At 61.4% G+C, this 43867-nt stretch carries 35 protein-coding genes (1 of these 35 running past the window's edge); 7 read left to right on the top strand and 28 right to left on the bottom strand.

Annotated features, from left to right (window positions below; translation table 11 throughout):
- The first annotated feature begins 439 nt into the window (after positions 1-439).
- Positions 440-1282: a formate/nitrite transporter family protein gene (locus HK353_RS13820; protein WP_173157018.1), complete on the top strand. Its 843-nt coding sequence runs from the start codon at positions 440-442 to the stop codon at positions 1280-1282.
- A 9-nt stretch (positions 1283-1291) separates the two neighbouring features.
- Here the strand turns inward: HK353_RS13820 and HK353_RS13815 are convergent, their stop codons facing one another.
- The 10 genes from HK353_RS13815 to argC form a co-directional block, all read right to left on the bottom strand.
- Positions 1292-1693, bottom strand: a complete 402-nt coding sequence (locus HK353_RS13815; RefSeq protein ID WP_173157016.1) for a YccF domain-containing protein — start codon at positions 1691-1693, stop codon at positions 1292-1294.
- Positions 1694-2009: 316 nt separating this feature from the next.
- Entirely contained in the window at positions 2010-3296 is a 1287-nt protein-coding gene (gene tyrS, locus HK353_RS13810) for a tyrosine--tRNA ligase (protein ID WP_173157014.1), read from the bottom strand.
- Positions 3297-3740: 444 nt separating this feature from the next.
- Complete coding sequence (locus HK353_RS13805; protein WP_173157012.1) at positions 3741-3974, bottom strand: hypothetical protein; 234 nt, start codon at positions 3972-3974, stop codon at positions 3741-3743.
- Between the two features lie 147 nt (positions 3975-4121).
- Positions 4122-5543 carry an argininosuccinate lyase gene (gene argH / locus HK353_RS13800; protein WP_173157010.1) on the bottom strand — a complete coding sequence of 474 codons (1422 nt, stop codon included), beginning with the start codon at positions 5541-5543 and terminating at the stop codon, positions 4122-4124.
- A 159-nt stretch (positions 5544-5702) separates the two neighbouring features.
- The gene (locus tag HK353_RS13795) at positions 5703-6224 is read right to left on the bottom strand and encodes an arginine repressor (protein ID WP_039206772.1); all 522 of its coding nucleotides are present in this window, start codon (positions 6222-6224) and stop codon (positions 5703-5705) included.
- Positions 6224-7144 (bottom strand): ornithine carbamoyltransferase, encoded by a 921-nt coding sequence (gene argF / locus HK353_RS13790; protein ID WP_173157008.1) that lies wholly within the window; start codon positions 7142-7144, stop codon positions 6224-6226. Before argF ends, HK353_RS13795 begins: the two co-directional genes overlap by 1 nt.
- 119 nt (positions 7145-7263) lie before the next feature.
- The gene (locus HK353_RS13785; protein ID WP_173157006.1) at positions 7264-8517 is read right to left on the bottom strand and encodes an acetylornithine transaminase; all 1254 of its coding nucleotides are present in this window, start codon (positions 8515-8517) and stop codon (positions 7264-7266) included.
- On the bottom strand, positions 8514-9542 hold the full coding sequence (gene argB / locus HK353_RS13780; RefSeq protein WP_245396023.1) for an acetylglutamate kinase: 1029 nt from the start codon (positions 9540-9542) through the stop codon (positions 8514-8516). The genes HK353_RS13785 and argB overlap by 4 nt, the downstream gene beginning before the upstream one ends.
- Positions 9539-10717 carry a bifunctional glutamate N-acetyltransferase/amino-acid acetyltransferase ArgJ gene (gene argJ, locus HK353_RS13775; protein ID WP_173157004.1) on the bottom strand — a complete coding sequence of 393 codons (1179 nt, stop codon included), beginning with the start codon at positions 10715-10717 and terminating at the stop codon, positions 9539-9541. The genes argB and argJ overlap by 4 nt, the downstream gene beginning before the upstream one ends.
- Positions 10714-11823 carry an N-acetyl-gamma-glutamyl-phosphate reductase gene (gene argC / locus HK353_RS13770; protein WP_173157002.1) on the bottom strand — a complete coding sequence of 370 codons (1110 nt, stop codon included), beginning with the start codon at positions 11821-11823 and terminating at the stop codon, positions 10714-10716. The genes argJ and argC overlap by 4 nt, the downstream gene beginning before the upstream one ends.
- A 44-nt stretch (positions 11824-11867) precedes the next feature.
- Between argC and HK353_RS13765 the strand changes: the two genes are divergently transcribed.
- From HK353_RS13765 to HK353_RS13755, 3 genes are all read left to right on the top strand, one after another.
- Complete coding sequence (locus HK353_RS13765) at positions 11868-12842, top strand: quinone oxidoreductase family protein (RefSeq protein ID WP_173157000.1); 975 nt, start codon at positions 11868-11870, stop codon at positions 12840-12842.
- A gap of 472 nt (positions 12843-13314) precedes the next feature.
- Positions 13315-14472: an adenine-specific methyltransferase EcoRI family protein gene (locus tag HK353_RS13760; RefSeq protein ID WP_173156998.1), complete on the top strand. Its 1158-nt coding sequence runs from the start codon at positions 13315-13317 to the stop codon at positions 14470-14472.
- Positions 14465-15745, top strand: a complete 1281-nt coding sequence (locus HK353_RS13755; RefSeq protein ID WP_173156996.1) for a GmrSD restriction endonuclease domain-containing protein — start codon at positions 14465-14467, stop codon at positions 15743-15745. Before HK353_RS13760 ends, HK353_RS13755 begins: the two co-directional genes overlap by 8 nt.
- A gap of 552 nt (positions 15746-16297) precedes the next feature.
- Here HK353_RS13755 and HK353_RS13750 read toward each other — a convergent pair.
- From HK353_RS13750 to HK353_RS13725, 6 genes are all read right to left on the bottom strand, one after another.
- A complete protein-coding gene (locus HK353_RS13750) occupies positions 16298-18190 on the bottom strand; it encodes a hypothetical protein (RefSeq protein ID WP_173156994.1) in 1893 nt (630 codons plus the stop codon).
- Positions 18191-19034: 844 nt separating this feature from the next.
- Positions 19035-20309, bottom strand: coding sequence for a PDDEXK-like family protein (locus HK353_RS13745; protein WP_173156992.1), 1275 nt, complete (start codon positions 20307-20309; stop codon positions 19035-19037).
- A 549-nt stretch (positions 20310-20858) separates the two neighbouring features.
- Positions 20859-22163 carry an MFS transporter gene (locus tag HK353_RS13740; protein ID WP_173156990.1) on the bottom strand — a complete coding sequence of 435 codons (1305 nt, stop codon included), beginning with the start codon at positions 22161-22163 and terminating at the stop codon, positions 20859-20861.
- Between the two features lie 10 nt (positions 22164-22173).
- Positions 22174-23385 carry a galactonate dehydratase gene (gene dgoD / locus HK353_RS13735; protein ID WP_342589934.1) on the bottom strand — a complete coding sequence of 404 codons (1212 nt, stop codon included), beginning with the start codon at positions 23383-23385 and terminating at the stop codon, positions 22174-22176.
- The gene (locus tag HK353_RS13730; RefSeq protein WP_173156986.1) at positions 23367-23981 is read right to left on the bottom strand and encodes a 2-dehydro-3-deoxy-6-phosphogalactonate aldolase; all 615 of its coding nucleotides are present in this window, start codon (positions 23979-23981) and stop codon (positions 23367-23369) included. The genes dgoD and HK353_RS13730 overlap by 19 nt, the downstream gene beginning before the upstream one ends.
- Positions 23974-24954: a 2-dehydro-3-deoxygalactonokinase gene (locus HK353_RS13725; protein ID WP_173156984.1), complete on the bottom strand. Its 981-nt coding sequence runs from the start codon at positions 24952-24954 to the stop codon at positions 23974-23976. Before HK353_RS13725 ends, HK353_RS13730 begins: the two co-directional genes overlap by 8 nt.
- A 76-nt stretch (positions 24955-25030) precedes the next feature.
- Between HK353_RS13725 and HK353_RS13720 the strand changes: the two genes are divergently transcribed.
- Entirely contained in the window at positions 25031-25831 is an 801-nt protein-coding gene (locus HK353_RS13720; protein WP_173157028.1) for an IclR family transcriptional regulator, read from the top strand.
- Between the two features lie 186 nt (positions 25832-26017).
- Here HK353_RS13720 and HK353_RS13715 read toward each other — a convergent pair whose 3' ends face one another.
- The 3 genes from HK353_RS13715 to HK353_RS13705 are packed head-to-tail and all read right to left on the bottom strand — an operon-like array spanning position 26018 to position 29556.
- Entirely contained in the window at positions 26018-27634 is a 1617-nt protein-coding gene (locus tag HK353_RS13715) for an AbgT family transporter (RefSeq protein ID WP_173156982.1), read from the bottom strand.
- A gap of 30 nt (positions 27635-27664) precedes the next feature.
- Complete coding sequence (locus tag HK353_RS13710; protein ID WP_096161275.1) at positions 27665-28825, bottom strand: NAD(P)/FAD-dependent oxidoreductase; 1161 nt, start codon at positions 28823-28825, stop codon at positions 27665-27667.
- Positions 28826-28851: 26 nt separating this feature from the next.
- Positions 28852-29556 carry a GntR family transcriptional regulator gene (locus HK353_RS13705; RefSeq protein WP_173156980.1) on the bottom strand — a complete coding sequence of 235 codons (705 nt, stop codon included), beginning with the start codon at positions 29554-29556 and terminating at the stop codon, positions 28852-28854.
- A gap of 282 nt (positions 29557-29838) precedes the next feature.
- Between HK353_RS13705 and HK353_RS13700 the strand changes: the two genes are divergently transcribed.
- Entirely contained in the window at positions 29839-31344 is a 1506-nt protein-coding gene (locus HK353_RS13700; protein WP_173156978.1) for an amidohydrolase family protein, read from the top strand.
- Between the two features lie 67 nt (positions 31345-31411).
- On the opposite strand, the gene HK353_RS13695 is transcribed toward HK353_RS13700, so the two are convergent.
- The 7 genes from HK353_RS13695 to HK353_RS17160 form a co-directional block, all read right to left on the bottom strand.
- A complete protein-coding gene (locus HK353_RS13695) occupies positions 31412-33139 on the bottom strand; it encodes a DUF885 domain-containing protein (RefSeq protein WP_217278471.1) in 1728 nt (575 codons plus the stop codon).
- A 69-nt stretch (positions 33140-33208) separates the two neighbouring features.
- Positions 33209-34720, bottom strand: coding sequence for a S10 family peptidase (locus HK353_RS13690; protein ID WP_173156976.1), 1512 nt, complete (start codon positions 34718-34720; stop codon positions 33209-33211).
- A 93-nt stretch (positions 34721-34813) separates the two neighbouring features.
- Positions 34814-35623 carry an ATP-binding cassette domain-containing protein gene (locus HK353_RS13685; RefSeq protein ID WP_039206738.1) on the bottom strand — a complete coding sequence of 270 codons (810 nt, stop codon included), beginning with the start codon at positions 35621-35623 and terminating at the stop codon, positions 34814-34816.
- 2 nt (positions 35624-35625) lie between these two features.
- Positions 35626-36462: an ABC transporter ATP-binding protein gene (locus tag HK353_RS13680; protein WP_173156974.1), complete on the bottom strand. Its 837-nt coding sequence runs from the start codon at positions 36460-36462 to the stop codon at positions 35626-35628.
- Positions 36459-37454 (bottom strand): ABC transporter permease, encoded by a 996-nt coding sequence (locus tag HK353_RS13675; protein ID WP_173156972.1) that lies wholly within the window; start codon positions 37452-37454, stop codon positions 36459-36461. The genes HK353_RS13680 and HK353_RS13675 overlap by 4 nt, the downstream gene beginning before the upstream one ends.
- Entirely contained in the window at positions 37454-38398 is a 945-nt protein-coding gene (locus HK353_RS17495) for an ABC transporter permease (protein WP_342589933.1), read from the bottom strand. The genes HK353_RS13675 and HK353_RS17495 overlap by 1 nt, the downstream gene beginning before the upstream one ends.
- Before the next feature lie 7 nt (positions 38399-38405).
- Complete coding sequence (locus HK353_RS17160; protein WP_245396021.1) at positions 38406-40151, bottom strand: ABC transporter substrate-binding protein; 1746 nt, start codon at positions 40149-40151, stop codon at positions 38406-38408.
- A gap of 225 nt (positions 40152-40376) precedes the next feature.
- Here HK353_RS17160 and HK353_RS13665 point away from each other — a divergent pair, with 225 nt between their 5' ends.
- On the top strand, positions 40377-41225 hold the full coding sequence (locus HK353_RS13665; protein WP_173156968.1) for a MurR/RpiR family transcriptional regulator: 849 nt from the start codon (positions 40377-40379) through the stop codon (positions 41223-41225).
- A 307-nt stretch (positions 41226-41532) separates the two neighbouring features.
- Here the strand turns inward: HK353_RS13665 and HK353_RS13660 are convergent, their stop codons facing one another.
- Both HK353_RS13660 and HK353_RS13655 read right to left on the bottom strand, forming a co-directional pair.
- The gene (locus tag HK353_RS13660) at positions 41533-42417 is read right to left on the bottom strand and encodes a patatin-like phospholipase family protein (protein WP_342589932.1); all 885 of its coding nucleotides are present in this window, start codon (positions 42415-42417) and stop codon (positions 41533-41535) included.
- Positions 42418-42434: 17 nt separating this feature from the next.
- Positions 42435-43867, bottom strand: partial view of an AarF/UbiB family protein gene (locus HK353_RS13655; protein WP_173156964.1) — the 3' portion only. Its footprint extends 583 nt past the window's final position; the window shows 1433 of its 2016 coding nt (coding positions 584-2016); the start codon falls outside the window, past its right edge — the gene reads right to left on this strand; it ends in the stop codon at positions 42435-42437.

Below are 43867 nucleotides of genomic sequence, written 5' to 3'. Positions count from 1 at the left end.
GGCATCACAACTTGTTCAAACAAACACGCTATTGGATTCTCAAACCACAAACACACACCCATCACCACACCACACAAAACGCGTGTGTTCACTGGGGGTATCAGTTTCATTTTGTGTTACCCACCCGATCGCCTGACCCTGGGATCAAACCGTGTTTGTCCTGGTCAGACCCGGTGGAAACTCTGTCTCAGTGACCGTGTTTCCGGCGGGGCAACGAGATATAACTCTAGACCACCCCAGAGGCACCATGCAACTCGAAACCGGAAATTCACCTGTGACACCCGTCACCGGCTCTAGAGGACCGGTTTCGCGCCTAGTTCCACAGGCACAAGCGCACGGCCGCGGAACCCCGCCATACTCTTGCTGGCGGCAGCAGGTTGCCCTCATTGTGCAGATGATTCCCAGCGTTTGAGCGTGTTCCGACCCCTACACTGACGGAATGACTCAGAAGGAGCAGCGCGAACGTCTCGGCCGCAACGACCTCGACCTCGAAGACGCCCTCATCGACGAGGCGGCCAATACAGTCTCAGAAGGTGCCAAGCGGCTCAACCGGAAGTGGCCAGAACTCATCGTCACCGGGCTCTTCGGCGGCATCGATGTCGGGCTCGGCATCTTGGCCATGGTGCTCGTCAAGCAAGCGACCGGGTCGACGATCCTCGCCGGGATGGCATTCGGCATCGGCCTTCTGGCGTTGAAGCTGGCGCATTCGGAGCTGTTCACCGAAGAGTTCCTTCTGCCGATCAACGCCGTCATCGCAGGCCAGGCGAATTGGATCCAGGTGCTCCGTCTCTGGCTGACCACTCTCGTGACGAACCTGATCGGGGGCGCGGTCTTCGCCTGGTTGATCGTCATCGCCCTCCCGGATTACCACAAGACGATTGCGGATATGGCGCTCGGCTATATCAACCAGTCGTCGCTCATCGTCATGCTCGCCCTCTCGCTACTGGCCGGCGCGACGATCACTTTGTCGACCCGTATGCAGCAGGGAACGTCGAATGATGTCGTCAAGGCGATCGTCTGTATGATCACCGGGCTGTTGGTGATCGGCGTCAGCATGTTGCACGGAGCCATCAATGCGATCGTCATCTTTGCCGCCATGATGACGGGGGCGGACATTTCGATCCTCGATTTCCTGCAGTGGTTCGCAATCGTGATCCCGTTCAACATGCTCGGTGGTCTGCTGATCATCACCCTGCCCCGGGTTGTGCGCACCCGGCGCGTGCTGTGGGCAGTGCGCCAAGGCCGCATCTCTCTCGAGGAACTCGAAGAGCAGAGCTTCTAAACCGTTGACTCAGGCTCCGCGGTAGCCGGGCATCAGCCGGTCGCTGTCGACGATCTGTTTGCCGAGCGGCATGAGCGAGATGGGGATGAGTTTGATGTTCGCCCAGCCGAGCGGGACGCCGATGATCGAGATGAACAGCGGGATCGAGGTGACGACGTGTCCGATGGCGAGCCAGACGCCGGCGACGATGAGCCAGATGATGTTGCCCAAGGTGGTCGCCACTCCGGCCGGGCGGGTTTCGATGACCTCGCGGCCGAAGGGCCAGAGTGCGTAGTTGCCGATGCGGAATGACGCGATGCCCCACGGGATGGTGACGATGAAGATGCAGGCGATGATGCCGGCGGCCCAGTATCCGAGTGCCAGCCAGAGGCCGGAGAAGATGAACCAGATGATGTTGAGCAGGGTGCGCATGATCTCCTCGTGCGTTCGTCAGTCGGTATTCGTTCGGTTATCCGTCATCTGCCAGTCTGCTCGATGACCGCTTGCATTTCCATGGTGATGGCCCCACTTCGCCGGTCCGGTTGACCGCAGACTGCCGGATCGCACGCCGATCGACCGCGTTCCCTTGTTCGCATGCTCCCGCCGCCGAAGCCGCCTCTACAACTCAGCCTTTTGTATTCGCGGATGACAAGGTTTCCCGTTGTCGAACGGAATCAACCATCGTGAATACGACGATGCCGCGCCCTCCGAAAGCGGAGGACGCGGCATCGTCAGGGTCGGCCTTTGCTCAGCCGACGATGTCGACAGCACCGAGGGTCTTCTTGCCTCGGCGCAGGAGGACGACTCCCCCAGATTCGGTGGAGAGCACATCCGCAGAAGTCAGGGTCTGCTCTTGGTCGGCGACCTTGACGTTGTTGACGTACGCTCCCCCGTCCTTGATGGCACGGCGAGCCTCACCCTTGGACTTGACGATGCCGGAAGCGACGAACGCATCAGCAACAGGCAGGCCCTCGGCCAGCTGGGTCGTCGACACCTCACCCCGCGGCAGCTCGGAAGTTGCCGCACCCAGTGTCGAGGCGTCGAGACCGGCGAGCTCTCCCCCGCCGAAGAGGGCGGAGGCCGCGGCGATGGCCTGTTCGTAGGCCTGGCGTCCGTGGACCAAGGTGGTGACATCCTCGGCGAGGGCCTTCTGCGCCACACGGGTGTGCGGGGCAGCGGCGAACTCGGCTTCGATGGCTTCGATCTCGTCGAGCGGGCGCAGCGAGAACACCTTGAGGTACTTCACCACGTCGCGGTCGTCCGCGTTGAGCCAGAACTGGCTGAACGCGTACGGGCTGGTCAGCGACGAATCGAGCCACACGGTGCCGGATTCGGTCTTGCCGAACTTCGTGCCATCGGCCTTCGTGATCAGCGGGGTGGCCAGAGCATGGACGGACTTCTGCTCGACGCGGCGGATAAGGTCGACGCCCGAGGTGAGGTTGCCCCACTGGTCGGAGCCGCCGGTCTGCAGCGAGCAGCCGTAGCGGCGGTTGAGTTCGAGGTAGTCGTTGCCCTGGAGGATCTGGTACGAGAACTCGGTGAAAGAGATGCCGGCTTCGCTGTTGAGGCGCGCGGAGACGGATTCCTTCGCGAGCATCCGGTTGACCGGGAAGTGCTTGCCGATGTCGCGGAGGAAGTCGATGGCCGACAGCTGCGAGGTCCAGTCGAGGTTGTTGACGATCTGCGCGGCGTTGGGGCCGTCGAAGTCGAGGAACTTCTCGACCTGAGCGCGGATCTTCGCGACCCATTCTTCGACGACCTCACGTGGGTTGAGCGTCCGCTCCCCCGACATGCGGGGGTCGCCGATGAGGCCGGTGGCGCCGCCGACAAGGGCCAGCGGGTTGTGTCCGGCCTGCTGGAGGCGGGCGGCGGTGAGCAGCTGGACGAGGTTGCCCATGTGCAGGCTCGGAGCCGTCGGATCGAAACCGACATAATAGGTCAGCGACTCCTCGGCCAGGGCTTTCTGCAGGGCGGTCTCGTCGGTGGAAACTGCGACGAGCCCGCGGGCCTTGAGTTCGCTGAAGATGTCGGTCACTTCGGTCCTTTCGAATCTTTGGTCTGTGCCGGCGCGGAGCCGACAGGGTCAATTCTACGTGTTCGCCGAGGCGGCACTTCCCTTGCCTGCCATCTGAGCAACAGCGACGGACTGAACGACCCGCGGTTCGCCATCTCGTCCTCGGCGCAGGAGCACTATCGCTGCACCCGCGCCGTGGCCAAGGCCATTCATGCGTCCAAACAAAATCTAGCGGGAAACGCCTGGCACTCTCGCCAGACTGAGCTCAGCCACCATACCGACTCCGAAGCCCTGATCGTTTTCGCCGATCGGTTGGCCAAAAGGTCGCAATGCTCTGGCTCTCACACATTCACTGACAGCGGTCGAAGCGATCGGCGAAGGAGCCGGATGCATCGTTTTGGACGAACTGCTCGAAGATCTCGGCGTCACAGTGGTCTCGCCTCTCAGCTGAGACCGTACCCCGACTCATCCGCGCGCAGAGGAGCGCTTCCGCAGCCAGACAATCAACGCCGTGATGGCTGAGGCGACGACGGCGCAGATGCCGATGATTCCGAGGGCCTTACCGAGGACCGCCACGAATCCAGCTCCGATGTTGGCACCGCCTCCGGTCGGTTCTGTATTTTCGCAGAGTCCCAGGGCGTACATCGCCGCACCGACGACGATCAGGCCGACGCCGCTGGTGAGAAGAAACTTTCGCATGTCGGGACCTCCCCGAGAGACCGTGGATGTGCAGAACCGGTGCCACGAGAGCAGCCGAGGAGAAACTCAACTTGCCACGGGAGACCGGCCCAAACGCTAGCACAAGGAATCTTGCTTCAAAGGTGAACTTCCACCCGGCTTAGCCCCTCACACGCTGCGGGCCGACCCTGCGAACTCACGCAGGCGTGTGACCTCGGCCTTCGCATTCGCAATCTGCTGATCGACGGCAGACCGAGCCGTTCCGCCCTTGCCGTTTCGCGAATCGATAGAGCCGAGCGTCGTGAGCACCTCGCGCACGGCAGGCGTCAGGTGCGGAGAGATCCCCGCGAAGTCCTCATCGGAAAGGTCCCACAGCTCGGCATCCCGCGACTCGGCCAGCTGCACGCACGCTCCCGCGAGCTCATGAGCCACACGGAACGGCACACCCTCACGCACAAGCCACTCGGCGATGTCCGTGGCCAGGGCGAATCCGCGCGGCGCCAGGGAAGCCATCCGCTCGGTATCGAACTTCAGAGTCGCCACCATCCCGGTGAACGCCGGCAACAGCAGCTCGAGAGTGTCGGTGGCGTCGAAGACCGGCTCCTTGTCCTCCTGCAGGTCCCGGTTGTACGCCAACGGCAGCGCCTTGAGCGTCGACAGCAGACCGGTGAGGTCACCGATGAGACGCCCAGACTTACCGCGAGTGAGCTCGGCGACGTCGGGGTTCTTCTTCTGCGGCATGATCGACGATCCCGTCGAGTACGCGTCATGCAGGGTGACGAACGAGAACTCCTTCGTCGCCCATGCGATGACCTCCTCGGACAGACGGGAGAGGTCGATGCCGATCATCGTCGTGATGAACAGGTATTCGGCGAAGACGTCGCGCGAAGCGGTGCCGTCGATGGAGTTCTCCACCGAGTCATTGAACCCGAGGTCCGCGGCCACCGCCTGCGGGTCGAGCCCCAACGACGACCCGGCCAGAGCGCCCGAACCATAGGCAGAGACACCGGCTCGGGCATCGAAATCGACGAAGCGAGCGACGTCGCGCAGCAGCGGCCACGCATGAGCAAGCAGATGGTGGGCGAGCAGCACCGGCTGAGCGTGCTGGAGGTGGGTGCGTCCGGGCATCGGCGCCTCGGGGTGTTCTTCCGCCTGAGCGATGAGCACCTCGACGGTGTCGAGCACGAGACCGGCGACCTCACGGGCGTGGTCACGCAGGTACATCCGCCCCATCGTCGCGATCTGGTCATTGCGGGACCGTCCGGCACGCAGCTTCCCGCCGAGCTCGGGACCGGCGATTTCGATGAGTCCGCGCTCGAGCGACGAGTGCACATCCTCGTCGGATTCGGCAGCGACGTATTCGCCGGCTTCAACCCGACGCAGCAGCTCGTCGAGTGCCGAATGCATTCCCGACAGCTCGTCATCGGTGAGCAGTCCCGCGTGGTGGAGGACCTTCGCGTGGGCCTTGGACCCGGCGATGTCGTACTTCGCCAGGCGCCAGTCGAAGTCCGTGGACTTGCTCAGCGCGGCCAGCGCATCGGCCGGACCGTCGGAGAATCGTCCGCCCCACAGGCTCAGTCGTTCGCTCACAGATCGTCCTTTCCCACCAGCACGGATGCGCCGGCCCGTTCATTGAAATGAAGAAACTCAGTTATCATTCTTCCAGTTTTCCCTCGCCGAGGCGGCCGTCCGTCCCGTGGATTCCCCGCCTGGGCGGCCCGCCCGGTTCCAGGCCGAGCCGACAGAAGCTCACCCCTCGGCCAGCCCGCCTGCCGCGTATTCGAGGAAGGTCTCGGCCAGGGCCGCTCCCCCGACTGCGGCATCGGCGATGACGAGCACGGTGTCGTCGCCGGCCAAGGTTCCGAAGATCCCGACCATCGAGGATCGGTCGATCGCCGAGGCCAGATACTGTGCGGCCCCCGGTGGGGTACGCAGCACGACCGTATTGTCCTGGGAGACTGCGGAGACGAGCAGCTCCTCGAGGATCCGCGGCAGCTTCGCATCGAGGCTCTCCCCCGTCGACTGCTGCAGTGACCGGTCCCCGCCCTCACCGGGAACGGCGTACACGGATCCCGCGGTGGATCGGATCTTCACGGCCCCCACCTCGGCGAGGTCCCGCGACAGGGTCGCCTGGGTGACGGTGATGCCCTGCGTCGCGAGCGCCTCGGCGAGTTCGATCTGGGACCGCACGGACTGGCGGGTGATGAGATCGATGATCTTCTGCTGTCGGGCAGTCTTCGTCAGCGGTGCACTGTTATTCGTCTCGGCCATCATCGCTCCAGGAGGAAGGTCATGAGTGCCTTCTGCGCGTGGAGGCGGTTCTCGGCTTCGTCGAAGACCACCGAGGCGGGGCCGTCGATGACCTCGGCCGTGACCTCTTTGCCGCGGTAGGCGGGCAGGCAGTGGAGGAAAATCGCGTCGTTGCCAAGGTTCATGAGTTCTTGGTTGACCTGGAACTTCGTGAACGGTGAGGCCTCGTCGTCGCGTCCGGCGGAATCCTGGCCCATGGACACCCAGGTGTCGGTGACGAGAACGTCGGCGCCGGTCGCCGCGGCGACGGGGTCGTCGGTGACGGTGAGCGATCCACCGGTCTGTGCCGCCAGTGATTCGGCTTCGGCGACGATGGAAGCGTCAGGCTGATAATCGGCCGGTGCGGCGATGCGCACGTGCATTCCGGCGTTGACTCCGCCGAGGGCGTAGGAGTTGGCCATGTTGTTCGCCCCGTCGCCGTAGTACGTCATGGTCTGGCCGGCCACGTCACCGCGGTGTTCGCGGATGGTGAGCAGGTCGGCGAGGATCTGGCAGGGGTGGAAGTCATCGGACAGGGAGTTGATGACGGGTACGGAGGAGTGCTCGGCCATCTCTTCGAGGCCTGACTGGGCGTAGGTGCGCCAGATAATCGTCGAGACCATCCGGGACATCACCTGGGCGGTGTCGGCGATGGATTCCTTGTGCCCGAGCTGCGCCTCACCGGGGTTGATGATGAGCGGCTGCCCGCCGAGCGCGGCGATACCGGCGGCGAACGAGACCCGGGTCCGAGTCGAGGTCTTGTCGAAGATGACGGCTGCGGTCTGCGGACCGGCCAGCGGGGTCCGCGAGTAGGGGGCGGCCTTGAGTTCGACGGCGAGGTCGAGGACCTCGGCCTGCTCGGCCGGACTGAGGTCCGTGTCCTTGAGGAAGTGGCGTGTCATAACGTGTCCTTCGAAAGTCTGGTTAGGTGATGGCGGCGCCGAGGTGGTCCGCCGTTCCGTGCGAACCCTGGCTTGTCGACAGCGCTGGGCTCGTCAGACGGCAGGGTTGGCGGGGCGGCTCAGCCGGTGATGAGGCCGGGCAGGGCGTCGATGAACGGAGTGAGCTCGTCGGTGGTGATGGTCAGCGGCGGGGCGAGGCGCAGGCGTCCGGGAGCGACGGGGTTGATGATGAACCCGGCTTCGAGGGCGCGAGCGGCCACGGCTTTCGAGTCCGGGGCCTGGCCGTCCTCGCCGGGTGTCAACTCAAGCCCGAGCAGCAGTCCCTTCCCAGTGATCTCGCCGATGCCGTCGACCTCCGCCAGCTGGGCCTTGAGCCAGTCGCTGGTCTCGGTGACGTGGTCGAGGAGCCCCTCCTTCTCGATGGTCTCGAGCACCGCGAGCCCTGCCGCACACGACAGAGGGTTGCCGCCGAAGGTTGTGCCGTGCTGGCCGGCCTCGAGCAGACCAGTATTCGCGTCGCCGACGGTGATGGTGGCACCGATCGGCATGCCGCCGCCGAGCCCCTTCGCCGAGGTGATGATGTCGGGCGTGACGCCCTCACCGATCTCGGGATCCTGGTGAGCAAACCACGAGCCAGTGCGGCCGATGCCCGACTGCACCTCGTCCAGGATCATGAGCGCCCCGACCCTCGTCGTCAGTTCCCGCACCGCAGTGAGGTAGCCGGCCGGATGCGTACGCACGCCGACCTCACCCTGCACGGGTTCGATGAACACGGCAGCGGTGTTCTCATTGATCGCCGCCTCGAGGGCCTCGACATCCCCATAGGGCACGTGCACGACGCCGGGGACACCGGGAGCGAAGGGAGCGCGGTACGCTTCCTTCGCGGTCAGTGCGAGCGCTCCCATGGTGCGGCCGTGGAAGGCGCCGTCGATGGCGATGATGAAGGGCCGTCCCCCGCCGGCGGCGCGGCGGGCCATCTTGAAGGCCGCCTCGTTGGCTTCGGTTCCCGAGTTCGAGAAGAACACGGCTGACCCGGCCGGCAGGTTGAGGATCTCGTGGAGTTTCTCGGCCAAGCCGATCTGGGCCGGAGAGGTGAAGAAGTTCGAGATGTGGCCGAGCGTCGAGGCCTGCTCGGTGATGGCGTTGACCCAGGCGGGGTGACAGTGGCCGAGGGCGTTGACGGCGATCCCGGCAAGCAAGTCGAGGTACTGCTTGCCTGCCGCATCCCACACGTAGGAGCCTTCACCGCGGACGATGTCGAGCTGCGGGGAACCAAACACCGGGGACAGCACCCGCGAGAAATCGTCGCGCCACGTCTGTGCTTGGTCAGAAGCCTGCGCAGCCGAATCCTGTGTACCCGTCTGATCACTCATGAACGTCCTCCGTTGCTGTCATTGCTAGCGTTCAAACCATCCGTCGGGGCCGCCTCGGCGGGGTTCGCCTGGTGGCCGTCACCCAGCGGTGCGGGTTCGACGATGGTGTCTTCGACCATGGTGCCGATGCCCTCCGAGGTGAAGACCTCGAGGAGGAGGGAATGCGCCATCCGGCCGTCGATGATGTGGGCCTGCTTGACCCCATGCTCGATCGCCTCGAGTGCGGCGGTCATCTTGGGGATCATCCCCGAATCGAGCGACGGCAGGAGTTCGCGCAGCTTGTCCGGGTCGATGCGGGAGATGAGCGAGGACGTGTCCGGCCAGTTCGCGTAGAGGCCGGGCACATCGGTGAGCATGATGAGTTTGTGTGCCTTGAGTGCTTTCGCCACCGCCGAGGCGGCCAGGTCCGCATTGATGTTGAGCGGCTTCCCCGCCTCTCCCCCGATCTCCGAGGCGATCGAGCAGATGACGGGCACCCGACCGGCGTCGAGGAGTTCGGTGAGCACTGTCGTGTTGACCTGGGCGATCTCGCCCACTCGGCCGAGGTCGATGGACTCGCCGTCCACCTCGGCGATGGCCTTATTCGCGAGCAGCAGGTCCGCGTCTTCACCGGACAGTCCGATCGCGGCGTCACCGTTCTGGTTGATCCGGGACACGATGTCGCGGTTGACCTGGCCGGAGAGGACCATGCGGATGACTTCGGCGGCTTCCTCGGTGGTCACGCGCTGCCCGGCCTTGAACTCGGACTCGATGCCCAGGCGTTTCAGCATGGCAGAGATCTGGGGGCCGCCGCCGTGGACGACGACGGGGCGGATGCCGGCGAAGCGGAGGAACGCGATGTCATCGGCGAAGGACTGCTGCAGCTCCGGGGAGACCATGGCGTTGCCGCCGTATTTGATGACGATCGTGGCACCGGCAAAGGTCTTGATCCAGGGCAGCGCCTCGGTCAGCGCTTCGGCCTTGACCTGGGCGGCGGCGAGCCGTGCGGCCGTGGATTTCGTGGACATGTCGACGGGGGTGTTCATGAGGAGTAGGCGCTGTTCTCTTCGACGTAGTCGTGGGTGAGGTCCGAGGTCCAAACCGTCGCGGTGTAATCTCCGGCGTGGAGGTCGATGGTGACGTCGACGGTGCGGTCGAACGTCACGTTCGCGGGGTCTTCGTCGGGGCCGGAGGCCGTGCACACCTGGACGCCGTTGATGATCACGTCGATCTGTGTGGGATCGAAATCCGCCGAGGTGGTTCCCACCTGAGCGACGACGCGCCCCCAGTTCGGGTCCTCCCCGAAGATCGCGGCCTTGAACAGGGCCGAACGGGCCACGGAACGGGAGACCTCGACGGCATCGGCTTCGCTGGCGGCGCCGCGAGTGGTGATGGCGATGTCGTGGTGGGCGCCTTCGGCGTCGGCGTGGAGTTGGTGCATGAGGTCGAGGCAAAGTTCGCGCAGCAGAGTGGTGAACTCCCCGGCGTCGACGGCGGCGTCGTGGGCGCCGGAGGACATGAGGATGACGGTGTCGTTCGTCGACATGCAGCCGTCGGTGTCGAGGCGGTCGAAGGACTGGCTCGTCGAAGCACGCAGAGCCTGGTCGAGCGTGGTCTGGTCGAGTTTGGCGTCGGTGGTGATGACGACGAGCATCGTCGCGAGCCCCGGTGCGAGCATGCCTGCGCCTTTGGCCATGCCGCCGATCGTGTAGCCGCTGGAGCCGGTGCGGGTGGCGACCTTCGCGACAGTGTCAGTGGTCATGATCGCTTCGGCGGCGGATTGTCCGGCTTCGACGCTCGTGTCGGCCGCGGCGACGAGCGGGGCGAGGTTGTTCACGATGGAGTCGCGGAAGTCCTGGCCGCCGACGCCGATGAGCCCTGTGGAGCAGACGAGAACGTCCTCGGCCGGGGTGGTTGTGCCGGCTTCGGTGAGGAGTTCGGCGGTGGTCTGCGCGGTCAGCTTGGTTGTCTCATAGCCGAAGTCGCCGGTGTAGCAGTTCGCTCCTCCGGAGTTGAGGACGACGGCGCGGGCCTGTCCGTTGGCCGAGGCCTTCTGGGACCACAGGACGGGGTTAGCTTTGCAGCGGTTCGAGGTGTAGACGGCGGCGACGGCGGTGTCGGGGCCGTTGTTGACGACCAGTGAGAGGTCTTTGGTGCCGGAGGGTTTGAGCCCGGCGGTGAGGCCGGCGGCCGTGAAGCCGAGTGGGGCGGTGACGCTCATGGGGCGACTCCTTCGAGGGGAAGAGCGGTGGTCTCGTCGAGACCGAGGGCCAGGTGGATGGATTGGATGGCTTGTCCGGCCGTGCCACGGACGAGGTTGTCCAGGGCCACGACGACGAGGGCCTTTTCGGCGCGTTCGTCGTAGGTGACCTGGATCTGCGCGACGTTCGACCCTGTTGTGGCAGCGGTCTGCGGCCACTGGCCCTCGGGCAGGACGCGAACGAAGGGTTCGTCGGCGTAGGCCTGGTTGAAGGCTGCCGCCAGCCGCTCCTTGAGTGCCACGGCGTCGAGGAGTCCTTCCGCTGTCCGGGGTGCGGCTTCGCCGGCGTCGGCGGTGATGGTCGCGAGAATCCCGCGAGCCATGGGCACGAGGGTCGGGGTGAAAGAGATCCGCGTAGGGCCGTCGGCGGCGTCGGCGCCGAGGACTCCATTGAGGTTCTGTTCGATCTCGGGCACATGACGATGCGTGCCGCCGGTGCCGTACGGCGAGGCGTTGCCGAGGATTTCGGCGGCGGTCAGATGCGGTTTGAGTGCCTTACCTGCACCGGAAACACCGTTGGCGAGGACTGCGTTGAGCCCCGCGGGTGCAGCGAGACCGGCTTGAATAAGCGGAGCGAGCCCGAGGCTCACTGCGGTGACGTTGCAGCCGGGCACAGCAATACGCTTGGTGGACTTCAGTGCTTCGCGCTGTTTGGTGCCGTCGGCGGTCAGGAGTTCGGGCAGTCCGTAGGTCCAGGTGCCCTGATGCTCGGAACCGTAGAACTTCTCCCAAGCGGCTGCGCTGATGAGGCGGTGGTCGGCTGCGAGGTCGACGATGAGGGTGTCGGGGCTCGTCTGTTCGAGCTCGGCGGCGATCTGTCCCGACTGACCGTGCGGGAGCGCAAGGATGACGACATCGTGGCCGGCGAGCACCTCGGCGGTGGACTCCTGGACCACGAGGTCAGAGAATCGGGGAAGATGGGGTTGATGTCGGCCGAGCTTCTCACCCGCGGTGGAATGTCCGCACACCGTGGTGACGTTCAAGTGGGGGTGAGTGCTCAGCAGCCGGAGGACCTCTCCCCCGGCGTATCCGGTGGCACCGGAGACGGCAACCGTAAGATCGTTCATATGTATAACCATACCAGGCAATTAATTTATATGCAGGAGGCGTCATGACCCAGGCAGTTCGTGCGATGCAGGCCGGTGGACCCGAGGTCCTTGAGTTCGGAGAGATCGAGACCCCGAAGCCGGGTGCCGGTGAGGTGCTCGTCAACGTTGAGGCTGCGGGCGTGAATTTCATCGACACGTACCGTCGTTCGGGTGTGTATCCGATGGAGTACCCGCATGTCGTCGGCGTTGAGGGCACCGGGCATATCGCCGAGGTGGGCGAAGGCATTGAGAGCTGGCAGGTCGGCGACCGTGTGGCGTGGCACGAGGGCCCGGGTTCGTATGCGACTCAGGTCGTCGTCAACGCCGATTTCCTCCTGCGGGTGCCGGAAGGCGTATCCGCCGAGGTGGCTGCGGCAATGCCGCTGCAGGGTCTCACCGCGCAGTACCTGGCGACGAGTTCGCATGAGATCAAGCCCGGCCAGACGGCGCTGGTGCATGCCGGCGCCGGCGGTGTCGGACTCCTGCTCACACAGATCATCAAGCACTTGGGTGGCAATGTCATCTCGACGGTGAGCACCGAAGAGAAGGCGGAGCTGGCGCGAAAAGCAGGCGCCGATGACGTCTTCCTCTACGGTGAGGGCGTTAATATCACGGCGAAGGTCAAGGAGCTCACCGACGGCGAAGGTGTCGATGTCGCCTATGACGGTGTCGGTAAGGACACCTTCGATGCGTCTCTGGCGTCGATCAAGCCGTTGGGGTCGATGGTGCTCTTCGGCGGAGCGTCGGGTCAGGTGCCGCCGTTCGACATTCAGCGCTTGAACTCCTCAGGAGGAATCTTCCTGTCCCGTCCGTCGCTGGCATGGTTCGTCCGTTCCTCAGAGGAGCTGGCGAAGCGTTCAGCGATGCTCTTCAACGGCATCGAACACGGCTGGCTCAACTTCCGTGTCGGAGCTACGTTCCCGCTGGCCGAAGCCGCGGATGCACATCGTGCGCTTGAGGGGCGGAAGACGACTGGCAAGGTTGTCCTAAGTGCGTAACGACAGCAACTATTTGGCGCATGCTTCTCAATGCGTTCAAAGTGCACCCGGCAACTCGCCTGTGCGCCCAAAATCGATCGGGCTACATTGGATCAACGATGACGCTTCTGCACCTTGGAAGCTAAGCAAAACGGCACTAATCAGAGAAGACACTACGACCCGCGAAACGACAGCCGCCGAAGCCCCGGCGAACAGACAGGCACATTCGGGGCCGATGAAAGAGACGATGAACCGCTTGAAAACATACATTGTGTCGTTGCTTTCGGCTCGAAACCATAGACCATGCTCAAAGCCAAGGGGCCGGCCAACTACGCTCAAGCAAGCCGAACACAGCCTCAACGAATACGAGAAATACTTCCGCCAGCAGTCCACTACAACAACACGCACTCGAGGGAACACGACAATAGCATTCGTCCAGTAGTCTTAGACTTGACTGAACACGAAGCAGACTTAGGGTAGGAAGTTTTTATCGATGGCAAATAGGAGCCTGGGCAAGGCGCGTAAACTAAAGAACGATGAGTTCTACACTATGTACCCCGACATCGAACGAGAAATGGTAGCATATTGGAACTTTAACAAGGACGTCTTCCGTGACAAAGTAGTTCTATGCCCCGCAGATGACCCGGAATGGTCAAATTTCAGAAACTTCTTTGCTGATGTATTCGAAGAGTGGGGACTTAAAAAACTCATCTGCACAAGCTTTGCACCAAACTCGAATCAAGACGCACTATTCGCCATGGATATCGAGGAAGAACTTGCAGCGCCCCACTACGACCCCGTCAAATCCAGACAACGAGGAAGGAAGCTCGTGCTGGAGCGTGACGACTTAAACCCAACTGGCAAGTTCCGTCGCGACGACATGAGATGGGAATACCTAGATGGCGACGGAGACTTCCGGAGCGAAGAAGTGTCAGCACTGAGAGACCAAGCAGATATCATCGTCACAAATCCACCATTCAGTCTATTTCGCGAGTTTATAGACTGGGTAAATGAAGGCAATACGAAGTATGCCGTCATCGGAAACATAAATGCGATTACTTACAAGAATGTTTTCCGCCTAATCCGCGACAATCTAATGTGGAAGGGCGCCACAGCAAACTCAAGCGATATGATTTTCCGGATACCCGCGTCCGCAACTGTCGACCCTAAAGATCGAGCGAAAGCCATTCGAATGCTCAGAGCAAAGGGTGGTGAATTCGCAGACCTACCTGACGATGCCAACTTCACCCGGCAGGGAACTTCCTGCTGGTTCACGAACATCGACCACGGCGTTCGACACGAATGGCTCGACTTGGACACAAAACATCGAAATCAGACCAAAATAAAGGCTAAAAAAGTCATCCGAGAACGTGGCTATCCTGAATTCGACAACTACAGCGCAATCGAGGTGTCATTCACCGAAGCCATTCCCAGTGACCACGAGGGTGTCATGGGAGTTCCGATTTCCTTTTTAGACAAATATAATCCAGAGCAATTCGAAATTGTCGGCCTTGCCGCAGGAAATATTCGTGGCCTGGCAGGAATTCCATCATCGACAGGAAAAGACGGCCCCTATATCAACGGGAAGCTGAAGTACGGGCGTATTTTCATTCGACACCGCAATAGCGAGAAAGAGCTTGCACGTGGGTAAATCTAACCAAGCAATGAGAACAAAACTTCTGCAAGGCACCACCGTCAGGCAAATAATCGACGGATTTAAATGGGACAGCACCGAAGATAAAGGCCTCTACGGGTGGTCAGGTCAGCTCACCATCCAACCCGAATATCAACGAAACTATGTGTATGGAATGGATGGGGGAGCTAAAGAGTCCAAGGTTATCGAGTCCTTACTTCAGGGGTACCCTTTAGGGCTACTCTACTTCGTTCACAATCCGCAAAAAACCGACCATCCATATGAGGTACTTGATGGTCAACAGCGGATAACTAGTATCGGACGCTACATCGAAGGACAATACTCCGTATTGTTCCATGGATATGAAAAGCGTTGGGGCGGGCTAGACTCAACCGCCCAAAACAAGATCTTAGATTCCAAGCTTCTAATTTACGTTTGCGAGGGAACGGAATCACAGATTAAACAGTGGTTTGAAACTATAAATATCGCAGGCGAGCCGCTAACCAAACAGGAACTAAGAAACGCTGTGTACTCCGGTCCATTCGTTACAGCTGCGAAGCAGACATTTAGTCGTACCTCGAACAACAAACGTCTGGAACGCTGGCTGGAGTGGCTCCCCTTAAACACTAACGACGCTAAACGCCAGGCCGTTCTTGAACTGGCTTTGGACTGGGTAAGTCAAGCCGACTCCCCGGACGAGGTCGATTCTGATCGTAGAATCAATCTCTACATGGACTCGCACCAAAAATCCAACGACATTGATGTCCTGACCCAACACATGGACACAGTAACCACGTGGGCTGAAGGCCTATTTCCAAATGGTGGTTCCCCGCGACTTAAAGTGAACAAACAGGACTGGAACGAGCTTTGGCTAGCTCACCAAAATGACGTTGGCGTCAGCAACAATAACAAAATGACACCAGATCAATTTGAGCACCGTTGTCTCGATTTACTGGCAGACGACGAGATCAAGAACGATTCAGGGATTATCGAATTCGTCCTGGGAAATGAAAGCGACTTACGGCTACTAAATCTACGTACATTCGATACGCCGACGAAGAAACGTGTCCATAAATCTCAGACAGAACGGGCAAAGTCGAATAACGTTTCGAATTGCCCGGACTGTGCCCAGTATCCAGAGAAGAGGAATCTGGAAGGTACTAAAATCTGGTCTTTTGTCGAGATGGACGGGGACCACATCTTGCCATGGTCTAAGGGTGGTAAGACGAGTGAAGATAATTGTCAGCTGCTCTGCAAACGACACAATAATGCGAAGGGAAATATTCTGTAGACGTTTACGTACTCTTCGCTCCGCTCGCCCGGATGAAGTTGTATTTTTCTAGACCGTTGTCACCTCGAGAAATCAGTCGATATATGGCTGTCAATTTGGTGTATAGAACGGGTATTCGGTAGCACGCATGTAATGAAGCGGTAGCGGTTGTGCGGCTATGTGAAAACGTTTGATCGGCGTTCTGCCCCTGCCTCCATAGCCGACCTCACTTGCCGTATGCGGTCGAGTGTCAGCCGACCAACATCAGCTGCGCACCACGTACAAGTACCGCAGTCTTTGGGGCAGCTCGTGCTCGGGCTAAACTGCATCGCGAAAGCACTTGCCACGGGAGCCCCTCGGTGGAATTGTTGGTGGACCGGACGATCTAGACATTCTTTCTACTTCCCTGGACGTCGCCCACACCGCGCGCGGGACCCGACGAGAGGGTCACGAGTGCAATGGCGGTCCGTTCCCGTTGTCGCGGATACAGGAGCTGGGCATGGCAGCGCAGAACAACTCCGGCTGATGCATGAGTCATCAGGTTTGGTTGCTGCTACCCGGCGTACATTGCCGCTACCGTTTCAGTACACGCGCGCTACCGGAAGCCACTTCCCTACAATTTAGGGGCGCGAGTGAGATACTCCTTCGTCGCGCACGAATGGCGTTTGTGCAACTGCTTGCGACTTGCACCATCCCGGCCTCCGCTGCGGCTGCTCGAAATCGCCTTAGTGACCTGATCCACTCGGCTGGCTGCGCGTGCTCCAATTCCTTCTCGAGAGCGTCGAGCATGCTGGACCATGTACTCAGTGGCAAAATTGACTCTCGGTTGAGCCGACTTAGTGATGCAATGTCAGCCATGCGAAGTATCGCCTCTCGAACTGGCACGTCCTCAATCCCGCCGGACATAATTCTCACTGTAGGTAGATGTACTTCGAGGGTGTATGTTTCGCCGCCGTCGGTAACTCGAAGCTTGAGATCTTCGATGTGATCGCCTACTATTCCGCTGATGCTTGCGGCCAACGGCATCCAATCCGACTCCGGCCCTCTAGCATCCACACGGATGGTACTGCCATCCTCTCTTAGATCTTCGAAGCATAGATCGTAGATTCCAATTAGGCCGGCTATTGCTACTTCTCGGTCACGCGGTGAGAGATATCGATTGGTGTCTATGTCGAGCCCTAAACTCACGGCCGCTGAAGTGACCCCTACTTGCATGGACACTGCACTCTCGACGTAGGCCAAGTATCGATCTAGGAACTCCTCTTCGGTGAGATTCTCGCCACCGACTAGGTAACGGCCTCCCGCAAAGTCGGTATCGGCGTGTGCCCCAGCCTTCCGGAACGAATCTGTGAGATTTTCGTTGAGGTAGAGATGCGGATGTGTACTCGCTGCCTTCTTGATCAACTTACCTGCATTACTACTCGTCATCCTCGCGTACTCTGCCACGGAGGACGCGAACATGCTTGCTAGAGCATGACGAATCGTGCTGTCTCTGTACGTCGTGACGGCGCTGACCATCTCGTGAGCCATCTCCAGGGAGGTCGCTTGAGAGTCAGTCAACGCTCGTTGAACGTTCGCAAGTGCTCCCGACATCAGCGCCGACGAGCGCGCATACCCTCGCTTCCACAGCTCGCTTTCGAACAGCTCGCCACACGCCGGATTGGCTAACACAGCGCGTTCAGTAGTCCGAATGATCTCGGCGGCCATATCAGCGTCGAAGGCGCCGAGCGAAAGCTGACGGACTGTCCATAGCTGCAGCCCCATCCCGCTGTACGACTCCGCATCACGTCCCGTTGCCTCTACTAGCGCGGCATCAAGTGCATGCAGCGTGTGTTCGGGAACTGCAAATTCTCGCGCCTTTTGGCCAAGGGTATTCAGTACCCGACTTGCATTAACAGCCGAGATGGTCTCGCAAAGCTTCTCTAGCTTTTCAATATCAGCAAATAACTCTTCAGCCCGGTCCCACTTCTGCTGTGCCAGTTCTTCAAAACGTTGCGCTTCCAGAATGTTCGATGCGATAAGCGTGGAGATGAGGTTCTCAGCCCCCTCAGCTACAAGAGACATCGCTTGCGCCCGCAGCTTGCCCTCATTGCGCATGGGTCGTGGCAGTGCCAGCTGCCACGCTGCAACATATTGGTCTAGCGCTGACATAGCTGAAAGCAGTTGCGTGGCGTCTCGACGTGAACGAGCAACCTCTGCAATTGCCTCAATTACGGAATCGATATAGTGGCTACGATCTTCATTTCTGAGTTGTGCGTTCAATACTTGAGGGTCAACGTTCGCGCGATCACGACGAAACTCAGCGACGACCCGCCGGCGACGTTGTAAGTCGTTTTGCGTCTCGTGTGCCTTTGGGGAGGCTTGGCACGTATCGCATCGCTGCGTCGCGAGCCGCTGATCGCCGCATCGTTGACATTCCAACACCGTGAACCCCAAGGTGATTTTGCGCAGTTGTTTTTTGCCCATTCACATACCTGTCTCTCGGGACAACATCGCCTTAGGTTCAGTGAACCACACGCCTATGACATAGCTATCGAGAGCTTCGAATCCCTTCCTGCCACGGGTGAAAGTCCCTGTAGGGAAGTGGCTTCCGGTAGCGCGCGTGTACTGAAACGGTAGCGGCAATGTACGCCGGGTTGCAGCAACCAAACCTGATGACTCATGCATCAGCCGGAGTTGTTCTGCGCTGCCATGCCCAGCTCCTGTATCCGCGACAACGGGAACGGACCGGGGCTCGAAGCCTGTTGGAATTGGATCGGTTCCTACTTATCGCGACACCAAGCCGGAGCTCCCCCTCACAGGCCGAACGGGGAAAGAAATCTCATCGGACGTGACGGGTCAGTCAGCGGAATGCTGCTCTACGCAAGAGCCGATGCAGGGCTAGACCCCGACTTCGACGTCACCATTCAAGGCAATCGAATATCCGCGCGCACCTTGGACCTCAACCTGCCCTGGGACTTGCTTCGTGCGCAGCTTGAGCAGATCACGACTTGGCTAGATTGATTCGTTGGGGTCGACATGCGCCGGAGGGCCACACTAGCGGCGGGGAACACTCTCATATGCCAGTTGATAGTCAAGCCAGCAAAGACCTTTTCGAACGTGGTGAAAGAACCGCGGAGTCTACAAGCAACGTTTCGACGAAGACTGCTCGACGTTCTGGCGTGTTTCGATTGCCCAGAGAAGGCCAAACGGGCCCACGGAAGCGATCAACATGAGACTCGAACATTTGCGGGATAACGCGCTGAAATTCTGAGACCGAGGCAAGCACTTCATCTGATCGCGGCTACATGCTGACAGAACTGCCGCGGTGCTATTCATGTAGCACCGTACGAAGTTTCGACCAAACCCTTCTCACATAGTCAGGACCGCTCTCACTTCGCAACGCGGTCACGGGAGTGTCCTTCCAATCAGCGCTGATGTAGACAGCGACTCGGTCCCAGTCTTCGTCGTGAGGAGGACCAATGAAAGCACTGACTTCGCGCTTACGGTTGCCGGCCTCAAGAGTGAGAACTGCACCGAGCCGGCTGCCACGTGCACTCCTGACGCGGGTCGCTTCGACAGCTGCACCTGTCAAATATCTGGGTTGGAAAACCGCAGCCGTCACTCTGAGCGCTTCCGAGGTGTACTGATCCGGTCGAGTGCCCAACCAACGCAACCCCTCAAAGAATCGATCAAGCTCCCGAGTCGGGTACTTACTGGCGGCACTTCGTCGCCAACGCTCGATGCGGTCCACCGCCTGTCGCGACAGAATGCCACCCCGGAACTGACCAATCATCATGGCGTACCAATCTGACGGCCGATTCTTTGCCACATAAATACAGTGGCTAGATTCGAAGTCTAACTCCACACCGTAGTTTGAACTCGTCATTCCTGACTGTATCCATACCCGCTGGTTGCCTCCATGGAAAGAAAAGTTCAGTGGACTTCGCTCATTGCCCCAATACTGTTTTGCCACGGCTTGGGCTGAGCGCACAAGGTCGCCCGCGTCTCGTCCGAGATCAGAATCGTTCATCCCTTCGGTCGACGGGAGATCCTGTAGCGACGGCAAACCTGCCTGCTCAGCGAAGTCACCGAGAGTTCTCCACAGATGTTCGTTGGGTGATACGGCCGCCATAGTAGTGCAGACGGCTTTCCAACTCTCTACTTTGACTTCAACCTTAGGGGTGACTCTTCGCAGTTCACTCAACGAAGGTTTCCTGTGCTCAGGGAGCAGCACGAGCACGACTGGCCGCCGATTGGCATCACCGATGTCGTTTGCGTAGGCTTCGATCTGCCCAGGTGAGAATCCGGCGAAGATCTTGTCCTCGATGACAGCGATTACATGATCCTGCGCATCACTGATTTCATGGTCGAAGCGACGGCCGCTCGAAGAGAGTCGCTCCTCGCTGACTGTCAGCCATCCACTGGCGCGCCGCTTCAAGACATACCGGACGAAAAGTGCCAATTCACCCTGCTGTCTGAGAACGAATCCAAGCTGATGCTGGGCGAGTGCTTCGTAGCGCCTCTTAGTTGCATCGCTCCAAGATCGGTAAACCGAGCCCATTGCATCCGCCATCATCACACCAGCAGACACGTTCAATTCCATTACAGGCTCCTTTGCCGAGCTACGCACGAGTGGAACATCTGTTAGAAGAATAGTGTGCTTCGAACAGACTCAGAAATCGGCGACTGGCTTCCGCTCGGGATCAATTGCTGCGAGCACCATTCGAAAGAGCTTCAGACGATGCACTGGCATCACGCAATTCCAAGACCAACGCCGCGTCACCGATGTATCCTCCATGCCGGGGCCGCAATCAGCTCGACGATGAAGCTCACCGGGCTTGATCCAACCGGCTCGTGGTTCACCAACTGCCCAGTTAGAGCGTGTCGTTGTAGGTTAAGCGGCTTCACAGCCGGTCAGGATGCAAGAGCGACAATAGGCAGGCGAAAGACCTGCATCATTGGAGACTCGGCACAAGCTCGGCTCAACTACATTTGACCTGCACAAGGGCCGGGCCCAACCAACGTAGTTGTATCAGAGTGAACGCCTCGGGTCGTCACCGTCCGACCTATAACCAAACGCGCTGAGGGCTGTCGTAACGACGTTGCGACAGCCCTCAACCCGCCGAAAGGATGAGACCCAAACTCCGGTCCCCTATTCTTCGACGCGCTCAACCTTCCCAACGAGGAACACGTACGCCAAAACGCCGAAGATAGTGACTGCAGCCATGTAGACGAAGGCCGGAGCGAAGTCGATATCCGTGACGAGGAATCCGATGACAATCGGGGTCGCGATCGACGAGAGGTTGCCGATGAAGTTGAACATGCCTCCGGTCAGTCCCAACAGTCGTTCCGGAGCCAGCGCAGACACCAGCGACCAGGTGATCGAAGCGAAGCCGTTGCCAAAAAACGCAATCGACATGAAGACGATGACCCACGCGGACGAATGAGTGTAATTGGCTCCGAGCATGAACACCGTCATCGCCAGACCGATGATGATCGGCAGCTTTCGTGCCGTACCCAGTGACAGCCCCTTTTTCACCATGAGATCGGAGACCCACCCGGAGAGAAGCACACCGACGAGCGCTGCAATGAAAGGCAATGACGCCATGAAGCCTGACTCGATGTAGTCCATCCCCCTGTAGTCGACGAGGTAGGTCGGGAACCAGGTGAGGAAGAACCACAGCGTCGAGGTCAGGCAGAACTGGCCGAGGTAGATTCCCCACAGCTTCCGCCGTGTCAGCACGACCTTAACGTCCGACCACTTGAGCTTCGGCTTCGCTGCTTTCTTCACTCCTGTCTCGACATCGACCAGTCCCCCGCCCGAGGCGATGAGATCGATCTCTGCCTGGTTGACGCCCGTCTTGTCGCGCGGCTCGCGGTAGACGAACCACCAGATCGCGGCCCAAATGATGCCGACGACGCCGGTGAGGATGAATACCCAGTGCCAGGTGAGCACCGTCTGCAGCCACGACAGCACAGGGGTGAGCAGCGCCAGTCCGATGAACTGACCCGAGGTGTAGAAGGCGATGACTCGTCCGCGTTCGCGCTCCGGGAACCACGCGGTGGCGACCTTGTTGTTGATGGGATAGGCGGGCGCTTCGAACCCACCGACCATGAGCCGGAGGATTATGAGGGCGACGAATCCGCCGGACATTCCCATGAACAATGTGGCCAGGGACCACAGCACCAGGCACGAGGCGTAGAGCACGCGTGGTCGCACGCGGTCGACGAGCCATCCGCCTGGCAGCTGCATCGCAGCGTAGGTCCATCCGAACGCAGAGAGCAGCAGACCCTGCTGCCCCGTGGTCAGATCGAATTCCTGAGACAGTGCCGGCATCGCAATGGACAGGTTTGCCCGGTCCATGTAGTTGATGACGACGGTGATGAAGAGCAGAACCGCGATGATGTAGCGGATCCGTGTGGGACGAGTGGTGACTGCGGTGTCGAGTTTCGTCATGGGTCTCTCCTCACCACTCCGCGAAGGAGCCGTCGGTGTGGCGCCAGATCGGGTTGCGCCACCGGTGTCCTTCGGCCGAGCGCTCGATGACATACTCTTCGTTGACCTCGATGCCCAGACCGGGGCCAGACGGGATGTCGATCATGCCGTCGTCGTAGTTGAACACCGACGGGTCGGTGACATAGTCGAGTAGATCGTTGCTCGTGTTGTAGTGGATGCCCAGGCTCTGTTCCTGGATGAAGGCGTTGTAGCTGCCGGCATCGACCTGCAGGCAGGAGGCAAGTGCGATCGGCCCCAGAGGGCAGTGCAGCGCGAGCGCCACATCGTAGGCTTCAGCCATCATCGCAATCTTCCGCGTCTCGGTGATGCCGCCGGCGTGGGAGACGTCCGGCTGGATGATGTCGACGGCGCCGGAGGCGACCACCTCACGGAAGTCCCACCGAGAGAAGAGCCTCTCCCCCAGTGCGATCGGCGTCGGCGTGTTCGCCATGACGTCGCGCAGTGAGCCGAAGTGTTCGGAGAGCACCGGTTCTTCGATGAAGAGCAGCCGGTAGGGTTCAAGTTCCTTGATGAGAACCTTGGCCATCGGCTTGTGCGCGCGACCGTGGAAGTCGACACCGATGCCAAAATCGTCGCCGGTGGCCTCCCGGATCGCCTGGACGTTCTCGATGACCTGGTCGACCTTGGTGTAGGAATCGATGAACTGCAGCTCCTCGGTGGCGTTCATCTTCACAGCGGTGAAGCCGCGGTTCTTCGTCTCAAGTGCGGCTGCCGCGGTATCGCCTGGACGGTCTCCGCCGATCCACGAGTAGGTGCGGATCCGATCCCGGACCTTCCCGCCGAGCAGCTGATGCACAGGCTGGCCGAGCGCCTTGCCCTTGATGTCCCACAGTGCCTGATCGATTCCGGAGATCGCACTCATGAGGATGGGACCACCGCGGTAGAAGCCACCGCGGTACATGATCGTCCACAGGTCCTCGATGTTCGCAGGATCCTTGCCGATGAGCAGGTCGGAAAGCTCATCAACGGCGGCAGCAACGGTGGCTGCCTTACCTTCGATGATGGGTTCACCCCACCCCACGATCCCTTCATCGGTTTCGATCTTGAGGAACAGCCACCGAGGCGGCACTGTGTACGTCGTCATCGACGTGATCTTCATTGGTCTGGCCTTTCGTTCGGGTGTTGTCGTTGATGTATCGGTGTTCAGTTGGTGTGCGCCCACGCCGAGGCGATCGCCTCGGCCCGCACACGTACGTCGTCGGGGCGGTCGCCTCGGCGATAGAGCGAGGACCCCAGGCCAAGGCCCGCGGCTCCGGCGCCCCGCCACTCGGCTGCGTTGTCGGCTCCTACTCCCCCGACGGGGAAGAGCTCGGTGCCGGCAGGCAGCACTTCGCTCCAGGCCTTCATTCCGCTGATCCCCACGGCCGAGGAGGGGAAGAGTTTGACCTTGGTGGCACCTGCCTTGATGGCAGCGAACGCTTCGGTCGGGGTCGCGGCTCCCGGGTACGGGGTGAGCCCCATTGCGAGCGCGGTCTGGATGACTTCGGTGTCAGTGTCGGGTGCGACGATGATGCGGGCACCGGCTCGCTCGCAGTCGCGGACCTGATTGGCGGTGAGCACGGTGCCGGCACCGATCTCCAGGTCGTTGCCGAACCGTTCGATTAATGCGGTGATCGAGTCGAGCGGGTCGGGCGAGTTGAGCGGAACCTCGATGGCGGAGAACCCGGCGGCGACGATGCCTTCGGCGATGTCGAGGACTTCGTCAGGGCGGACACCGCGGAGGATGGCGATGAGGCCGGAGGGGACAGAGTCAGGCATGAGTGTGCTCCTTGGTCGGTATGAGGCCGGATTGTTCGGCGATGCGGAAGAGTCCGGTGGCCGCAGCGCGCGGATTCGCGTTGATCGTCTCTCGGCCCGCTCGGTGCAGTGCGAGGGTGTAGCGCTTTGTCAGATCTGTGGTTCCGCAGACGATAACGGGGGCGCTCGAATCGGCGACCACGGTGAGCTGGTGAGCCACCTCGGCGCCGATGAGCATGCCCGAGAGGTAGTCGTTGACTTCTTCGGCACGCAGACGTCCGTCGAGAGCCCAGGTTCGGGCCGAGAAGATTGAGGACGTCACTGCGGCGGGGGTGTCGCCTCCGACGTTCAGTCCCCAGTCGAAGGCCTCGGAAAGGAAGCTCTCGGTGGGTTCGGCAAGGCGGCTGAGGATCGATGAGGTGCTGAGCAGGCCGAAGAGCTCTCCGCTCATCGAGGTGGTGAAGTCGGTGACGCGCTGCCCTCGGCAGCTCACCCATTTGGTATGCGTGCCGGGGAGGATCACCGTGCTGCGTTCGGTCTCTTCTTCGCCCAGGAGGCCGAGCAGTTGGGTCTCTTCCCCGCGGATGACGTCGGGCGCGGTCGCCCCGGTCGGGGTTTTCTGCAGGCCGGGCACGATGTGGAGGTCACCGCTCGTCAGGTTGACCGTCGTCAGTTCCCCGCCCATGTCGCCGAGGTCGGTGGGCAGATCAAGGTAGCCAGCCTCGGCGACACCCTGTGCTGAGCCGATCATTCCGCAGGCGAGCATCGGCAGGGGGCCGTATCTGGTGAGCCAATCACCGGCCGCGGTCTCAGCGATTCGGGAGAAGTCGCCTCGGAGGTCTGTGGTGTCGGAGCTGACGGCCATGATGCCGTCGGAACCGTTGCGTTCAGCGAGGACCTTTCCGTCGCTGCCGATGAGGAAGGCTCTCAGAGAGCTTGTCCCCCAGTCGAGGCCGATCATCTGTGGGGCCTCGCATGGTGCCAGATTTGCCATAAGAGCCACTATGGGCACGTGTTCCACCATGCGCCACCGGTGTCCCTATATGTGGGATAGGTGACATACTGGGGTGATGATCGAAGATTCTGGAACTGTTGCTGGCGCAGCCATTCCGCAAGGCACTCAGACCTTGGCCAGAGGGCTGCAGATTGTCAGTGCCGTGGCTCATGGCTCGACGACGCTGAAGTCGATCGTCGAGGCGACGGGCATCGGTCGGTCGAGTGCACACAGGATGATCCAGCTGTTGGTGCAGATGGGGTATCTGCGACATGGGTCGCCGGGAGAGTTTCGGCTCGGGCCGACGCTGATCGAGTATGGTTTCACCGCGCTCAATCAGGATCCGCTGCCGGTCGTAGCCAGGGAGAGCTTGGAGGCGTTGGCTGAACGGACTCAGGACACGATCCATCTCTCGGTCGAGGATGGTGAGTCGGTGCTCTATCTCCATAAGATCCCAGGTACCCGTGGGGCCGAGATGCGCTCACGCATCGGCCACAGGATGCCGATGACACGCACCGGTGTCGGCAAGGCGCTGTTGGTGGGACAGGATGACCGGTGGGAGCGTTTGTTCGTTGCAGAGAACCCTGGTGCGGACTCCGCTGCGGTGGATGCATTCGTCAAGCGGATGCAGGGCTACACCCGCGACGGAGCATCGCTCGATCTCGAAGAGAACGAGCCGGGGATCCGGTGTGTGGCTGCTCCGGTTCGGGACGGCAGCGGAGACATCGTCGCCGGAATTTCACTGTCGGCGACGCGTCCCTTCATGCCGAAGGATCGGATGCAGGCGTTGGTGCCTGTGATGAAGGCGGCTGCTCGGGAGATCTCAGTGAAGCTGGGGTATGGCGCCGATCGCGACCGGATAGGCGGTCGCAACTAATGCGGGCCTCGCAATTCTTGTAGGTCGGTCGATAACGACGCTGAACGCTGGTCGACGACCGCCACGAGGCCCGCGGTACCTCCGGGGTGCTCTTCTTTGGAAACACCACCTTGAACCGCCGAGCCCGCAGATACTCGCGGGGCGCTCTGACCCCATAAGCGCGGTCGGCCTGCACTGATTCCAAAATCAGTGGAGAACAACCCCGGGGCCGAGCGGAATGCCCAGCAAATACCACACGCAGAAGAAGAGAGCCCAGCCAATGAGGATCGCGAACGACAGCGGAACCGTGAAGGCCATGAGTGTGCCGATCCCCGCGTCCTTACGATATCGCTGAACGAATCCGAGCGCGAGGACGAAATAGGCGCTCATCGGTGTCACGGCATTCGTCACTGAGTCTCCGATCATGAACGACACCATAGCGGCCTCAGGGCGAACACCGTAGTACATCATCATCGGTACGAGGATGGGCGCAAAGATCGCCCACATCGCCGAACCACTCGTCACGATCATGTTGATAAACGCCACTCCGACGATGATGACAATGAGCACGACCAGGTGTGGGGCCTCGAGCCTCTGGAGCAGATCTGCGCCGTTGACTGTAAGCACCGAGCCGATCCCTGTCCAGCTGAAGTATGCGAGAAATTGGGCCACGGCGAAGAAGAGGACAATGACGGGCGCAAGATTGACCACACCGCCGATCATCGCCTCAGGAACAGCTCTGAGGGTGGTGAATGCTTTGGTGCTGTATCCGTAGATGATCCCCGTCAGAGTGAAGAAGAGAGAGATGAAGATCGCGATGTTGTCGAGGACCATCGATTCGACCAGCGGCTGCCCGGGTTCGATGAATGGTGAGTCCGGCAGCAGCAGGATGACGACCACTGCGCCGATGAAGACCACTCCGGCTGCCGTTGCCCGCAACAAGCCGCGAGTCTGGCCGTTGTCGAGAGACATCAACTCGGTGCGGTCCTCCACGGGTCGACCGATTCCGGTGGCTTCACTGGCGGTGGCTTCGCAGTCGGCATTTCCACCGTCGTTCGCGGCTTCTTCTGCCGGGGCCTTGAAGTCCTCTCGCCGTGCGAGCACGAGTTCCACGACCAGGGTGATGATCACGGCGAGAAGCAGCGACGAGGTGGCCGAGAAGAAATAGGTTGCCACCGGTGTGATCGAAGCGCTCGAGTCGACCGTCTGGGCCGCAGCCGACGCCAGCGAAGAGCGGATCGCATCGGAGGGAGTGACAAGTGGACTCGCATTGAAACCGGCGGATACAGATGCGTAAGCCACCATCACGCCGAGAACTGGGCTCCGTCCCGCAGCATTGAAGGCCATCGCTCCCAACGGGATCATTACCAAGTAGGCAGCATCGCCCATGATGTGGGCGATCATTCCGCTGAAGGCGATCGCGAAAGTCACCCACCGTTTGGGCAATCTGATGATCGTCAGCCGGATGAGGGCTTCGAGCACGCCGCTCTTCTCAGCGACGCTCACACCGAGTAGAACCACGAGCACGACCGCCAGGGGCGGGAAGGATGCGAAATTGTCCAGCGCCGATTCGATGGCGTATTTGAGACCATCGGTCGACAGCAGGTTTTTGACCTCGACGACCTCATTGGACTCGGGCAGCGTCACTGAGACACCGGCCCCCGAGAGCACCCAGCTGACGATGCCGAGCAGCAGAGCCATGATCCAGAACAGCCAGAACGGGTGCGGAAGCAGATTTCCGATCCGCTCGATCAAGCCGATCGCTCGATACAGCAGTGGGAGCCGCTCCGGCACAATGGGTTCGGCGGTGATTCGTGAAGTCATCGGTCTCCTTTGATCGACATGAAAGTGGTGTTATTGATCGCCGAGCTGCAGTGGCGGGCTTAGGTGGCCGACGGTCGCCGTGGCATATTCGAACCGGGTCGGGCGGAAATTCTCAAGCAAGTCCTGTTGGCTGTCGTCGACGAGCTCCTCGGCAGCCAAGCGGCCGAGCAGCGGGCCAAGCGTGATCCCGCTGTGTGTGACGAGGCAGTAGGTACGAGATAGCCCCGCCGCGAATCCGGCGATCGTGAAACCGTCGGCAGGCAGGGACCGATAGCTCACGCGAAGGTCGATCAGGTTGGGCGTTGAATCGTTGGTCACCGCAGTGAATCTCTCTGCCATTTCCTTGGCAAATGGTCCTTCGTTAGTTGGTGGGGCCGCGGGGTCGACTCGCGGGTTGAGGTCGAGAGCCTGGACGACGATCGTTCCGTCCTCCCCCGGTCGCAGATTCAGCTCGGGCGTGTGCACGACTGCCTTCACCCGCGTCGAGTTCGTCCTCACATAGCCGAGGAGACCCGTCACCGCAGATCCCCGGCCAATCTCATCGTTCATCGGAGTCTCGAATCCTGAGGCTTGAGCCAGCGCTTGCGTCCAGCGTCCTGTGGCGAGCACGACTCGATCTGCTGAGAGCACACGCCCGTCGCCGAGATGGACCTCGACTTGATCGCCACCTTCGTCCACCTCGGTGACTGTTCCTCTAACCAGCTTCGCGCCATGTTCGACAGCGTGTGCACGAAGGTTGTGCAGCAGCTGTTCGGTGAGCACATATCCTTCTGATGGAAAATGCGCGATCAGTTCGATGTTCTCAGGAACTGAGATGTCTCCGGCGATCTCGCCTACGCGGTCGGCTGAGAGCAGCTCTGATGGATATCCGAGCTCGCTGAGGCGAGCGATCTTTTCCTCCAGTTTCGGCGCCTGGCGCGCATCGGCCATCTGCAGTCCGCTCGATCGATGGTACGTGCGCGGCCCCGGCAGAGTGTCGGCGAGTCGGGAGTGCTCTTTCATTCCGGCGATGTTGAGTTCGTGATAAGCGGGGTCGAGTTTTCCATTGGCGTTCGTCCAGGCGAAGCTCGTGCCGGAGGTGCCGGCACCCAGGTCTCGAGCATCGACGAGCGTGACGTCGGCACCTGACATCACCAGATTGTCGGCGGTGCTGAGCCCGAGCAATCCTGAGCCGATGACGATGATGTGCATATGAGGTCCTCTGTATTCGTTCGTTGTTAGTTGGCGGGCAGTTCGATGAAGAATTCGGAGGTCCCCGGTCGGACCAAGGTTGCTGTCGTCTCCAGCACTTGGTCGTCTGGTGCACGCAGCTCACGGCGACGCCTCAGCGCCGGTGTTCTCGACTCGCACGTGAGCAGTTGGGCTTCACGGTCACTGACGAGTGTCGGCTCCAGATAAACGCGAATAGTATCCACATCGACTTCACTGGACTGCAGGTGGTCGAGGATGACGAGGTCTTCGAGCTTCTGGCGAAGAATCGTCGGGGCGGCGGAGAACAGGATGACGTGTGTCTCCAACGCATGCGGACGATCGAGAGCATCGAACTTCAGACGGACGATTTCGGTGACTGCGGTGTCGGCCTCAACTCCGGGAAGCGGCAGCAGCGCGTCGGAAGCGACAGTCACCTGGGCCGAGAGCACCTCGTGCCGTCCGGGCCCTCCGTGACGGGCCACGGCGGGGTTGGTGAACGACAGCAGATTGATCTGCTTCCGCGAAGTCGCGACGAATGTCCCGCGGCCCTTCTGACGTACGACGACCCCATCGGCGGCAAGCTCGTTGAGTGCTCGTTGTGCCGTCGGCCGACTCACCGAGTACCGCGCGCAGAGTTCATTCTCGCTGGGGAGTTTCGCTCCTTCAGGAAGTTCTCCTGAGCGGATCTGCCGTTGGAGGTCTCGCTGAATGCTCCGAAACAAATCGTCCATGGGTTGACCATACATCTATGCACTTGTCCTATCAAGTTGAACATCATAGGAGACGGAACATCGTTACCCAATGTCTGGCGGCACCGTCTTTGCAACGACGAGAGCTTTGGCGCACCCCCGGCTGACCACCGATTTGGCCGCGTACGAGTTCGAAAAGAGAACGAGTTCTGCATTGCGAGGTCATTGTGCTGACCAGCGAATATTCGGCTAGCGTGAAGAGTGCATCGACCACGCTCAGCGAAGAGCACGCCGCTCGAACGCGAAACCCTGAGGAGACCGTCAATGACGCTCGGATCCACTAGCCAGATCGCCGCCCCCGACCGGAGCACCGGAGCGGGACCGTACGCCCGGCTCGTCCTCCGCGATGCCATGATCATCGACGGCACCGGAGCCGCACCCTACGGGCCGGCGGAGATTCTCATCGAAGGTGACCGGATCACCGGAATCTGGGAACCCAACGGGGCAAGCAGCCTCACCGAACGCCCCTCGACCGACGGCGCAGAAGTCATGGACCTCGACGGCGCCTACGTCATGCCCGGACTCATCGACTCCCACGCCCACATCGGCAAACCCGACCAAGCCCCGAACGCCGACTACGTCTTCAAGCTCTGGCTCGGCCACGGCGTGACCACCATCCGCGAACTCGGCGCCTTCAACGGCCTCGACTGGACCGTCAACGAAGCCCGCCGCGCCGAGGCCAACGAGATCGCAGCCCCACGCCTGCACATCTACCCCGCCCTGCGCTCCGGAACCCTCGACGGGCCCACCCCGGTCACCGCCGACGAGGCGACCGCCTGGGTCAACGAGGTCGCGGACCGCGGTGCGAACGGCGTGAAATTCTTCGGCACCTCCCCCTCCGTTTTCGGGGCCGCCGTCGAAGCCGCCCGAGCTCGCGGGCTGCGCACCGCCTGCCACCACGACCAGCGCCGGGCCGCGCAGGTCAATGCGCTGACCTCGGCGAGGTGGGGACTGAACAGCATCGAACACTGGTACGGCATCCCCGAAGCGATGTTCCGCGACCGCACCCTCCAGCACGTACCCACCGACTACAACCACAACAGCGAACCCCAGCGCTTCAGCCAAGGCGCCCACCTGTGGCTGCAGACCGCCGAACGCGGCAGCGACGCCTGGCAGGAGACGCTTGGCGAACTCCTCGAACTCGGCACCGCACTGAGCCCGACCTTCAACATCTACATCGGCTCCCGCGATGCCGCCCGCGTGCGCACCTCCGAATGGCACCCCGACTACACCTCCCCCACCCTGTGGGAGTTCTTCCAGCCCTCGGCCGATAAACACGGCTCCTACATGGGCGACTGGACGAGCGAAGACGAGATCGCGTGGCGCCACGCCTACGTCAAATGGATGTCCTTCGTCAACGACTACAAGAACCTCGGCGGCCTGGTCACGGCCGGCTCGGATTCGGGCTTCATCTACAAGGTCTTCGGCTTCGGCCTCATCGAAGAACTCGAACTCCTCCTCGAAGCCGGCTTCCACCCCCTCGAAGTTGTCCGCGCCGCCACCTTGAACAGCGCCCAGCTGCTCGGCATCGACGGCGAGCTCGGCTCGGTCGAACCCGGCAAGATCGCCGACCTGCTCATCGTCAAGGACAACCCGCTGAGCAACTTCAAGGTCCTCTACGGCCACGGTCACCTCCGAGCCGAAGAATCCGGCCTCAACCGCGTCGGCGGAGTCGACTACACCCTGCGCTCGGGCATCGTCTACGACGCCCGGAAACTTCGTGAAGACGTCAAGGCCATGGTCGCCGAGGAGAAGTCCGCCCAGAACTGATCGATATGGCTCGACCCCGGCCGGACTCATGGTCCGACCGGGGTCGATGTCGTGTGAGGCGAGATCCTCAGTGGCCGGCGGCCGCCTGAGGCTGCCGCTCGGCGGCGGCCGTACGGATATAGGCACGCACATGTGCTTGTAGCACGATGAGCGGCACGCTGCCCATGCCGAGGACCGTGTCATGGAAGTCCCTGATCGAGAAGTCCTCGCCCAGCGTCTCCTCGGCCTCGTGCCGCAGCTGCTGAATCGTCAGCTGCCCGAGGTAGTAGGCCGTGGCCTGACCCGGCCAGGAGATGTAGCGATCGATCTCCGTGACGATCTCATGTTCGGCGATCGCCGTATTGGCCCGCAGGAAGTCCTGCGCCTGCTCCCGACTCCAACCGAGCGCATGCATGCCCGGATCGACAACGAGGCGCACGGCCCGCCACATCTGGAACGACAGCATGCCCATGCGCTCGAAAGGCGTCTCGTACATCCCCATCTCATCGCCGAGCCGCTCGGTGTAGAGACCCCAGCCCTCACCGAAGGCTGAGATGTAGAGTCGCCGGAAGTCCTTGAGCTCGAGCTCCTCCGCCAACGAGATCTGGAACGAATGGCCCGGCGCAGATTCGTGCAGGGTCAAAGACGGCAGCGAATACAGCGGCCGCGCCGGCAGGTTGTACGTATTGAGCAGGTACCGGTCGGGGGCGCCGCGACCGAACGTATCGAACTTCGCGATTTCCGCCGGTGTCTCCATGATCGCGAAGCGCTGCTGCGGCAGTCGTCCGAAGTACTGATGGACGACCCGGTCGAAGGCCTTGCACGTATATGCAGCTTCGGCCAGCAGCTGACGCTTCGTCGTCGCGTAGAACTGCGGACTCGTGCGCATGAACTCGAACAGACCCGGCAGGTCACCGGGATAGCCGAGCTCGGCGGCGACGTCCTCCATCTCCTCCCGGATCTTCTTCACCTCTGTCTGTCCGAGGTCGAAGATCTCCTGCGGGCTGAGATCCGTCGTCGAATACTCCCTGATCTGGGACCGGTAGAACTCGAGGCCGCCCGGCTGGTCCACCGCGGCGATCGACTCCGGCAGATTCGGCAGATACTCCGTGGTCAGGAACTCGAGCAGCTTCCGGTAGGCGGGAACGACCTCAGCCGAGAGCACCTGCGCTGCCGCCTCGTGGAGTTCGGTGCGCACTTGCTCGGGCACGACCGACGGGATCCGTCGGAACGGCCCGAAGAACGACAGTTCGGTGACGTCATCGGCCTCGGCGATGACCCGCACCGGTTCCTCCCGGCCGCTCATGCACACCCTTGCCGGGCCGAACCCGCGCGCCACCCCGGCCCGCATATTCTCGATCTGCTGGTCGAAGTACCGAGGGATGTCTCCGAGCATGCGCAGATACGCGCGAGCCGACTCGGCATCCTCGAGCACCAGACGATAGGCGGTGAAGGCCATCGAGCGCCAGAACGCGGAATCCGCCGTCGCCGGCCTCTCCCAAATGCGGTGGCGCTGCGCCTCGACGAGGGTCGTCAGCTGCTGGTGGTAGACGTCGAAGTCGACCTTCTCCTCGGCGGTGAGGTCGTCGAGCGTCAGCGCGTCGAGCTCGCCGAGGGTCTTCTCCCACATCTGCTGACGCCGCAGCTGCGCCTTCTCGGAGGCATCGGGCAGGAAGTCGACGACGGAGGCGCGGTGCGACAGCGTCCCGAATTCGGCCTCCCTCCACGTCCATTCGGCGTCGATGATCTCGGCAAGCCGTCGGCTCGTCGCTGAGACCTCGGCACGACCGTCTTGACGATCATGGTGTTCGGACACGTGAGCACTCCTGTTCTCGATGGTGATCGGTGCGACACGTGCGACCCATCGTCGGGCCGCACAGTTGGCTCAGAGGGGATTGTTCGAGACGGGTTTGTCCCCGTCACCGGAGGCCCATGAGATGAAGTCGTCAATGTCGCGCAACTGATCGACTCGGACCTGCTGGTCGACGTACATCATGTGCCCGGCCGGGTAGTAGCGGCGGACGATCTGGTCATGGGACTCATCGGAGATCCGCAGATGCGCGAGCACGTGTTCCGAGGCGGCGAACGGCGTCGCCGAATCGTGATACCCGAAGGCGACGTAGACCTTGAGGTGCGGGTTCATCCGCATCGCGAAGGCGAGGTCCTCGGCTGTGGTGACCGTGGAGTTCTCGAACTCCTTGTACGACCAGGGATGGACCCGGCCCGTGAGCACCTCGTAGGTGAGATCCGATTCGTAGCCGAGCTCGGCGCGCAGCAGATGGTTGATTCCCACGGTGTACGGGTATTGGATCGCCGGGTACGACGGGTCGTCGCCGAGCACCTCGGAGGCGACCTTGCCCGGATGGGCGGTAAACCGGGAGTCCAGACGACCGATGCGCAGCCGCTGATCGCGCAGCAGCTCGGTGAAGAAGGTGAACTCGTCGATGCGCAGATCGGCCAGCGCCACGAAGTCCTCATCGAGGCCGATGAGCTCGGCCAGTCGCGCACCGACTTGAGCGCGCTCGGCGTCGGCGAGCCGGTGTCCGCGCTCGAGGGCCCGACTGAAGTCCCCGTACGCGAAGTCCGCGGCCTCGGCGACGACGTCCTCGAGCTCCCGTCCGGGGTGTTTGCCGTGGTAGTGCGCAATGGCCGCGAACGTCGGCAGATAGTGGATGTAAGGAGCCTCGTTGCCCTCCGTGAAGTCGATCGTGGCGAAGTCGAGGACGGCCGAGATGAGGAGGATGCCGTTGAACGCTATGCCGTGCCGTTTGGCCAGATGCCCGGCCAGGGCCGCGGCCCGCGTGGTTCCGTAGGACTCTCCGGCGAGGAACTTCGGCGAGATCCACCGATTGTTCCGCGTCAGCCACAGCCGGATCGCTTCACCGACGACGTCCCGGTCCCCGGTGAATCCGTGGAAGTCCTCGGGCTTCTCCCCCTCCGCGGTGCGCGAGTATCCCGTGGTCACCGGGTCGATGAAGACGAGATCGGCATGAGCCAGCGTGGTTTCAATGTTGTCGACGAGGCCGTAGGGCGGCGGGGTGCGATCGTTGACATCGTTGGCCACGACGCGACGGGGACCGAAGAGACCGATGTGCATCCACGCCGAGGACGATCCGGGGCCGCCGTTGAAGACGAAGACGACCGGCCGTCCGGCGTCCTGGCCGTCCTCGGTGCCCTCGGCGATGGCGGTGTAGGAGGTGAGGAAGATCTGCGCCTTCGGCTTGAGCCCGGCGAAGACCCCGTCCTCGACGACTTCGGAGCCGACGACCATCCGGCCCGTCTGGGCCCGGTACCTGAGCACTCCGGTGGGCAGTTCGAGATCGTGAACGGTGGTGACGAAGTCATCGACCGGGTGCGGTGTGTTCGTCGGCTGTGGCTGATCCTGTGCGTCAGACATGATGGGGTTGAGGTCCTTCCCTGTGTGAGGAGTTGGTGGAGAATGGATGAGCGGTGGAGGAACAGAGATCCATCGCCGAGGCAGCTGTGCCTGTCAGGTGCGCCGTCCCGCGTCCCAGCGGGGATCGATGCTCGGGACCGCCGAGAGCAGGGTCTTCGTGTACTCGTGCTGCGGATCATCGAAGATCTCGTCGCGCGGACCCTGCTCGACGATCCGGCCTTTCTGCATCACGGCGACCTTGTGAGCGATCTGTCGCACGACCGCCAGATCGTGGGCGATGAAGACATAGGAGATGTCGCGTTCACGCTGCAAATCGACGAGCAGTTCGAGCACCTGCGCCTGGACAGACACGTCGAGGGCCGAGACCGCCTCGTCGCAGATGACGAGCTTCGGCTCGACGATGAGAGCGCGAGCGATGCCGATGCGCTGGGCCTGCCCGCCGGAGAACTGACGCGGATAGCGACCCGAGTGATCGGGGTTGAGCCCGACTCGCTCCATCGCCGCCTTGACCATGCGCCGGTAGCCGCCGGCGACATTCCGCTTCTGATAGCGCAAGGGGGCCGAGACGACCTCTTCGACGGTATGCCTCGGGTTGAGTGAGGAGTACGGGTCCTGGAAGACCACCTGCACCCCGCTGCGGAAGTCCCGCAGGGCCGCCCCCGAACGCTGCGTGATCTCCTCACCCTGGAACTCGATCGAGCCGGAGGTGGGGTCGATGAGACGGGCAATCATGCGGGCCGTGGTCGATTTGCCGGACCCGGATTCGCCGACGATGCCCAGCGTCTGGCGCCGATGGACGTCGAAGGACACGCCTTCGACCGCGGTGAAGACCTCCTTGCGGCCGGTGCGGAACTCCTTGCTCAGGGCGGTCGCCGACAGCAGCGGTGTGACGGTGTCGCTCATGCTCACTCACCTCCGTTCGTGAGGATGGGCTCGGGCAAGTCGACGACATCGTCGAGGCGCGGGGTCGCGGCCAGCAGCGCTCGGGTGTAGTCGTTGCGCGGGTTCGAGAAGATCTGCTCCGCCGTGCCCTGTTCGACGGTCCGACCGTAGCGCATCACCGTGACATGGTCGGAGATCTGACTGACGACGGCCAGGTCGTGGGTGATGAAGAGCATTGCCGCCTGCGTCATCTCCTGCACCTCGGTGAGCAGATCGAGGATCTGAGCCTGGACGGTGACGTCGAGGGCCGTGGTCGGTTCGTCGGCGATGATGAGGTCGGGTTCGCACACGAGCGCCATCGCGATCATCACGCGTTGGCGCATCCCCCCGGAGAACTGATGGGGGTAGTGTCCGAGGCGGCCGACGGCATCGGGAATGCGGACGCGATCCATCGCCTCGGCGGCCTTCGTCATCGCCGCCGCCTTTGTGCCTCCCTTGTGGGCACGGTAGGCCTCGGCTATCTGGAACCCGACCGTGTAGTAGGGGTTGAGCGAGGACAGCGGATCCTGGAAGATCATCGCGATCTGGTCGCCACGGGTCCGCCGCATCGAGGCATCGGAGCGGTGCAGCAGCTCGCCGCCGTGGAAGCGGACGGAACCCGTCGTCGTCGCCTCCTTCGGCAGCAGACCCATAATCGCCAGCGAGGTCATCGACTTGCCCGACCCTGATTCGCCGACCAGACCCATTGTCTGGCCACGGGCGATGTCGAACGAACTGCCGTCAACGACGACGCCGAGGGGGAATTCGATGCGCAGGTCACGCACGGACAGGACCGGTGTCTCAATGGATAGTGCACTCATGAGCTGCTCACTCTCACTCGGGGGTCGAGCACCCGGTAGAGCAGGTCGACCACGATGTTGGCGATGATCACGGCGAAGGCGGCCACGAGGGTCACACCCATGATCACGGGCTGGTCGTTCACGGCGATCGCATCATAGGCATACCGTCCGACGCCGTTGAGACCGAAGACCGTCTCGGTGATGAGAGCACCGCCGAGCAGGGTGGCGAAGTCGACGCCGAGGAGCGTGACGATCGGTGTCAGCGAAGGCCGCAGTCCGTGGCGGATGAGGACGGCGCCGCGCCCCAGGCCCTTGGCCCGGGCAGTGCGCATGAAGTTCTCCCCCATGGTGTCGATGACATTGGTGCGGGTCAGCCGGGCGTACATCGACGCGTACATAAGCGCCAGCACCATCCACGGCATGAGGTAGGCCTGGAACCACTGCACAGGACTGTCGGTGAACGGCACCACTGTCGGGAACGGCAGCCATTGGAGTTGGACCACGAGCAGGTACTGCAGGACGAGGGCGACGAAGTAGTTCGGCAGGGAGATCCCGGCCAGGGCGAACATCATCGCTCCTTTGTCCCACCAAGTGCCTTCCTTGACGGCACTGATCACACCGGCGGCCACCCCGGAAAGCAGCCACAGGACCGCGGCTCCGACGGCGATGGTCACCGAAACGGGCAGGCGGTCGATGATCCCTTGCAGGACGTCCTGGTTGGTCTGGAACGAGTACCCTATGCACGGGGCGTTGCAGTGAACCGCTGAGGCACCCGAACCGTAGTCGCGGCCGACGAAGATCGCGGCGAGGAAAGTGAAGAACTGGGTGAAGAACGGTTCGTTGAGCCCCAGCTGATCCCTGATCGCCTCGATCCTCTCCGGAGTGCAGGTCTGCCCACAGATGCTGGCGGCCGGGTCCGGAGAGAGTTGGAAGAAGATGACGAAGGTGAAGAAGACGACGAGCAACATGATGATGAGCGCCGCGAACAGTCGTTTGACGAGATAAAGGGCCATCAGAGTCCTCCCGCCCAGATCTTCTGCAGGTTGTCCCCGAGCACGGTGAATGAGAGCACTGTAAGAAAGAGGAACATGCCTGGAATCGCGAAGAACATCGGATCACTGGAGTACCAGGTCACCGCCGAAGCGATCATCTGCCCCCACGAAGGATCGGGTGGAGTGATGCCCACACCGAGGAAGGACAACCCCGCCTCGGTGGCGATGAACGTCGGCACCGCAAGGGTCGCCATGACCACGATTGTGCCGGAGAGATTCGGCAGCACCTCGCGGAAGACCAGGGGAACCCAATCCGCGCCGGAGGTCTTAGCCGCCTCGACGAATTCCCGGTTCTTCAGCGACAGTGTTTGTCCGCGGATCACGCGAGCCGTGGCCGGCCAGGAGAAGAGACTGAGGACGAGGACGAGCAGGAGCGGCCGGTTGCCCTGTGGCAGGGCAGAGAGGATGGCGATCATGAAGATGAGAGCCGGGAAGGCCATGAGGAAGTCCATGACCCGCGAGATCGCAGCATCGACGAATCCGCCGAGGAAGCCGGCGATGACGCCCATGACGACACCGATGATCATAGTGATGGCGGTGGCGCCGATGCCGATGAGCATTGAGACGCGTGCTCCGTAGGCTATGCGGGCGAAGATGTCACGGCCGTTCTGGGGTTCGACGCCCATCCAGTGGTCGGCGCTGATGCCGCCGAGTGGGCCGCGCGGCAGGCCGCCGAGGGCCGGGTCGACGGCTCCCTCGTCGAATTCGTAGGGGCTGTAGCCGGAGAGTTGGGTGATGAGCGGGGCGAAGATCGCCAGGAGGACGATGAAGACGAGGAACCCCAGGGACAGGATCACCGAGGGTTTGCCAAGGATCCTCTTCAGGGCTCCCGCCCCGGGGGAGAAATCCTCCCCCGGGTCGGGCCGACCGAACTCCTCGACCTGGTTGGAAAGCGAGGCAGTCACGTGTGAACTATCCTTCCGGGTTGAGAAGACCCAGCTGCGAGTAGTCGATGTATCCGGTCTTGGACGGGTTGGCGAAGGCTCCGCCGACGTTGGAGCCGACGAGCTGGAGCGGACGCGGACGGACCAGGGGCACGACCGGTGCGAGGTCGAGGACCTGTTCGTTGATCTTCGCGTAGGCGGCGGTCTTGTCATCGAGATCGGGCATGACGGCTGCCTCGGCGAGGGACTTGTTCAGTGCCGGATCGTCTATCTGGGACTGGTTGAGGTTGCCGGTCTCCGTGATCCGCTCACCGTCGAACAGGGGTCCCAGTAGCGGTTCACCGGAGAACCAGCCATTGGAGCACCAGCCGGTGATCGCCAGTTCGTTCTGCTGGCTCGGGGTGGCCAGGACCTCGTAGAACTTCGCCTGGTCGATGACATTGAGTTTGACTTCGATGCCGACCTTCTTCAGCGATTGCTGCACCGCTTCGGCCTGTGCCTCCCACATCGGCAACGCGCGCACGTCCATGGTCAGCTTGAGATTCTCCGCCCCGGCTTCTTTGAGCATGGCCTTGGCCTTCTCCGGATCGCCGGTGTTTCCTTCGGTGGCGTAAGGGTCGGTGTCGTCGTAGTCCGGCACGCTGGGCAGCAGCAGGTTCGGTGCGACATCGGCCAGCTGCGGACCGCCGCTGGCGTTGATCACGCTTGACTTGTCCACGGCCCAGTTGATGGCCTGCCGAACCTTTTTATCGCCCAGCGGCTCTTTGGTGTTGTTCATGACCATGAAGTAGTTGCAGGAGGGCTTGGACTGCACTGTGCGCTCTGAGAGCTTGGGATCCTGAGTGATCTTCGCCAGATTGGCCGCCACAACCGGATTAGTCGAAGACGAGACTGCATTGGCATCGTCACCCTGCCCGGACATCATCCGCTGATCGATCGTGTTCTGATCGAGGCTGACTGTGAACTTAAAGCCGTCGGGATAGGCCGGACGGATGTCGTCGGTCTCGGCGTTCCAGTTCTCATTGCGGACCAGGGTAAGCGACTCGCCGCGCTTGTACTCGTCGACTTTGTAGGGGCCCGACGAGATCGGGTCCTTCTGGATCTGGTCGACCTTGGTCACCTTGTCCTTCGGGAAAGGAGCGCCCGGCGCCGTAGCGACAACGTTGGGGAAGTCCGCCATAGGCTCATTCGTCTCAATCGTGATCGTGCGTTCATCGACTACCTTGATTGAGTCGAGACCTTCGGGATCTTTGAATACACCTTCATAGTCTTTGGCGCCTTTTACGTAATTCTGTAGGTAGTCGAGCCCAATGGCCAATGACGGGTCAAAGGCATGCTCGAAGCCAAACTTCACGTCTTCAGCAGTAATCGGTGATCCATCTTCGAAGGTGACGCCTTCTTTGAGTTTGAAAGTCCACTCGGTTGAGTCCTCGTTCGGCGTGCCAGTGTCCTCGGCGAGGTCACCGACAAGCTCTAGCTCACCTGACTCACGGTTGTACTTGTACTGAGTGAGGTTGCGGTAGAGGAGGTTGTAGAGATTGAGGACATTGCCGTCGCTGCCCATGGCCGGGTCCAAATGGGAAAAATCGACTCCACCCAGCACTTCGACAACTCCGCCCTTCTGCGGTTCGCCGGTATAAGAGGCAAAGCCGGTCTTGTCATCGATTACAGATTGAGCATCGCCCCCATTGCTTGAATTCCCACTCCCACAGGCGCTTACAAGCATCGTGGCGGCAGCGGCCATCGCAACCATCGATAACGCTCGCTTCTTCATGAAAAGCCTCCTTCGACTGTTCCGTCATGATGTGTGGATCAGAGCGCGCAGGCCACCGCACAATCGCACTGCTGCAGTATCCGTTGCACGATTGCACTCTCATAGCACGTCAACAAAAGTCGCTTCAGTAGGCACTTCCAGAGGGTCCGAAATGAAGTGCACGTGATCTTCACCACACCTCGTATACAATCAGATCGCAACGTTCATTGCAATAGGAGACGCAGAGTGAAAATCATCGCGACATGGCTCGAACACCTCATGTCTCAGCGCAGACTCTCCCCCGGAACGAGGTCCGTGCTCAAAGCCATCGCAAATGACCCCGAGATGGCGTCGTACTGCAGCGCGGCAGCTCTCGCCGAGGTGGCCGGAGTGAATGTCGCCACCGTCGTCAGAGCCGCACAGGCCATCGACTTCACGGGCTGGTCGGAACTGTCTACGGAGATCAGAAACCGATTCCTGTCCTCATTGGACGCCGACAAACATTTTGTTCGCAACACTGAGGCCGGCATGGGGCAACCCGGGACGTCGATCGGCAAGGACATTGAGTTGCTCGGACTCCTTGCCGAGTCGCTATCCGAAGAATCGGTGACCACAATCGCAATGATGATCGCCAAAGCACCGACGACAACGATCCTCGCCACAGGCGCATATGTAGCTCCAGGAATCATCCTGGCGCACAACGCCCAGGGCTTGGGCTACAACGTCTCACTCAGCGACGGTGCAGCGACGCGGATGATCAACGATGTCCGTCGGCTCAAACCCGGGGATTGCCTCATCACCTTCTCTATCTGGAAAACGAGTGCAAGCATCCTACCGCTCTGCGAAATCGCCAAAGAACGAGGCGTCCACCTCATCGTGATTGCTGATCAGCACTCGCAGCTTGCCGAACTCGCCGATCAGCTCATCCTCGTCCCGTCCGAAGGACTCGGCCCGATGGCCTCGGTCACGTGCGCGGTCAGTGTCGCACAATGCATCGTCGGGGCAATCGCCAACGTAGACACCGCACGATCGGCAGCGATGCTCGAAGAGCTCCAGTCCATGTGGTCCCGCACTCAGGCGGTGAGCAGCGACTGAGACGCACAGAGCACAATTGAATCCAAGATGGTTTAGAGGACGGAAGGTCTGATCGAGCGGGTTACTTTCCTGCCTACGAATTTCCGATTTTGATTGAAAGGTTCGCCACGGCACGTTTTGGAGTAACCACCGTTGCGACCGGCTCCCAAATTTTCAACTGTGTGCGTTGTCTACATTCAGACATCACCTTTTGCGATATTTATGCTTGCCTTCGGGGACAGAACACAATCAATAGGGATAGAGCAAGCTGTTGCCATTCACAACCGGCGCGTGGGCTGGAAGCGAGTCTGAGTTGGCTTTACTGCCGCTAGTGCGCCTCCACGAACTCCCGAATTGCCGGCAGCTCTCGCCGCGCCTGAGACAACCCCATCCGATGAGCGGCAGCCAGACGCGAGAGGTCGCGGGTGCTGTTATCGACCGGCATGCATTCGGGGACGAAAACGTGTGCTTTGCCCTCGGCCTCGAGTTCGAAGATGCGTTCGCGAGTCTCGTTGTATCGCTTCCAGCGAGTCAGCAGGGCGTCGGCCAGCGCCGGATACTTTCGGAAGATGCCGCGAAAGACTGCAGGGAATCGTTGCGGCTCCTTCTTGTACCCACGTTCCTGAGTCAGCACGATGACGAACTTTTCGAAGCCTTCGCGTTGAGCCTGGCTCAGCGCGATGCCGCCGTCCTCCCCCATCGCACCGTCGACGTACACGTGCCCATCGAGGTGCACCGGTGGCATGACAATCGGCATCGTCGATGAAGCCTGCACGCGGATCATCAGCTCGTCGATATTCGGGGTATCCTTCTTCGACCACACTGCCTCTTCGCCGGTCTCGGCGTCGAACGCGATGATCCGCATATCACCGGGGTTTGCCTCAAAGCTGTCCCAATCGAACGGCAATGCCTCGTCGGGTGCGCCTGCTCGCTGGTAGATGTACTCGCCGTGAAACATGCCTTTGCCACGAGCAAAGTACCGCCACCCGCCGAACTCTTCTTCCTTGGCGAATTCGACGAACGATCGACGCACTCGCCACTTGTCACCGGACAGGTAGTTCCCTGCAGTGGACGCGCCGGCACTGATACCAGCGACCCAGTCAAACGACAGACCCTCGTTGAGTAAGACGACGGCCATGGCGCTGGTGAGCGAAGCCCGCATCCCACCACCTTCGAAGATCAGTGCGGTATCGCTGATTCGCGTCGTCTCCACTGGCTCCGTCACTTGGCCTACCCGAGCCCTTCCCACGTCATTCGCTGCCTGAGCGCTGGTGCAAGAACCAACGCTGCGATCACACTACCAGCAAGTAACATCCAGGCGCCGAAGTACGTGAAGAGTTTGAGTTCTGGCGCCAAAGCAGGCCCGAAGTCCGCGGCCATGAGAATGACTCCGCCGAGGATGAGCGCGGTGGAGACGATCACCTGGATGAATTGTTCGACGGTGGATACAAGTAGATTCTTGATGGTCGCGATGTTCAGCCCGCTCGTGCCGACGTCGAGCGTCCCGTCCTGCAGGTGACCAGCAATCCGGGAGATCTGTCCAGGCAGCTCGGCGATCTGGGGTGCGGTCGCCGCCGCGTAGAGCGTCATCTCGTGTCGGTCGACTCCCAGTCCCCCGACCTCACGGAGCAGCGTCTTCCCGTTCTGAGTCACCAGCGCCAGCAGATTGAGTTCCGGCACGAGGCGAGTGATCGACCCTTCGAGTGTACTGATGGCACGGAATGCCGTTGCCACGGAGGCCGGCATCGGGAACCCGAAGTCGACAACGAAGTCGATGAGTTCGCCGAACAGTGCCGCCGAGGTCGAACCCGGGGCACCGTCTCCATACTTGAGCATGATCTGACCGATCTCGCGCTGCAGCTCCCGCAGGTTCACCTCGCTCGGCGTGCCGAGGAGCTCGAGGATCGCGGCGGTCGCCGCTTGTGAGTTCTGCGAGTCAAAGGCCATGAGCAGAAGCGCGATTGCCCTGCGGTCGCGTTTGTCGATGCGTCCGACAGCACCGAAGTCGACGAGGCCAGCACGGCCCGCGCTCGAGACGACGATGTTTCCGGGATGGAGGTCGGCGTGGAAGATGCCCTTTCCGAGCACCTGGCGGACGACCATGAGGAAGAGGTCCTGGGCGATTTCTCTGCGCGCGATTTCTGAAAGGCTGTCGACCACCTCGACGCCGTGGGACAGCGGGACACCTTCGACGAGGTCCATGACGATAACGAACTCGCCGGAGAGTTCCTTGTACACGTGAGGGATGTGGACGACGGAGTCGGTCTGCGTCGTCGACCGGCCGTTCTCATCGGCGAGACGAAGCGCCTCGATGTGGGCGAGCTCCCCGCGGTAGTCGAGTTCGCCCTGCAGGGAATCGACGAAGCTGCGGGCGAGCTTCGCGATGCCGACCTTGTTCGCCCAATCGGTGGTGCGATCGAGACGGTCGGCCAGGGTGAGGACGATATCGCAGTCTGCCCGGACCTGTTTGCGGATCTTCGGTCGCTGCACCTTCACCGCGACCACGCGCCCTTCCCAGGTCACGGCGCGGTGGACCTGGGCGACAGAGGCACCGGCGAAGGGTTTCTCGTCGAATTCGGCGAACACCTCGGCGACGGGACGGCCCCATTCGGTCTCGAGTTGGTCCTTCACCTCGGCGAAGGGAACGGGCTTCACCCCGGCCT

It is taken from the genome of Brevibacterium permense, from assembly GCF_013280495.1.
Taxonomy (GTDB): domain Bacteria; phylum Actinomycetota; class Actinomycetes; order Actinomycetales; family Brevibacteriaceae; genus Brevibacterium; species Brevibacterium permense.
The sequence above is the reverse complement of the archived record's forward strand: the minus strand, read 5'-3'. Positions and strand labels throughout refer to the sequence as shown.

Bases quoted from the DNA above. Each gene is read 5' to 3' on its own strand.
- argB (WP_245396023.1), bottom strand. From the start codon at position 9,542: ATGAACACCCCCGTCGACATGTCCACGAAATCCACGGCCGCACGGCTC.
- HK353_RS13740 (WP_173156990.1), bottom strand. From the start codon at position 22,163: ATGACGAAACTCGACACCGCAGTCACCACTCGTCCCACACGGATCCGC.
- argF (WP_173157008.1), bottom strand. From the start codon at position 7,144: ATGACACGCCACTTCCTCAAGGACACGGACCTCAGTCCGGCCGAGCAG.
- HK353_RS13820 (WP_173157018.1), top strand. From the start codon at position 440: ATGACTCAGAAGGAGCAGCGCGAACGTCTCGGCCGCAACGACCTCGAC.
- HK353_RS13745 (WP_173156992.1), bottom strand. From the start codon at position 20,309: ATGGAATTGAACGTGTCTGCTGGTGTGATGATGGCGGATGCAATGGGC.
- HK353_RS13680 (WP_173156974.1), bottom strand. From the start codon at position 36,462: ATGAGTGCACTATCCATTGAGACACCGGTCCTGTCCGTGCGTGACCTG.
- HK353_RS13690 (WP_173156976.1), bottom strand. From the start codon at position 34,720: ATGTCTGACGCACAGGATCAGCCACAGCCGACGAACACACCGCACCCG.
- HK353_RS13730 (WP_173156986.1), bottom strand. From the start codon at position 23,981: ATGCCTGACTCTGTCCCCTCCGGCCTCATCGCCATCCTCCGCGGTGTC.
- HK353_RS13750 (WP_173156994.1), bottom strand. From the start codon at position 18,190: ATGGGCAAAAAACAACTGCGCAAAATCACCTTGGGGTTCACGGTGTTG.
- HK353_RS13705 (WP_173156980.1), bottom strand. From the start codon at position 29,556: ATGGACGATTTGTTTCGGAGCATTCAGCGAGACCTCCAACGGCAGATC.
- HK353_RS13815 (WP_173157016.1), bottom strand. From the start codon at position 1,693: ATGCGCACCCTGCTCAACATCATCTGGTTCATCTTCTCCGGCCTCTGG.
- HK353_RS13675 (WP_173156972.1), bottom strand. From the start codon at position 37,454: ATGGCCCTTTATCTCGTCAAACGACTGTTCGCGGCGCTCATCATCATG.
- HK353_RS13715 (WP_173156982.1), bottom strand. From the start codon at position 27,634: ATGACTTCACGAATCACCGCCGAACCCATTGTGCCGGAGCGGCTCCCA.
- HK353_RS13700 (WP_173156978.1), top strand. From the start codon at position 29,839: ATGACGCTCGGATCCACTAGCCAGATCGCCGCCCCCGACCGGAGCACC.
- HK353_RS13765 (WP_173157000.1), top strand. From the start codon at position 11,868: ATGACCCAGGCAGTTCGTGCGATGCAGGCCGGTGGACCCGAGGTCCTT.
- HK353_RS13720 (WP_173157028.1), top strand. From the start codon at position 25,031: ATGATCGAAGATTCTGGAACTGTTGCTGGCGCAGCCATTCCGCAAGGC.
- argC (WP_173157002.1), bottom strand. From the start codon at position 11,823: ATGAACGATCTTACGGTTGCCGTCTCCGGTGCCACCGGATACGCCGGG.
- HK353_RS17160 (WP_245396021.1), bottom strand. From the start codon at position 40,151: ATGAAGAAGCGAGCGTTATCGATGGTTGCGATGGCCGCTGCCGCCACG.
- HK353_RS13685 (WP_039206738.1), bottom strand. From the start codon at position 35,623: ATGAGCGACACCGTCACACCGCTGCTGTCGGCGACCGCCCTGAGCAAG.
- HK353_RS13805 (WP_173157012.1), bottom strand. From the start codon at position 3,974: ATGCGAAAGTTTCTTCTCACCAGCGGCGTCGGCCTGATCGTCGTCGGT.
- HK353_RS13760 (WP_173156998.1), top strand. From the start codon at position 13,315: ATGGCAAATAGGAGCCTGGGCAAGGCGCGTAAACTAAAGAACGATGAG.
- argJ (WP_173157004.1), bottom strand. From the start codon at position 10,717: ATGAGCGTCACCGCCCCACTCGGCTTCACGGCCGCCGGCCTCACCGCC.
- HK353_RS13725 (WP_173156984.1), bottom strand. From the start codon at position 24,954: ATGGCAAATCTGGCACCATGCGAGGCCCCACAGATGATCGGCCTCGAC.
- HK353_RS13785 (WP_173157006.1), bottom strand. From the start codon at position 8,517: ATGAGTGATCAGACGGGTACACAGGATTCGGCTGCGCAGGCTTCTGAC.
- HK353_RS13795 (WP_039206772.1), bottom strand. From the start codon at position 6,224: ATGGCCGAGACGAATAACAGTGCACCGCTGACGAAGACTGCCCGACAG.
- HK353_RS13710 (WP_096161275.1), bottom strand. From the start codon at position 28,825: ATGCACATCATCGTCATCGGCTCAGGATTGCTCGGGCTCAGCACCGCC.